At 63.3% G+C, this 57,671-nt stretch carries 44 protein-coding genes, 1 rRNA gene and 2 pseudogenes; 19 read left to right on the top strand and 28 right to left on the bottom strand.

Annotation, left to right across the window (positions count from 1 at the left end; genetic code table 11):
* Positions 1 to 27: 27 nt before the first annotated feature.
* The gene (locus tag BLQ92_RS36970; RefSeq protein WP_090695541.1) at positions 28 to 654 is read left to right on the top strand and encodes a helix-turn-helix domain-containing protein; all 627 of its coding nucleotides are present in this window, start codon (positions 28 to 30) and stop codon (positions 652 to 654) included.
* A gap of 105 nt (positions 655 to 759) precedes the next feature.
* On the opposite strand, the gene BLQ92_RS36965 is transcribed toward BLQ92_RS36970, so the two are convergent.
* Both BLQ92_RS36965 and BLQ92_RS36960 read right to left on the bottom strand, forming a co-directional pair.
* Positions 760 to 3,729, bottom strand: coding sequence for an FAD-binding and (Fe-S)-binding domain-containing protein (locus BLQ92_RS36965; protein ID WP_425194978.1), 2,970 nt, complete (start codon positions 3,727 to 3,729; stop codon positions 760 to 762).
* Positions 3,730 to 3,847: 118 nt separating this feature from the next.
* Positions 3,848 to 4,885, bottom strand: coding sequence for a DUF1338 domain-containing protein (locus BLQ92_RS36960; protein WP_090695536.1), 1,038 nt, complete (start codon positions 4,883 to 4,885; stop codon positions 3,848 to 3,850).
* Between the two features lie 164 nt (positions 4,886 to 5,049).
* Here BLQ92_RS36960 and BLQ92_RS36955 point away from each other — a divergent pair, with 164 nt between their 5' ends.
* Positions 5,050 to 5,982 carry a LysR substrate-binding domain-containing protein gene (locus BLQ92_RS36955; RefSeq protein ID WP_175773240.1) on the top strand — a complete coding sequence of 311 codons (933 nt, stop codon included), beginning with the start codon at positions 5,050 to 5,052 and terminating at the stop codon, positions 5,980 to 5,982.
* Positions 5,983 to 6,082: 100 nt separating this feature from the next.
* Here the strand turns inward: BLQ92_RS36955 and BLQ92_RS36950 are convergent, their stop codons facing one another.
* Positions 6,083 to 7,201 (bottom strand): 4-hydroxyphenylpyruvate dioxygenase family protein, encoded by a 1,119-nt coding sequence (locus BLQ92_RS36950; protein WP_090695560.1) that lies wholly within the window; start codon positions 7,199 to 7,201, stop codon positions 6,083 to 6,085.
* 267 nt (positions 7,202 to 7,468) lie between these two features.
* A complete protein-coding gene (pcaQ, locus tag BLQ92_RS36945; RefSeq protein ID WP_090695532.1) occupies positions 7,469 to 8,470 on the bottom strand; it encodes a pca operon transcription factor PcaQ in 1,002 nt (333 codons plus the stop codon).
* 108 nt (positions 8,471 to 8,578) lie between these two features.
* Here pcaQ and pcaH point away from each other — a divergent pair, with 108 nt between their 5' ends.
* A complete protein-coding gene (gene pcaH, locus BLQ92_RS36940) occupies positions 8,579 to 9,283 on the top strand; it encodes a protocatechuate 3,4-dioxygenase subunit beta (RefSeq protein ID WP_090695530.1) in 705 nt (234 codons plus the stop codon).
* 3 nt (positions 9,284 to 9,286) lie between these two features.
* A complete protein-coding gene (gene pcaG / locus BLQ92_RS36935; protein WP_090695527.1) occupies positions 9,287 to 9,883 on the top strand; it encodes a protocatechuate 3,4-dioxygenase subunit alpha in 597 nt (198 codons plus the stop codon).
* Positions 9,884 to 10,772: 889 nt separating this feature from the next.
* On the opposite strand, the gene BLQ92_RS36925 is transcribed toward pcaG, so the two are convergent.
* The 5 genes and pseudogenes from BLQ92_RS36925 to BLQ92_RS36905 form a co-directional block, all read right to left on the bottom strand.
* Positions 10,773 to 11,351: an NnrU family protein gene (locus BLQ92_RS36925; RefSeq protein ID WP_090695521.1), complete on the bottom strand. Its 579-nt coding sequence runs from the start codon at positions 11,349 to 11,351 to the stop codon at positions 10,773 to 10,775.
* 105 nt (positions 11,352 to 11,456) lie between these two features.
* On the bottom strand, positions 11,457 to 12,527 hold the full coding sequence (locus tag BLQ92_RS36920; RefSeq protein ID WP_090695517.1) for a substrate-binding domain-containing protein: 1,071 nt from the start codon (positions 12,525 to 12,527) through the stop codon (positions 11,457 to 11,459).
* Between the two features lie 43 nt (positions 12,528 to 12,570).
* Positions 12,571 to 13,953, bottom strand: coding sequence for an LLM class flavin-dependent oxidoreductase (locus tag BLQ92_RS36915; protein ID WP_090695513.1), 1,383 nt, complete (start codon positions 13,951 to 13,953; stop codon positions 12,571 to 12,573).
* A 68-nt stretch (positions 13,954 to 14,021) separates the two neighbouring features.
* Positions 14,022 to 15,242 carry an SfnB family sulfur acquisition oxidoreductase gene (locus BLQ92_RS36910; protein WP_090695509.1) on the bottom strand — a complete coding sequence of 407 codons (1,221 nt, stop codon included), beginning with the start codon at positions 15,240 to 15,242 and terminating at the stop codon, positions 14,022 to 14,024.
* Between the two features lie 4 nt (positions 15,243 to 15,246).
* Positions 15,247 to 16,419: pseudogene (locus BLQ92_RS36905) on the bottom strand (SfnB family sulfur acquisition oxidoreductase); the annotation flags it as partial.
* 302 nt (positions 16,420 to 16,721) lie between these two features.
* Between BLQ92_RS36905 and BLQ92_RS36900 the strand changes: the two are divergent.
* Genes BLQ92_RS36900 through BLQ92_RS36885 form a run of 4 tightly spaced genes read left to right on the top strand, consistent with a single transcriptional unit; the run spans position 16,722 to position 21,292 of the window.
* Positions 16,722 to 17,759, top strand: coding sequence for a sugar ABC transporter substrate-binding protein (locus BLQ92_RS36900; protein WP_090695503.1), 1,038 nt, complete (start codon positions 16,722 to 16,724; stop codon positions 17,757 to 17,759).
* Positions 17,756 to 19,318, top strand: a complete 1,563-nt coding sequence (locus tag BLQ92_RS36895) for a sugar ABC transporter ATP-binding protein (RefSeq protein ID WP_090695499.1) — start codon at positions 17,756 to 17,758, stop codon at positions 19,316 to 19,318. The genes BLQ92_RS36900 and BLQ92_RS36895 overlap by 4 nt, the downstream gene beginning before the upstream one ends.
* Entirely contained in the window at positions 19,315 to 20,340 is a 1,026-nt protein-coding gene (locus tag BLQ92_RS36890) for an ABC transporter permease (protein WP_090695496.1), read from the top strand. Before BLQ92_RS36895 ends, BLQ92_RS36890 begins: the two co-directional genes overlap by 4 nt.
* The gene (locus BLQ92_RS36885) at positions 20,333 to 21,292 is read left to right on the top strand and encodes an ABC transporter permease (protein WP_090695493.1); all 960 of its coding nucleotides are present in this window, start codon (positions 20,333 to 20,335) and stop codon (positions 21,290 to 21,292) included. The genes BLQ92_RS36890 and BLQ92_RS36885 overlap by 8 nt, the downstream gene beginning before the upstream one ends.
* On the opposite strand, the gene BLQ92_RS36880 is transcribed toward BLQ92_RS36885, so the two are convergent.
* From BLQ92_RS36880 to BLQ92_RS36870, 3 genes are all read right to left on the bottom strand, one after another.
* Entirely contained in the window at positions 21,283 to 22,227 is a 945-nt protein-coding gene (locus BLQ92_RS36880) for an ABC transporter permease (RefSeq protein WP_244106575.1), read from the bottom strand. The genes BLQ92_RS36885 and BLQ92_RS36880 overlap by 10 nt on opposite strands.
* A 140-nt stretch (positions 22,228 to 22,367) precedes the next feature.
* Positions 22,368 to 23,861 carry a sugar ABC transporter ATP-binding protein gene (locus BLQ92_RS36875; protein ID WP_090695486.1) on the bottom strand — a complete coding sequence of 498 codons (1,494 nt, stop codon included), beginning with the start codon at positions 23,859 to 23,861 and terminating at the stop codon, positions 22,368 to 22,370.
* A gap of 122 nt (positions 23,862 to 23,983) precedes the next feature.
* Positions 23,984 to 24,247 (bottom strand): H-NS family nucleoid-associated regulatory protein, encoded by a 264-nt coding sequence (locus tag BLQ92_RS36870; RefSeq protein WP_090695481.1) that lies wholly within the window; start codon positions 24,245 to 24,247, stop codon positions 23,984 to 23,986.
* Between the two features lie 389 nt (positions 24,248 to 24,636).
* On the opposite strand from BLQ92_RS36870, the gene BLQ92_RS36865 reads away from it, so the two are divergent.
* From BLQ92_RS36865 to BLQ92_RS36855, 3 genes are all read left to right on the top strand, one after another.
* Positions 24,637 to 25,275: a LysE family translocator gene (locus BLQ92_RS36865; RefSeq protein WP_090695478.1), complete on the top strand. Its 639-nt coding sequence runs from the start codon at positions 24,637 to 24,639 to the stop codon at positions 25,273 to 25,275.
* 331 nt (positions 25,276 to 25,606) lie between these two features.
* On the top strand, positions 25,607 to 25,810 hold the full coding sequence (locus BLQ92_RS36860) for a cold-shock protein (protein ID WP_012428559.1): 204 nt from the start codon (positions 25,607 to 25,609) through the stop codon (positions 25,808 to 25,810).
* 259 nt (positions 25,811 to 26,069) lie between these two features.
* On the top strand, positions 26,070 to 26,294 hold the full coding sequence (locus BLQ92_RS36855) for a hypothetical protein (RefSeq protein ID WP_090695557.1): 225 nt from the start codon (positions 26,070 to 26,072) through the stop codon (positions 26,292 to 26,294).
* 4 nt (positions 26,295 to 26,298) lie between these two features.
* On the opposite strand, the gene BLQ92_RS36850 is transcribed toward BLQ92_RS36855, so the two are convergent.
* The 8 genes from BLQ92_RS36850 to BLQ92_RS36815 form a co-directional block, all read right to left on the bottom strand.
* Positions 26,299 to 27,939, bottom strand: a complete 1,641-nt coding sequence (locus tag BLQ92_RS36850; protein WP_090695473.1) for an acyl-CoA synthetase — start codon at positions 27,937 to 27,939, stop codon at positions 26,299 to 26,301.
* Between the two features lie 154 nt (positions 27,940 to 28,093).
* Positions 28,094 to 28,468: a transposase gene (locus BLQ92_RS36845; RefSeq protein WP_090695468.1), complete on the bottom strand. Its 375-nt coding sequence runs from the start codon at positions 28,466 to 28,468 to the stop codon at positions 28,094 to 28,096.
* Between the two features lie 216 nt (positions 28,469 to 28,684).
* Complete coding sequence (locus tag BLQ92_RS36840; protein ID WP_090695463.1) at positions 28,685 to 29,395, bottom strand: response regulator transcription factor; 711 nt, start codon at positions 29,393 to 29,395, stop codon at positions 28,685 to 28,687.
* Between the two features lie 245 nt (positions 29,396 to 29,640).
* A complete protein-coding gene (gene recD, locus BLQ92_RS36835) occupies positions 29,641 to 31,785 on the bottom strand; it encodes an exodeoxyribonuclease V subunit alpha (RefSeq protein WP_090695459.1) in 2,145 nt (714 codons plus the stop codon).
* Complete coding sequence (gene recB, locus BLQ92_RS36830; protein WP_090695455.1) at positions 31,782 to 35,666, bottom strand: exodeoxyribonuclease V subunit beta; 3,885 nt, start codon at positions 35,664 to 35,666, stop codon at positions 31,782 to 31,784. Before recB ends, recD begins: the two co-directional genes overlap by 4 nt.
* Positions 35,663 to 39,322, bottom strand: a complete 3,660-nt coding sequence (gene recC / locus BLQ92_RS36825) for an exodeoxyribonuclease V subunit gamma (protein ID WP_090695452.1) — start codon at positions 39,320 to 39,322, stop codon at positions 35,663 to 35,665. Before recC ends, recB begins: the two co-directional genes overlap by 4 nt.
* Positions 39,319 to 41,946, bottom strand: a complete 2,628-nt coding sequence (locus BLQ92_RS36820; RefSeq protein ID WP_090695448.1) for an AAA family ATPase — start codon at positions 41,944 to 41,946, stop codon at positions 39,319 to 39,321. The genes recC and BLQ92_RS36820 overlap by 4 nt, the downstream gene beginning before the upstream one ends.
* Positions 41,943 to 43,061 (bottom strand): metallophosphoesterase family protein, encoded by a 1,119-nt coding sequence (locus BLQ92_RS36815; RefSeq protein WP_090695445.1) that lies wholly within the window; start codon positions 43,059 to 43,061, stop codon positions 41,943 to 41,945. The genes BLQ92_RS36820 and BLQ92_RS36815 overlap by 4 nt, the downstream gene beginning before the upstream one ends.
* A gap of 310 nt (positions 43,062 to 43,371) precedes the next feature.
* Here BLQ92_RS36815 and alr point away from each other — a divergent pair, with 310 nt between their 5' ends.
* The gene (gene alr / locus BLQ92_RS36810) at positions 43,372 to 44,439 is read left to right on the top strand and encodes an alanine racemase (protein WP_090695442.1); all 1,068 of its coding nucleotides are present in this window, start codon (positions 43,372 to 43,374) and stop codon (positions 44,437 to 44,439) included.
* A 123-nt stretch (positions 44,440 to 44,562) separates the two neighbouring features.
* A pseudogene (locus BLQ92_RS36805) lies at positions 44,563 to 44,769 on the top strand (TOBE domain-containing protein); the annotation flags it as partial.
* A 51-nt stretch (positions 44,770 to 44,820) separates the two neighbouring features.
* Here the strand turns inward: BLQ92_RS36805 and BLQ92_RS36800 are convergent.
* Positions 44,821 to 46,308, bottom strand: coding sequence for a sensor histidine kinase (locus BLQ92_RS36800; RefSeq protein ID WP_090695435.1), 1,488 nt, complete (start codon positions 46,306 to 46,308; stop codon positions 44,821 to 44,823).
* Positions 46,305 to 47,060 carry a response regulator transcription factor gene (locus BLQ92_RS36795; RefSeq protein ID WP_090695430.1) on the bottom strand — a complete coding sequence of 252 codons (756 nt, stop codon included), beginning with the start codon at positions 47,058 to 47,060 and terminating at the stop codon, positions 46,305 to 46,307. The genes BLQ92_RS36800 and BLQ92_RS36795 overlap by 4 nt, the downstream gene beginning before the upstream one ends.
* 202 nt (positions 47,061 to 47,262) lie before the next feature.
* Between BLQ92_RS36795 and msrB the strand changes: the two genes are divergently transcribed.
* The 4 genes from msrB to BLQ92_RS36775 all read left to right on the top strand — a co-directional run bounded on the left by msrB (position 47,263) and on the right by BLQ92_RS36775 (position 51,647).
* Positions 47,263 to 47,775 (top strand): peptide-methionine (R)-S-oxide reductase MsrB, encoded by a 513-nt coding sequence (msrB, locus tag BLQ92_RS36790; RefSeq protein WP_090695426.1) that lies wholly within the window; start codon positions 47,263 to 47,265, stop codon positions 47,773 to 47,775.
* Positions 47,776 to 47,829: 54 nt separating this feature from the next.
* On the top strand, positions 47,830 to 49,698 hold the full coding sequence (locus BLQ92_RS36785; RefSeq protein WP_090695422.1) for a cytochrome c biogenesis protein DipZ: 1,869 nt from the start codon (positions 47,830 to 47,832) through the stop codon (positions 49,696 to 49,698).
* Positions 49,699 to 49,823: 125 nt separating this feature from the next.
* A complete protein-coding gene (gene msrA, locus BLQ92_RS36780) occupies positions 49,824 to 50,507 on the top strand; it encodes a peptide-methionine (S)-S-oxide reductase MsrA (RefSeq protein ID WP_244106578.1) in 684 nt (227 codons plus the stop codon).
* A gap of 204 nt (positions 50,508 to 50,711) precedes the next feature.
* Positions 50,712 to 51,647: a glycoside hydrolase family 6 protein gene (locus BLQ92_RS36775; protein ID WP_090695415.1), complete on the top strand. Its 936-nt coding sequence runs from the start codon at positions 50,712 to 50,714 to the stop codon at positions 51,645 to 51,647.
* A gap of 12 nt (positions 51,648 to 51,659) precedes the next feature.
* Here the strand turns inward: BLQ92_RS36775 and BLQ92_RS36770 are convergent, their stop codons facing one another.
* Positions 51,660 to 52,574: a LysR substrate-binding domain-containing protein gene (locus BLQ92_RS36770; protein WP_090695412.1), complete on the bottom strand. Its 915-nt coding sequence runs from the start codon at positions 52,572 to 52,574 to the stop codon at positions 51,660 to 51,662.
* Positions 52,575 to 52,678: 104 nt separating this feature from the next.
* Here BLQ92_RS36770 and BLQ92_RS36765 point away from each other — a divergent pair, with 104 nt between their 5' ends.
* The gene (locus BLQ92_RS36765) at positions 52,679 to 53,959 is read left to right on the top strand and encodes an MFS transporter (protein ID WP_090695407.1); all 1,281 of its coding nucleotides are present in this window, start codon (positions 52,679 to 52,681) and stop codon (positions 53,957 to 53,959) included.
* A gap of 45 nt (positions 53,960 to 54,004) precedes the next feature.
* On the opposite strand, the gene BLQ92_RS36760 is transcribed toward BLQ92_RS36765, so the two are convergent.
* Positions 54,005 to 54,424, bottom strand: coding sequence for a PIN domain-containing protein (locus tag BLQ92_RS36760; RefSeq protein ID WP_090695404.1), 420 nt, complete (start codon positions 54,422 to 54,424; stop codon positions 54,005 to 54,007).
* Entirely contained in the window at positions 54,421 to 54,705 is a 285-nt protein-coding gene (locus BLQ92_RS36755; RefSeq protein ID WP_090695555.1) for a prevent-host-death protein, read from the bottom strand. The genes BLQ92_RS36760 and BLQ92_RS36755 overlap by 4 nt, the downstream gene beginning before the upstream one ends.
* Positions 54,706 to 54,934: 229 nt before the next feature.
* Between BLQ92_RS36755 and BLQ92_RS36750 the strand changes: the two genes are divergently transcribed.
* Positions 54,935 to 55,180 (top strand): hypothetical protein, encoded by a 246-nt coding sequence (locus BLQ92_RS36750; RefSeq protein WP_090695401.1) that lies wholly within the window; start codon positions 54,935 to 54,937, stop codon positions 55,178 to 55,180.
* Between the two features lie 45 nt (positions 55,181 to 55,225).
* Here BLQ92_RS36750 and BLQ92_RS36745 read toward each other — a convergent pair whose 3' ends face one another.
* The 3 genes from BLQ92_RS36745 to rrf all read right to left on the bottom strand — a co-directional run bounded on the left by BLQ92_RS36745 (position 55,226) and on the right by rrf (position 57,522).
* The gene (locus BLQ92_RS36745) at positions 55,226 to 56,173 is read right to left on the bottom strand and encodes a cupin domain-containing protein (RefSeq protein ID WP_090695397.1); all 948 of its coding nucleotides are present in this window, start codon (positions 56,171 to 56,173) and stop codon (positions 55,226 to 55,228) included.
* A gap of 165 nt (positions 56,174 to 56,338) precedes the next feature.
* Positions 56,339 to 57,268, bottom strand: a complete 930-nt coding sequence (locus BLQ92_RS36740) for a LysR family transcriptional regulator (protein ID WP_090695394.1) — start codon at positions 57,266 to 57,268, stop codon at positions 56,339 to 56,341.
* 141 nt (positions 57,269 to 57,409) lie between these two features.
* A 5S ribosomal RNA gene (gene rrf, locus BLQ92_RS36735) occupies positions 57,410 to 57,522 on the bottom strand.
* Positions 57,523 to 57,671 lie beyond the last annotated feature (149 nt).

Genomic DNA, 57,671 nt, shown 5'->3' with positions numbered 1-57,671 from the left:
TGCGGCGCGCTTATGGCTCTACACCCCATGGATACCCATCTCACCAAACCCGCCGAGCCCTCCACCTCGGATCTGGGCCGACGCGTGCGTGCCGCGCGCCAGGCGCAGGATTTGACGCTGGAGACGGCGAGCCGCCTGTGCGGCGTGTCGCGCTCGACCTTGTCGAAAGTGGAAAACGGCCTGATGTCGCCCACTTTCGACGTGCTGCAAAAGATCGTCCTCGGCCTGAAGATCGAGATCGGCGAACTGTTCGGCTCGACGCCGAAAGTCAGCGCCGGCGGCCGTCGCGCGCTGACCCGCAAGGACGCCGGGCAGCGCCACGCGTATCGCGGCTACCAGATGGAACTGCTCGCCACCGACCTCGCGCACAAGGCGATGCTGCCGTTTCGCATCCGTATCTCCGCCCACACGCTCGATGCCTTCGACGACTGGGGCCGGCACGAAGGCGAGGAATTCCTGTACGTGATCAGCGGCAGCGTGTGTCTGTACTCCGAGCTGTACGCCCCCACGCATCTGAACGCCGGCGACAGCATCTACTTCGATAGCCGCACGGGTCACGCGGCGGTTTCCACCAGCGAAGAAGACGCCGAGGTGTTGTGGATGGCCACGAGCGCGGATATTCCGCAAGCTCCGGTCGATTCGGCGAAGAAGTAAGCGGCACAGCTCGTGCAAGCCAGGCACAGGCGGGCGCAACGCGAGGTGCCTCATCGCGTCGCGTCACGCTGCGGCGGGCTAAGGCGCTACGTTCGATGCAGCGGGCTACGGTGCGGCGTTCGATGCAGTAGCAGCCTCGCTGGCTACTTGGGCCGAACCATGGGCGACACCTCGCGCAGCCAACGCACGCTGCGCCAGTTGCGCAATATGCAGTGCGTGACGCCCGGTGCCCTGCTCGATCTGCTCGCGGCAACTGAAGCCGTTGGTCAGCACGATGGTTTGCGGCGCGGCGCCGCGAATCGCAGGAAACAGCTTGTCTTCGCCGATCTTCTCCGAGAGCGCGTGATGTTCCGCGTTAAAGCCGAACGACCCCGCCATGCCGCAGCATCCGGTATCGAGCAGTTTCCATTTCACGCCTAGTCGCTCCAGCAGCGCCGTATCGCCTTGCATGCCGAACAGCGCCTTCTGATGGCAATGGCCGTGCACCACCACCTCGGCGTCGAGCTTAGGCCAATCGAACGATTCCCGCACCACGAAATCCGAGAATAGGAAGGTCTGCGCCGAGAGACGCTTGGCCAGCGCATGATCGGGGAGCTGCTTGAGCAGTTCGTCCTTGAACACCGACAGGCAACCGGGTTCGAGACCGACCAGCGGCACGCCCGCGGCGATCTCGTCTTTGAGATCGTCAAGCACGTTCACCAGCAATTCACGCGCACGTTCGAGCAGGCCGAAGTCGTAGAGCGGTCGGCCGCAGCACAAGCGCTTCTTTGGCAGCACGACGTGCCAGCCGAGTTGGGTGAGCACGTCGGCGGCGGCCTCGGCGATCTCCGGCGAGAAGTGATCGCTAAACGTATCCACCCAGAGGATCAGTTTGCGATCGGCTGGATTGGGCCCTGCCTGCCTGGGTGCGGCCGGATCAAGTACCGCACGACCCGCCGCACGCTGCGCGATTTGCCTGTACGTCTGCTTCGCAAACTTCGGCAATTCACGCGCCTGCGCTACACCTGCAAGCCACTTGCCAAGCGGCGCGATACCCGGCGCCGAAGTCATCAAATTAGTCAGACGCGGAAAGCGCGCGGCAAGCGGTGCCCATTCGCCGATGCGGCCCATAAACATCGCCTGGCGTGGCCGGCGATTCGTTTCATAGTAATGCGAAAGAAATTCCGCTTTGTACGACGCCATGTCCGTATGCGTCGGACAGTCGGACTTGCAGCCCTTGCAGGCGAGACAGGTGTCGAGCGCTTCCTTGACTTCGCGGCTTTGCCAACCGTCGGTAATCACTTCGCCCTGCAGCATTTCCCAGAACAGATGCGCACGGCCGCGCGTCGAAAACTTCTCTTCGCGCGTGGCCCGGTAGCTGGGACACATGGTCCCACTTTCGAGCGAGCGGCATTTGCCCATCCCAATGCAGCGCTCCACCGCGCGTTGAAAGCCATCGCCCTCCTGGCTCGCAAAGGTCAGCTTGGTCTGTAGCGTCACCGGCCGGTAGGCCGGTCCCATGCGCAGATTTTCGTCGGCGCGGTAGGCATGCACGACCTTGCCGGGGTTGAGCCGGTTAGCCGGGTCCCAGATCGCCTTGAAGCGCTCCATGGCCTGCATCAACTCAGGGCCATACATGATCGGCAGGAACTCGGCTTTCGCCTGGCCGTCGCCGTGCTCGCCGGATAGCGAGCCGCCGAACTCGACCACCAGTTCCGCCGCCTCGCGCAAGAACCGGCGCCATGTCGCGATGCCTTCCGCCGTGCGCAGATCGAAGGTGATGCGGGCGTGCACGCAGCCATCGCCGAAGTGGCCGTACAAACTCGTCTCATAGCCGTACCGGTCCACCATTGCCTGAAACGCGCGCAGATAATCGCCGAGCCGCTGGGGATCGACGGCCGCATCTTCCCAGCCCACCACCGGATCGGGACGCGCCGGATCGACCGAGAGCGCCACCGCCGATGCGCCGGTTTCCCGAATCGACCACACCTTTGCCTGCAACGCACGTTCTTCGACCAGCACCATTGAAACGTCCGGCCCCGCTGCACCCGATGAAAAATGATCCGCCGCCGCGCGAGCCTGAAGCACGGCTTCGGCGTGTGTATCGGCGCCGAATTCGAGCACCACCCACGCATCGCCAGCGGGCAGCAGCGCGACCTCCTCCCTTTTGAGGCCCCGTGCCTGCAGCCCGCGAATGATTGCGCGGTCGAGCCCTTCGATTGCGATCGGCCCGCAGCGCATGAAGTGCGGCACTGCATCGGCGGCGGTAAAGATATCCGCGAACCCGAGCACCAGTAGCACACGTTTTGTGGGACTCTTCACGAGCCGCACTTTCGCCTGCAAGGTCACGGCACAGGTGCCCTCCGTGCCGACCAGTGCACGCGCGACGTTAAAGCCGTTTTCCGGCAGCAGTTGATCGAGATTGAAGCCCGACACGCGCCGCTTGATCTGCGGGAATTTTGCGCGAATCGATTCGGCGTAGGTATCGCGCAGTTCTTTGAGCGCAGCGTAGATCTCGCCCTGGCGGCCACCCGCAGCGATGATGCGTTCGAGCTCGTCGTCTGCAGTCGGACCGACCCAGAAACGTGCGCCGTCGTAGGTAACGATTTCGAGCGCCTCGATGTTCTCGACCGTCTTGCCGGCCATCACCGAATGCGCGCCGCACGAATTGTTGGCGATCATGCCGCCGAGCGTGCAGCGGCTGTGCGTGGCGGGATCGGGGGCGAAGGTCAGACCGTGCAGTTCCGCGGCATCGCGCAGGGTGTCGCAGACCACCCCCGGTTCGACGATCGCGGTGCGCGCCACCGGGTCCACCGAGACGACACGATTGACGTACTTGCTCGCGTCTGCGACCACTGCGACGTTCACGCACTGACCGTTCTGCGACGTACCGCCGCCGCGCGGCAGGAACGGCACGTCGTTGCGGCAGCACGCTTCGACGGTGGCGAGCAGATCGTCGACGTCTGCCGGCACCACCACCGCGAGCGGCACCTGCCGGTAATTCGACGCATCCGACGAGTACAGCGCCTTCGACGCCTGATCGAAACGCACTTCGCCACGCACGTGCTGGCGCAAATCCGCTTCGAGCGCTTGCATGACGGCGGCGGTGCCGCGAAACGGCGTGGCGACACGGCGGTCTTCGGCCTCTACGCCGCTCGTGGTTGCGTCCGCACTGTGTTGTTGCGTCATGCTCGCGTAGACCTCGCGTGGACCTTTAGGCAGCCTGGCCGGCTGTCATCTTGAAGATGCCTTGGGCGTTGCCTGCATCGAAACGCAGGTCCGTTTCCCAGCGACGGGACTCCTGATCGAACGTGCGCTTGCGGGTAATGAACTCGTAAAACGAGCCTGGCACCTCGCGCGTAACCGAGCTGCCATCGGCCGCACGAAATTCGCGCTTGACGATATCGGCACGATAAGCGGTCTGGAACACCCGGCCCGAACGCGAACGCTCGACTTCCGGTTTCATCGGACGGCCCTTGGCTTTTTCGTCATCCGAAAGCTGGAACACGTCCGCGACGCGATCCGTCGCGTGGTTGAACGCGTTGCCCTCGGTGGCGATCCACGCCATTTCCGCCGACTCCTTCAACAATACTTCGTAATCCGCCTCACGGGGAATCTCGTGCTGACGCGCAAACGCCCCGACGATCACCGGCAGCAATTCATGCGCCGCATCGAGTGGCAACACGCCTTCGCGCTCGAGTTCCCACAGATGCGCCGTAGCCACCGGCGTCAACGGATCACGCGAGGCGCCGATCACATTCGTGACAGCCTGCTGGAATGCAGCGGAAAAGCGCTCCGGATGCAGCTCACTGACGAAGAACTGGGCGATTTCATCCGGCGCGTCTTCATGTGCCCACGCCCGACCCGTCATGCCTAGGCGGTCGAGCGGGTAGCGGCCGTTGATACGAAAGCCAAGCGGGCGCAGGATGCGTGCGAATGCGGCTTCACCGGGCGGCAACGCGCCGCTCGCCGACCAACGGACCGTGCGCAACGCACCGTGATCGAAGTACACGCTGCCGCCTGCCGCCAGAGCGTCCTGGGTGTAAGCCCGGCCATTCGCCGAGCGCGCCAGCAGATCTTCGAACAGGACCATGTTCATGGCCTGCGCGAGTTCGGCGCGGGTAACCACGCCCGCTTCCCATTCGTTGAGGACTTGCGGATGATTCAGCGTCTTGAAGAGCGTCGCAGTCTTCACGGCGCCGATCAGCTTCAGGAGCAGTTGTTCAATATTCGCATTTCGCGGGTTCTGCATGATTTCTCTCAGGAGGGCAGGCTGCGGGAGCCTGCGCATCAGTGGGGAGCCGCCAGAACTGCGTGGGGACGCAAACGCGGCATCGTTTGACCGTGATTATTCAAATTCGCGCGGCCGCCGTAAAGCGAGATAATATGCAGACTTGATGCGTTTTCGGAATCAACGTGCGAAAGTTCAAGATCCCCAGCATGGGTGCGCTGCTTGCCTTCGAGGCGGCGGCACGGCATGAAAGTTTCACGCACGCGGCGCGCGAGTTGTTCCTGACCGAGAGCGCGGTGTCGCGCCAGATCGCTACGCTCGAGGGCAATCTCGGCGTGCGGCTGTTCGTGCGCGTCAAGCAGCGTGTCGTGCTCACCAAGGCAGGCAAGGTCTACAGCGCGCAGGTGGCCCGCGCGCTGGAAGGGCTCGACCGCGACACGCTGTCGATCATTGCGCACGGTAGCGGCGGAGGCTATCTGGAGCTGGCCGCCCTGCCCACCTTCGCCTCCCACTGGCTGATCCCGCGCCTCGCCGACTTCAACGCGAGCTATCCGGACGTGCGCGTGAACCTGGGGGTGCGCACCGGCACCTTTCCGTTTGCGGAGACCCACTTCGAAGCGGCCATCCACTATGGCAAGCCTACCTGGCCCGGCACCTCTGCCGACTTTCTGTTCCGCGAGGAAGTCATTCCGGTCTGTGCGGCAAGTTTGCTGAAGCGGCCGGTGTGCACACCGGCGGATCTGCTCGATTACCCGCTGCTGCACTCGACGACGCGTCCGGACGGCTGGGCCAACTGGTTCGGCAAACTAGGCGTGGAGGACAACCGTGCGATGCAGGGCGTGCGCTACGAACTGCACACCATGCTGATCAGCGGCGCGGCGGCGGGCCTTGGTATCGCGCTGGTGCCGAGGTTCTTCGTCGAAGCGCAACTCGAGCGGCTCGGGCTGGTTGTGCCGTTCGACGCACCCGCGATTGCCGAGGCGGCATATTACCTGGTCTATCCCACCGAACTCAGCCACGGCCGGCCGTTAGCGAGCTTCCGGGAATGGTTGCTGGGACAAGCCGTCCTGTATGGGGCGGCCAATCCGGTGCTGGCTCATGAGGCGGATGAGGACTGAGCGGTGCGATTCTGGACTTTGGGCCTTGCCTTGAGGCTTGGCCCATGCGCGTTGAGCCCTGAGCCTTAGCGCTTCCTTGTGCTTGCCGCCCCGCTCGCGCTCAACGCGCCTGGGCCAGCGCGCTCAGGTTGCCCTCGCCAAAACCGTGATGCCCCTTGCGCTGCACGATCTCGAAGAAGATCTCGCCAGCGCGGCGGCGCACAAAGGTCTGAAAAAACAGCAGCGGCACACCGTCCGCGCCGATCTCGCCGTCCACCAGCAGGCGGCAGCGCTTGAGCCGCTCGAGATCGAGCCCATGACCCGGCAGGCGCGCATCGATCTGCTCGTAATAGCGCGGCGGCGGCTCGACGAATTCAACGCCGTTGGCTAACAGTTGCTCGACACAGGCAAAGATATCGCCGGTGGCGAGCGCGATATGCTGCACGCCCTCGCCCGGATGATCCGGCAGATACTCATGCATCAGGTTCGTGCGGCGCGTGCCTTCCTCATAGAGCGGAATGCGGATCGCGCCGCAGGGCGACACCATCACCCGCGATTCGGCGGAAACATGCCAGTTCGCGTGCAGTTCGTGAATCTCGCGGAAGTTGAGCAGATCGCGATAGAAATCGAGCCACTCCTGCATCCGACCCGCGCCGACGGTTTGCGTCAGATGATCGATGGCGACCAGCCCCGTGCCGGCGTGACTCAGGTCGGCGTGGGCCGTATCGATCTCGATGGGCCGGAAATCGATGTCGAAGATCGAAATATCGCCGAGGCCACCACGCTGACCGCCACGGCCGCGCCAGCGGTCGACAAAATAGATGTGCGAATCGCCAATGCCCTGAATGGCCGGGATCACCAGCTCGCCCATGCCGATCTTCTCGCCTTCGAAGGCCCAGGCACCGAGTTCGATGGCCCGCTCGAAGGCGCGCGGCGCATCGGCCACGCGAATGCCGACTGCACAGATGCCCACGCCGTATTCCTCTGCGTAGCGCGCGGCGAACGAGTCCGGCTCGGCATTGAGCAGGAAATTCATCTCGCCCTGGCGGTACAGCGTGACGTCCTTGCTGATATGGCGCGCGATCGGTTTGAAGCCGAGCTGCTCGAACGTCTGGCCGAGCGCCTGCGGATCGCGCGCGGCGAACTCGACGAACTCGAGCCCGGCGGTACCGAGCGGATTGTGCTCGGGGTCCGCTGCGGCCTGCATTGCGGCGCTCGAGGTGGGCAAGTCGTTGGACATGACAATCTCCCATGCAAAGCTGTTCATTTGTGCCGACGCTGGTCCTGACGTTCTACGCAAGCCGCCGCGAATGCGCAACGCCTCGACGCCTTGCGGATGCTACGCGATATGTGAAACCGCACCCGCTTTCGCACCGTGTTTGTACACCGGGGACGGGGTCGCCCGCAACTGCATTTTGTACTGACTAGTTCATCCGCTGATCGTGCCGCTGGGTACGCCGCGCGGTGCGATCCCGCCCGGTGCGAGCCGATATACCCTAAGACCGCCTCAGGCCGGCTTGCGCCGAGGCTTCGCCGCCCCCCGTCTAGCCTTAGCCGGCGTCGCAGACGTAGCGGCCGGCACCATACGCTGCCGCGCGACGGTGCGAAGCGCGTCGATCAACGCCATCCCTACCGGGGACGGCTGCGTATCGGAGCGACGGATCAGGCCGACTGGCTCACCGGTACCGGCAAACGGCAATGGCAGACGCACGAGCATGCCACGGGCCAGCTCATATTCGACTGCACTTTGCGGCACGAACCAGACCGCGTCATTCTCGAGCGCCAGCGCCCGGCCGGTCGACACCGACAACACCTCCACAAATGCCGAGAGCGGCGGCACACCCCACGCCGCCAGCAGACTGTCCGCGGACTGCCGGATCAGCGTCCCGAACGGCGGCACCACCACAGTAAAACCTTCAAGCAGCGCCGCGGGCAACCCAGCGCTCGCCGCCAACGGATGTCCGGCGCGCACCACGGCAATCAACGGCTCGGTAAAAAGCTGTTCGAAGCTGAGACCGACCATGCGCTCAGGGTCGGCCAGACGCCCCACCGCGAATTCAATGGAACCGGCCTTTAGGCGCTCCAGCAACTCCGCATTGGCGCCGGTGGCAAGGCGCACGATCACGCGCGGCCACTGGACAGCAAACAGCTTGAGGACCGGCGGCACCAGCGCGCTGGCGACGGTGGGCAGAATGCCGATCTCCAGCGTGGCCGACGCCGCACCCTCGGCGCGTGCGAGCAGATCGACGCCCTGGCGCAGCGCGCTGACACAGGCGCTGGCATGCGGCATAAAAAGCTGGCCCTCGCGGGTGATCACCGCGCCATGGCGGCCGCGCTCGAACAGCTTGACGCCGAGAATCGCCTCCAGCTCCGCAACCGTCTTGGAGACCGCCGGCTGGGTGATGGACAGACTCTCAGCCGCCTTCTGGACCCCGCCGAACTGCGCGACGGCCAGAAAGCACTGGAGATGACGGAATTTGACGCGGCTGTCCGCGAGGCTTCGTTGCATAACGACAGGTTATACGAAAGGCGCGAAAACGTCATTTTTCATAACTTCTTGGATTGGCTAAAGTCGCGACATACCTTGTCATTCCATAATTCATCCAAGGAGACACCCATGGACGAGTCCATCCTTACTCCGCGCGACTTCGAGTCGCATCCCGCCTACGTGTATCCCGGCTACGGCTCATCCGTGAAACGCGGCCCGACGCGCCCGCTGATTCCGCTGAAGGAAAAGCTGCGCGATCAACGCGTGCCGGTGTATGGCGCCGAAGACCTCGGCGCGCTTGACCACGATTTGACGCGCAACGCGGTGCGCAACGGCGAGCCGCTGGGCGAGCGGATCATCGTAACGGGACGTGTGCTGGACGAAGGCGGCCGCCCGGTGCGCAATACGCTGGTTGAAATCTGGCAAGCCAACGCGGCTGGGCGATACGTGCATAAGGCCGACCAGCACGATGCACCGCTGGATCCGAACTTCCTCGGTGCGGGACGCTGCCTGACCGATAACGAAGGCCGCTATCGCTTTTTGACGATCAAGCCGGGCGCGTATCCGTGGGGCAATCACCCGAACGCATGGCGTCCGAATCACATTCACTTCTCGCTGTTCGGCGACCACTTCGGCTCGCGGCTCGTCACACAGATGTATTTCCCAGGCGACCCGCTGCTGGCTTTCGATCCGATCTTCCAGGGCACGCCCGAGCATGCGCGCGAGCGGCTCGTGTCGCGTTTCTCGCTGGATACGACGCAGGAAGCCTACGCGCTCGGCTACGATTTCGACATCGTGCTGCGCGGCCCGAACGAAACTCCGATGGAGCGCTAAGCCATGACCGCACTCAAACAAACGCCTTCGCAAACGGTTGGCCCGTACTTCGCGTATGGGCTGTGTCCGGAGCAGTACAACTTTGACTTCAAGAGCCTCTTTACTCCCGCTATCGCGGATCATGAAGCGGCCGGCGAGCACATTACGATTGTGGGTCAGGTGTTCGATGGCGACGGCAAGGTTATTGGCGATGCCATGCTCGAAGTCTCGCAGGTGGATGCCCAAGGGCGATATCCGGCTTCGCGGGCGGAGGTTGAAGCGAGTGGGTTCCGTGGGTTTGCGCGGGTTGGCACCGGGACGGATCCGCAGAAGCGGTTTATTGTCGAGACGGTGAAGCCGGGGCGCGCTGCTTCTGCTTCGGACGAAGCGCCGCATCTGAATGTGATCGTGACGATGCGGGGGATGTTGCTGCATACGTTCACGCGGGTTTACTTCGATGATGAGGCTGCTGCCAATGAAAGTGATCCAGTGCTCGCGTTGGTACCGGCGGAGCGGCGTGGGACTTTAATTGCACGGCGTGTGGATGGGACCAGTAAGACGGTGTATCGGTTTGATATCCATATGCAAGGCGAACAGGAAACCGTGTTCTTCGATTTGTGAGCTTTCACGGCGCTTTCACATTCGCACGATAGGATCGCGGCTCGCGATTTCGATTGCGAAACTCCGAGTACTTTTCAAGCCTGCAGATTTGTGGGCTTTTTTTTGCCTGTGCGGCGCTTTGGTGGTGTGCGTGTGGTGTTGGTCTTTCCTTGAGTTGTTGTCGGGGTGGTTGCCTACGGCGTTTGGTCGGTGTTCCTGGGGCGTTGGCCTTTCCTTGTATTCTTAGTGGTCTATTAGCCTTGCCCCTGTGCGGGGCGGCACCTACTTTCTTTGCCGCCGCAAAGAAAGTAGGCAAAGAAAGCGGGCTGACAACCGCTAGCTCTTAGGTGTCCATCACGTAGGTCAACCCGAAGTGGTCCAAAGACGAGACCTGCCCTCGCTTTTCCACCGTTAGTGACACAGCGCTCATCCACCCCACTCCGCACTTCGTGCGTCGCGGACGGGTTTGCATGGGAAAGCAGGTCTGCCTGGGTGCGTGGTAAATCGTCCAGCAGGGCAGCGGCACCAGGAGCGTTTGGCTTGCCGGCAGTACGAACTCATCGAAAATCGGCAAGCCCACGATAGTTAGAATAACTATTGAATTTGCAGGAGGCGCTATACCCGACGGCGGGGCGCGCAGCGCAACGCTGGAACGGATGAGCGCTTTGTCGCTAACGCCCGTGGTGCGAGGGCAGGTCTCGTCTTGGGCCGTTCCCGGTAGCGGACCGAGATGGCTCACTACCCGCTAGCGGGGTGAGCCCGCTTTCTTTGCCTACTTTCTTTGCGGCGGCAAAGAAAGTAGGTGCCGCCCCGCACAGGGGCAAGGCTAATAGACCACTAAGAATACAAGGAAAGGCCAACGCCGCAAGAACACCACCTAAACGCCGTAGGCAATCCAAAAGAAAGCCTATCACCCAAACGGCCGAACCCCAATCCACCACCCATGCAACCAGAACGCAAACAAAACCCAGGCGACCACCCCACCCACCACAGCTACCACATCGCGCCCCACTGTCCCAGCGGGATAAACAAGCCCTAAAGCCAAATCCCGCCGCCGCGCAGCGCGATAGTCCAGCACACCCCAAACAAGAAAAGCCGCAAACAGCACAACCGCGTTCAAAGTCCCATTCGCCAGCAAATGCGCGAGCGCCCACAATCCCACGCTGAGAGCCTGCGGGTGCTTAACCCAAGCCTTGAAGTGATTACCAGGAACATAAGCAGCCAGAAAGAGAACAAAAGCAATCAGCGTCAACAGCGCGGCAAGATGCGGCGCCCAAACCGGGGGCGTCCACAGCAGGACAGGATCGCGCCGCGCGATCCCGTAGCCCCAGATGATCAGCGCCAACCCCAAGGCGGAGGCCAAGGAATACGCGCCCTTCCACGGTTTCTCCCCGATCCGGGCAATCTGCCGCGTACGCCACGATTCGGCATAGATGCGCACTGAATGCACGCCCAGAAAAATCACCAACCCCAGTACTAGTACCGACATGGCAGGCTCCTCGCGACGGGTGTCGACAGATCGCCGCGATTGTCGCTCAAGATACCAATCCTGCCAATGCCGGTTTCAACTGCTGGATTCAACCCCGCTGTGAATTCACTCTGCAGCCGGAATCCAGGCGGCACTCGCTGCGTCGCTCGAGCGAAACGCCGGGAATTTAGCCCCAAGGTCGGCAATCGTCTTGATGTCGTTCTTCACCAGATCGTCACGCGTGATCAGCGTCGGCTTCACCACGATGTGATGCCCCGGATCCTCGCCCGCCACCTCCAACGCAGCGGCGCGCACCGACACCGCCCCCACCACCGCCGGATTGGTCGCGGCCGTCGCTACCCAGGCACTGTTCGGCGCACGAATGGCCTCGATGTCCGCCGTCGAAATATCCGCGCTGTAAATGCGCAGCTTCGAGCCGAGATTCGCCTCGTCCGCAGCGAGCTTGGCGCCCCGTGCGAACTCGTCGTAAGGGGCAAACACCACGCGAATCTCAGGATGCGCACGGTATGCAGCAGAGGCCTGATTCGCGACCGATTGCGCAATCGGATTGTCCACCGTGCCCCAGCGCGCCTTCTCCTGCACCTGCGGATGGGCGGTCTTGAAGTCACGCCACACCGCGTCGCGGCGATCGAGCGGCGCGAAGCCCGCCACGTATACATACCCCGCGGCGAATGCGTCGCCGTTATCCTTCACTGCCTGATTCAGGAGCAATGTGGCCAGGTCATGATCGCTTTGTTCAATCTGCGGCACCTTCGGGTTGTTCAGGTCCACGTCGAACGCCACCACCTTGATACCCTTGTCGAGCGCGCGCTGCACCACGTCCTTCAGCGATTCCGGCAAACCATGATTCACGATGATCGCCGATACGCCAAGGCTGATTGCCTGCTGAATCTGCTCGCGCTGTTCGGCTGCGTCCTGCCGTCCTTCGTAAATCCGCAGATCGATGCCGAGCGCCTTCGCCTGTTTCTGCGCGCCGGCCTCGTAGGCCTGAAAGAAGTCCCCTGTCGACAGGTAATTCACCAGCGCAATCTTCACGCCGCCTTTGTCGAACGGCGCAGGAGCACCCTTCAGCGGTGCCGCCTGTGTGGTTTGACCCAGCAGCACGCTCGCAGAAAGCAGCGTCAACGCGCCAACCATGCGGCGCACTTGAGATGTGTGACGAAACAGCGATTTCATGGATGCTCCTCAACCTGTCGTTAAGTTCGAATGGAACGATGTGTTATTCAGCAGACGCCGTATGGCGCGCGCGATACCGTGCGCCCGGATGCGGCTCGGCCAGGCGCGCCCCGCCGCCGTGCAGCTTCTCGCGCAATGAGCCGCTCGCATACTCGGTTTTGTACACGCCACGGCGCTGCAATTCCGGTACGACCAGCTCGACGAAATCGCTAAACGTCTCGTGCGTCAGCGCGTAGGCGAGATTAAAGCCGTCGACGTCCGTCTCCTCGACCCACGACTGCAGTTCATCGGCAATCTCTTGGGGATCGCCAACCGATAGCGGCCCCAGGCCACCTATGCCGCCCCACTTCGCGATCTCGCGTACCGTCCACACCCGGGTCGGATCGGCGCTCGAGAGCGCCTCCACCGCGGATTGCACCGCGTTGCTCTCCACGTGACGCAGCGGTTCATCCAGATCGTATTTCGACAGATCGATCCCAGTCCAACCGGACATCAACGCGAGTGCGCCTTCGTCGCTGGCATAGCGGCGATAGTCCGCGTGCTTCGCGTACGCTTCAGCCGAAGTTTTGCCGGTGATCACCGTGTGCAGGTTGAAGATCAGCACGTCGTGCGGATCGCGCCCGAACGACTTCACGCGAGCACGGATGTCGGCCACGAACCGCTTCAGAATCGTGCGCGACGGCGCCGCAATGAAGATGCACTCGGCGTGCTGCGCAGCGAAGTCCTTGCCGCGTTTCGATGCCCCCGCCTGATACAGCACCGGCGTGCGCTGCGGCGACGGCTCGCACAGGTGAATGCCCGGCACATCGAAGTACTGTCCATGGTGTTCAATGGGATGCACCTTGGAGGGTTCCGTGAAAACCTGGCGTGCCGCATCACGCACGACTGCATCGTCTTCCCATGACGACTCCCACAGCTTGTAGCAGACGTCCAGATACTCCTCCGCCAGTGCGTAGCGCTCGTCGTGATTCGCCTGGCTCGGCAAGCCCACGTTGCGTGCTGCGCTATCCAGATACGACGTGACGATGTTCCAGCCTACCCGCCCGTTGGTCAAATGATCGAGCGTCGACATGCGTCGCGCGAACGGATAGGGATGCTCGTATGAGAGCGAGCACGTCACGCCAAAGCCAAGATGCTCGGTCACGCTCGCCATCGCCGAGACCAGCAGGATCGGATCGTTGACCGGTACCTGCGCAGCCTGGCGAATCGCGGCCTCGCCATTGCCCTGGAACACGTCATAGATGCCGAGCACGTCGGCGATGAACAGGCCGTCGAATTTGCCGCGTTCGAGCAGCTTGGCGAGCTCGGTCCAGTAATCGAGGTGCTTGTAGCGCCAGGAGGTGTCGCGCGGATGCGCCCACAAACCCGGCGACTGATGCCCGACGCAGTTCATATCGAACGCGTTGAGACGGATCTGTCTGGCCATAATCGGATCCAAATAGGTGATGCTCAGGTGACGCGTAGGTGGTACAGACGAAGCCCGCGGCGGGCGCGTCAGAGCGCGCCATGACGTGGCGGGAGCACGTCGTTCAGGTAATAGTTGCCCACTGCGATGTATTTCCAGCGCACCGGGTCATGCAGCGTATGAGTGCGCGCGTTGCGCCAGTGGCGATCGAGGTTGTGTTCGGCGAGCGTTGCTTGCGTCCCCGCCAATTCGATCAAACGCGTCGAAGCCTGCAAGGCGATCTCCGTGGTCGCCGCGCGTGCCTCGGCCACCGCGATCGAAGCCGTGGCGACGCTCTGTTCGGTCGACGCCTTGACCGCGTCGTCGACGCGGCGACCAGCACGCTCGACGAGCGCCTCGGCCGCATGCAGTTGCAGCGCGAGTTTGCCGAACAGTTCGAGCGTCAACGGATCGTCACTCGCTCGCTCCACCCCGCTGTCGATCCACGGACGCGAACGTTCGCGCACGAAACGCCGTGCATCGGCGATGGCTGCACGCGCGATGCCGAGATCGACGGCAGCATGAATCAGTTGACCGATAGGCCCTACCGTCGTGGGCCGCGCGTCGAACGCGGCACTGTATGGCACGACTGCGGAGGCCTCGACGTAGACGTTATCGAGCGTGGTCGTACCACTGCCCGTCGTCTTTTGCCCAAACCCCGACCAATCGTCCACCACACTCAAGCCAGGTGTCTGCGCGCTCGCAAACGCCACATACAGAGCCTCGTCGGCCGCCTTGGCGACAATCGGAATCCATTGCGCAAACAATGCGCCGGTCGAGTAGAACTTGGTGCCATTGATCCGAAAACCCTCGCCTTCTTGCGTGAGCGTGGTCCGGTAGTCACTCACGGTTTTTGTGCCGCGCTCGGAAAGCGCGTTACCAAAGCGATCACCCGCCAGTGCTCGCTCAAAGTAGAAGGCCTGCTGAGCGTGCGTGCCGTTCACACGCAGCACGTCGAGCATAAAAAAGTGATTCTGCGGAATCTGTCCGAGCGCTGCATCGGCCTCCGAGATGATCGCAGTGACCTCCGCGAGCGTGGCGTATGAGACCGCTGCACCGCCGAACTCCCGTGGCACCGCTATACCCCAGAGACCGCTCGCCGAATAGGCTTCGATCTCGGCATACGGCAAACGACGTTCACGATCGCGCTGCGAAGCGCCTTCGGCCAGTGCCGGCGCCAACGCGCGGGCTACCTCGAGCGCTTGCTGGTCGCTCTCGATACGCGCGGCCTGCCGCGCCTCACGGGCGACGGACTCTGTCAAAGCGTTCATAGTGTCAGTTCCACGGATGACGGGCCGGTTTGACGCCGTTCAGATAGTAGTTGCCGACCAGGTGATACTTCCAGCGCACCGGATCGTGCAGCGTATGAGTGCGGGCATTGCGCCAGTGACGGTCGAGGTTATGCTCAGCCAGCGTCGCCTGGGTGCCCGCGAGTTCGAAGAGCTTTTCGCTCGCCAGCAATGCGATTTCCGTGGTCAGCACCTTGGCTTCGCCCACGGCAACCGAGGCCCGCGCGACATCGTCCTCGCTCGTTTCTCCCTGTGCGGCGATCACATCGAGCGTACGCGCAGCGCGTTCGAGCAGCGCTTCGGCGGCATGCAACTGGATATGCAAATGGCCGATTTCGCGCACCGTCAACGGATCGTCGCTTGCGCGCTCGACACTGCTGTCGATCCAGGGCCGCGAGCGGGTGCGCACGAACGTCAGCGTGTCTTCCACTGCCGCCTTCGCGATGCCGGCGTCGATCGCCGCCTGAATGATCTGTGAGACCGGGCCGTTCAGCGTGGGAAAGTCAGAGACGCGGTGCGCAGGAAAGACATGCGACGCAGGCACTCGCACCGCTTCGAGCACCACGGTGCCACTTGCCGTGGTGCGCTGCCCGAAGCCCGACCAGTCGTCGATTACGTTCAGACCCGGGGTACCCTTCGGGATATAAGCGAGCCAACCCTTGCGTTCGTCATCGAGTCCCAGCACGGGCACAAAATGCGCAAACAACGCACCGGTCGAATAGAACTTGGCGCCATCCACCACGTAGTCGTCGCCGTCACGCCGTACCCGCGTCTTCAGATCGAGCACATGCTTCGTTCCCTTTTCGGAGAAGCCGTTGCCAAAGCGCTTGCCACCTAGTATCTGTGCAAAGAAGTAACGCTTCTGTTCCTCGGTACCGGTCAGCGAAATCACATCGACCAGGCCAAAGTGATTCTGCGGCAACTGTCCCAATGACGGATCGGCCGCCGCAATGATCTTGACTACTTCAGTGAGGGTGACGAAGGAGACACCCGCGCCCCCATAAACCTTCGGCACAGTGATCGCCCACAACCCAGACTGTGAGAACCATTCGATCTCGTCATGCGGCAAACGGCGCTCGCGGTCGCGCTCAGATGCACCTTGCGCCAGACGCGCTGCCAGCTCGTGCGCTACGGCAATAGCCTGTGCGTCGTCCGGAATGATGCGCACCGCATGATGGTCCGCATCGCTCGTATGCGATGAGGTCGCTTCGTAAAGCTCGGCCATACGAATCTCCGCTTGAGTGGCTGTTCACACAATCTATCAGCGGGTACGACGCACGCAAACTGAACGATTCTGAAATGGATATTCCTTCGGATGGCAAACAAACCCGGATCAAATCTGGCATAAGCACTTCGCCGCGCGCCTGATAACAATAGTTTGATTTGATGGTTTCATGCGCGGCAGGTTGTTGATTACAGTCGTCGCAAGCTGGACACCCCTGCCTCTTTGATTCGGACACCATGAAACGCTTGCACACCACTCTTTCTTCGTTGCTGGCCGCGACCGCATTCAGCATGGCCGGCGGCGCTTTCACCAACGCTTACGCCCAAGGCGCGACACCCGCGGCCGATACAGCCGCGACCGGCGATAACGCGGCCGCCGTGCCGTCGCTCAAAGGCAAACGCATCGGCATCACGGCCGCCGGCACCGATCACTACTGGGACCTGAAGGCTTACCAAGGCGCGGTGGATGAGGTGAAGCGCCTCGGCGGCACACCGATCGCACTCGACGCCGGCCGCAACGACAACCGCCAGATCGCACAGATCCAGACGCTGATTGCGCAGAAACCGGACGCCATCGTCGAACAATTGGGTACTGCAACGGTGCTGGAGCCGTGGTTGCAGAAAATCCGCCAGGCTAACATCCCGTTGTTCACGATCGATACCGCATCGCCATCGAGCATCAACGACACTACCTCGGACAATTTCTTCATCGGTGAGCAGCTCGCGCTGAAGCTCGTCAACGACATCCACGGCGAAGGCAACATCCTCGTCTTCAACGGTTTTTATGGCGTGCCGGTCTGCGCGATCCGCTACGATCAGTTGAAGGCGGTGCTCAAGTACTACCCGAAGGTGCATATCATCCAGCCTGAACTGCGCGATGTGATTCCGAATACGGTGCAAAGCGCCTATGCGCAGGTGAGCCAGTTGCTCGCGAAATATCCGAAGGGGCAGATTGCCGCGATCTGGTCCGCATGGGACGTGCCGCAGGTCGGCGCCACCCAGGCCGTGGACGCCGCGCATCGCGACGAGATCAAGACCTACGCGGTCGACGGCAGCCCGGACGTCGTCACCCTTGTGAAGGATCCGAAATCAAGCGCCGCCGCCGTGGTCGCGCAGCAGCCGGCGTTGATCGGCAAGACTGCGGTGGATAACGTCGCACGTTACCTTGCGGGCGATCACACGCTGGCGCCGTACACCTATGTGCCATCGATTCTGGTCACCAAGGACAACGCCGGCACGATCCAGCAGACCCTCGGTCAGCTCAGTGCAAAATGAGTACTAAAGCCCCACCTGCCGCGCTCGAACTACATGAGCTGGTCAAGCATTTCGACCGCGTGCCGGCGCTGCGGGGCGCCTCGCTGACGGTCACGCGCGGTAGCGTGCATGGCTTGATCGGGCAAAACGGTGCTGGCAAGTCAACGCTGATCAAGATACTTGCCGGCATTCATACGGCCGATTCCGGCGCGATCGCCATCGACGGTGTCGCGCAAGCACTCAGCGCGTCGCCTCATGGGGGCGCTTCCGCTATCGGGTTCATTCACCAGGAACGCTTGCTGCCGCCCACCTTCACTGTGGCCGAAGCGCTGTGGCTCGGCGACGAAAGAACCGTCGGCCCGCGTGTGGCAGGCGGCTTCCGTCTACTCGACGTGCGGCGCATGCAGCGCGACGCTCGCGATGCGTTGCACACTCACTTTGACGTCGAGATACCGCCAAACCGGCTCATCGGCGATCTGAGCGTCGCCGAACAGCAGATCGTGCAGATTACCCGCGCACTGATCCGCGAGCCGCGCATTCTCGTATTCGACGAACCGACGGCTGCGCTCGTCAGCCGCGAAGTGGACCGTCTCCTGCAAACCATCGACCGACTGCGCCAACGCGGCCTGACGATCCTGTACGTGTCGCACTATCTCAACGAAATCGCGGCGATCTGCGATCGGGTCACCGTGCTACGCGACGGTGCGGACGTCGCCCACGTCGACGCGCGCACGACGCCTACCGAAGTCCTCGTCACGGCGATGATCGGCGCACAGGCGGAGGTACGAACCTCGGCGGCGGCACGCACGCCCGGAAAGGTCGTTCTGAACGTGCGCAAGCTGAGCGCTCCGGACCGCTTCGAAGACGTGTCGTTCGATGTGCGGCGCGGCGAGATCGTCGGCATCACTGGCCTGCTCGGATCCGGCGGCAAGCCGGTAGTGCGCAGCCTGTTCGGCCTCGAACGCGGCGTGCAGGGCGATATCGAAATCGAAGGTAAGGCGGTGCGTCTGCGCCGCCCGCAAGACGCCGTGCGTCAGCAGATTGCGTTCGTGCCGGAGGACCGGCGCGCGCATGGAGTAGCGCCCGCGCTCTCCGTGCGCGAGAACACGACGCTCGCGAGCCTCGCTCGCTTTAGCCGCTTCGGCCTGCTGGCACGACGCCGCGAAACCAATACCGTGCAGCGTCTGATCGAAGAACTGGCCGTACGCACCTCTGGTACGGAATCGCCCGTGCGGCACCTCTCCGGGGGCAACCAGCAGAAGGTCGCGCTCGCCAAGTGGTTGAGCCGCACCTCCTCGCTCTATCTGCTCGACGAGCCGACGGTGGGCGTCGACGTTGGCGCCAAGACTGAGATCTATCGGCTGCTCGACCGGCTGGCCCGCGACGGCGCCGGCGTCCTGCTGTTCTCCAGCGATCTGATCGAACTACTCGGCGTCACTGACCGCGTACTGGTCATGGCACGCGGCCGCGTCGTGCGCGAACTCGTCTCACGCGAAGCGGATAGCCAGGATGTACTGGCATGGGCCACCGGGGCACGCGGGGCGCACGGTTCGGCAGCGCAACAGGAGATAGCAGCATGAGCAAAGTCCTGGATGCTGCGCTACGTAGCGGGAAATTCAAACTGCCCGAGCGGCTGTTCGGCGCTCAACGGTGGCTGAGAAGCGGCGCGGCGCTCGCCTTCGCTTTGGTATTTATCGGTTTTGCGGTGAGCTCGCCGTTGTTTTTCACGGTCGCGAATCTTGCGAACGTGTTGCAGCAATCGGTCATCGTCGGAATTCTCGGCTTTGGGTTGACGGTCGTGCTCATCGGCGGCGGCGCCGATCCGCTTAGAGGCGGTCTCGATCTTTCGGTGGCGGCTAATCTCGGACTGTGTGCGGCCGTTTATGCCGTCGCGCAACGCGACGGTGCAGCACCGGCCACCGCCCTGCTATTGACGCTTGCAGCGGGCGCGGGAGTCGGTGTGCTCAACGCGCTTGCTGTCATCGTGCTGCGCATCTTTCCACTGCTCGCCACGCTGACCACGATGAATCTCTGCGCCGGGTTCGAACTGGTGCTGACGCAGAACACGTCGGTAGCTGCGAGCGACACACTGCTCAGCTTTCTGCTCGACAACGGCGCGTTCGGCGTGCCGCATCTTGCCTACGCGCTGCTCATCGTCGCCACCCTGTTCACCGTGCTGGTTCACTACACCCCGTTCGGGCTGCGACTGCGCGCCACCGGCGCACATCGGGATGCGGCGCAGGCGGCCGGTATCCGCGCGAGCCGCTACGTCGCGGCAAGCTACATACTGAGCGGAATTGCTGCCGCACTAGCTGCGTTGGCGTCCACTGCCCTGCTCAGTGGCAGTTCGCCCGGTGCGGGAGAGAATCTGCTCGCTACCGTCGCCGCAGCGCTGCTAGGGGTTGTCTTCTCCCGGCGGCTGGTGCCGACCATTCCCGGCACCCTGCTCGCTGTGCTCTTCATCGGCGTCATCAGCAACGGTTTTCAGCTCGATAACGTGTCGAGCTATTGGGTCAACGGTGTCGAAGGCGCGCTGATCCTGTTCGTTGTCGCCACTACCGCGCTTGTGCGCCGTCATGCCGGAAACCACGCCCATGATTGAACAGATAGGCCGCTTGCAGCGCTTCGCGCTGGTCGGGGCACTGCTTGCAGTGATCGCTTTCTTCGCCGTGTTCGCGCCGGGCTTCGCACGGGCCGACAATCTTGCTGACGTGCTATTGAACAATTTCGCGCTGCTGGCGATCGCCTCGCTTGGCATGACGCTCGTGTTGTCGCTCGGCGCCATCGATCTCTCGCTCGGCACCTCCATCGATGTCGCCAGCCTCGCCTTCGTTCTGTTGAGCGCTCATCACGTTGGCGTCGTGCCCGCAGCGCTTGGCGGCCTTGCTGCGGCGTTCGTCGTCGGCGCTTTCAACGGCGTGCTGACCGGTTGGTTCGGGATCGCGCCTTTTCTCGCCACGCTGGGCACGCTCTTTATCGGCCAGACTGTCCAGCAACTCGCCACCGACGGCGGTCAGCCCGTGTATTTGCTCAACATCGCCTTGCCGCCGCTGTTTAGCGCACTGGCGCACGGCACGCTTGCGGGCCTGCCGGTGCCGTTATGGATCGTAGCCGTACTGGCTCTTGCCGTGCATGTCACGCTTGCGCATGCGACCTTCGGGCGGCAGCTCACCGCACTCGGCGCGCAACCGGGCGTGGCCCGCTATTCAGGTCTCCCGGTTGCCGCCATCACGGCTGTGACGTTTATCGCCAGCGCGTTGATTTACGGTGTCGTCGGCTTGCTGCTGTCGTCGACCGTCAAGGCCTACGTCCCGCAGGCCGGCAACGGCTATCTGCTCAATGCGATTGGCGCAACCTTCATCGGCACTACGCTGTCGCCGACGCGCCGTGCTGGCGTCGTCGGCACACTGCTGGGTGTCCTGCTGCTGAGTCTCGTCGCAAACGGCCTGTTGCTGATCGGCTGGAATTTCTATTGGCAGCAGGTGGCGACCGGCGCCCTGATCTTCGCCGTGCTGGCGGTCAGCTTCGCGCAACGGCGCAGCCGCTATGCGTGAGGTTCCGTGCCACGCCCCACGCTGAACGTGAAGGCCAGCGCGCCCACCAGCAGCACGCCCTTGATGAAATCCTGCATATAGTACGGCGCATTCAGCATCGTCAAGCCGTTGAGCAATACGCCGACGAACACCGTGCCGAATACGTTAGGGCGCTTCGCACCCCAAACTGCGTAGCCGACCAGCGCAGCGGCCACCGCATCGAGCAGCATCGAATGGCCGGCACTGACGTCGCCACGCCCCACACGTGCGGCAATCAGCACGCCACCGAGTGAAGCAATCGCGCCCGAGGCAACATATGCGGCGACGCGGTATCGTGCGGTCGGCGCACCGGCTAAGCGCGCCGCCGTTTCGTTGCCGCCGATCGCGTAGATCACCCGGCCCCAACGTGTGGTTTCCATCACGATGCAGGCCACGACGGTCAGGACCGCCAGTACGACCACCGGCAACGGCACGACGTCGAAGAGCCGCAAACGCCCGAGCGCGAGAAACGCGTCCGGAAACACGCCCGTCGTTTCGGTGCCGTCAGGCAAGATCGTGCCGGTTGCGAGCGAGCGGCCACCGGTCGGGATCAGTTGCAGACCGGCTAATAGAAATAGCGTACCGAGTGTCGCCAGTTGGTCCGGAACGCGCAGACGCGTAATCAGCAGGCCATTGAACAGCCCCGCCGCTACGCCCAAGACAAGGCATGCCGCAACCGCTTCGAATGCATTGCCATGCCAGACGATCAACACGTAGCTCGCCGCCATCTGCGCCGACGCAGCCACGCTGCCCACCGAAAGATCGAAACCGCCGGCGGCGAGCGTCACCGTCACGCCAATGCCCAGCAGCGCGACAATCGACACCGCTTGCAGAATGCTAAAGAGGTTGTCGATATTCAAAAAGGCCGGCTGTTTGACAGCAAAGACGATGACCAGAATCGCAAGCACGACAAGCATGCCGGTGCGTTCGAGATGGCCGCGCAGTGCTCTCAGCCCGTTACGGCGAACAGCATGTTCGTGCGGAGCCGGGTTACTTTCAGGCCCAATTTCAGAGGCAACCGCGGTGACGCCCTCAGACGTGATCGAAGGACTGGTTTTCATGAGCGAGCGGAAAAAGTAAGGTCAGGGTGGGAAGTACAGTCAAGCGTTGACCGGTCAAAGCGAACCACCCGATCAGCGATCTCGAATGCCTCTTCGAGATCGCTGACGAACACGAGGGTCGCGCGCTCCGGTGCGTGGCGCCGCAGCGTATCGACGATATCGGCGCGCGCGCCTGCATCGACGCCTTGAAATGGCTCATCCAGTAGCAGCAAGCGCGCGGCTTGCGCATGCCAGCGAGCCAGCACCACCTTCTGCTGGTTGCCGCCGGAGAGACGGTCAAGACGGTCGTCCGGCCCCGTACAGCGAATCCCGAAGCGCTCGATCGCATCAAGCGCGGCACGCCGCTCGCGCGCACGCCGGACCCCGCCGTACTTGAACCAGCGTGACAGGAACGGAAAGCTAAGCGTGCCGGCAATCGATGCGAACGGCACGCTGTCAGGGAACAGCGAACTTCGCCAACGGTCCTCGCCTGCGAGAAACACACTGGCGCGAATTGCCTCGGCGGGTGAGCGTGGGCGCCATGGTTTGCCGTCAAGCGTCATCGAGCCCCCTGCCGCGCGCGTCGCGCCGAAAATCGCCCGCGCAAAGCGCGACTTGCCGCCGCCAACCGGACCGGCAATCGCGACGATCTCGCCGCGCTGCACGTCGAGATCGAACGGGGCGCTGTCGTGTCGCAACTGCAGGTCACGCACGCTGAAACACGGCTCGTGCGTGGTGCCTGCCTCAACCGCTGCGTCGAGCGTAGCGCGGCTGCGTAACGGACGCCCGATCATCGTCTCGACCGCAGCATCGAAATCGATCGGCGCGCGCAGATCGGCGACGATGCGGCCATCGCGTACGATCGCCACACGTCCGGCAACGCGACGCAAGTCACCGAGCCGGTGCGATACCAGCACGATCGCGACGCCCTCGGCGCGCAGGCGCTCGATCAAACTAAAGAGACGCTCGGCCTCCGGCGCCGACAGGCTAGCGGTAGGCTCGTCGAGAATCAGCAGCGCGGGCCGCGTCGCCAGCGCGCGGGCCAGCGTGACAAGTTGTTGCGCCGCCAGCGACAGCGAGGCGAGCGGCGCAGCCAGATCTGCCTCGAGCCCGACCCGCGCAGCCAACGGCGCCGCAGCCTGAAGGCGGCCTGACAACGGCACGCGCCAGGGGGACGTTGAATCGCACAAGCGGTCGAGTAGCAGATTGTCGGCAATCGACAGTGTCGGCACAACCGCATCCGCTATGGATTGATGCACCGTCGCGATCCCCAACTGTTTGGCATCGTGCGGCGAAGCAGGGCTGAACGGTTTCCCGCGTAACGACAGTTCGCCAGCGTCAGGGCGGTAGACCCCGCTCAGGATCTTCACGAGAGTCGACTTGCCCGCACCATTCGCGCCCATCAGCGCGACAACCTCGCCCGCATAAATCGACAGATCGACGCGATCGAGCGCAACGGTGGGGCCAAAGCGTTTGGAAAGCGCGCTAGCGCTCAGAATGGGGGCGGTCATCGAAGAGGGCGCGCTGTGCGGCGCTCGTAACGGATGACCGACCATCGTAGTCACCCGCTAAGGGAGTGCCAACGAAGCGTTGCTCATATCGATAGCATTGCCTGGGGGAATTCAGCGGGGATTTAAACCCGGAAATGATCGATATTCTGTCCGGCGTAAATCGCACGCGCCAGCCAATCCGGTTTATCCCCCTGGCCGTCCCATGTGTTGCCGTAGGCGTCACGGTACATCACCGCCCTCGTCGCATTAGCGTCCGCTTCAATCGCTTCGGCCAATGCTTCCAGCGTAATGCCGTATTCGTCCATGCGGCGACGTATCCACAGGACCAGGCGCTCACGCGCGTTCCCGTCGAGGTCGAACAGCCGTTGTTCTTCTCGCTCTTTCATAACGTACCGATGTCGCGGCTGAAGTTGTGCGCGTTTTGAAAAATAAAAGGCTTCGCTGAGAAACGCGAAGCCTATACATGATTCGGGTGGGCGGAACGCCGTTCGACCTCACGCGGTCTTCCTGGCACGTGGGTGCGCCCCCGGAAACGATGCCCGACAAATCTATTGTTCAGGAAATCCGTTCGGCAAGCGGCTCGAATCGTCGCCCGTCTGGCCCTTTACCAACAAGGGCCGCTTCAGCGTCTATAAGGCGATTTTAGCACCCATTTTTTCTGCCGCGCACAGCCGTGTAGCGCATTAGGCGGCGAAAATCTCGATAGTCGGCCAACTGCATGCTATTTTTAGGTTCCCGACTTTCTTTCATCGACCAGCAAAGGAAAGAAGCAGCCATGTCCCCGTCAACCGCCGTCGCCACCATTCTCACCGCGCTTCTGATTGGCGCGATGAGTCCAGGACCGAGTTTCGTCATCGTCGCGCGCAACGCGATTGGCCTGTCGCGCCGCGACGGCCTGGCCACCGCGCTCGGCATGGGGATCGGCGGCGTGTTCTTTAGCGGTATCGCCTTGCTTGGCCTCTATACGCTGCTGGCCGCCGTTACCTGGCTCTATGTGAGCCTCAAGGTGGCAGGCGGCCTCTATCTGATCTATCTGGCGTCGAAGATCTGGCGCGGCGCCAGCAGTCCGCTCGCCTTCGATCAGGGCACGGCGAATGCTGGCAGCAATCCGCGCAAATCATTCTGGATCGGTTTGAGTACCCAACTCAGCAATCCGAAAACCGCTATCTATTACGGCAGTATCTTCGCAGCGCTCCTGCCGCAGCATCCGCCGCTCTGGTGCTATTTCGCGCTGCCGCCGGCAATTTTCTCGATCGAAGCCGGGTGGTATACCGTGGTCGCGGTATGCTTTTCGAGCAAGCGGCCACGTGAACTGTATTTACGGGCCAAGACGTGGGTCGACCGCGTTGCTGCCAGCGCGATCACCGCACTCGGCCTCCGTTTGATCTTTGCCGCGCATCGCGTCGGTCTGTGAGGCGCCGCGGCAAGTTCGCACCCGCAGGCTTCGTTGCGATTCCTTCAATGCCACGCCAGGCAGGGCGTACAGGGAATCGCAGCAGGTTGGCTTCGTAAGGGGGCCTGACCGTCTCTCGCGGCCCCGCATCGCGCCTGACGGCAACTTTACAAGAAAGTCCTTGACTGCAATGGCCTCGAACCGCTATTGTGACCCCTGAAGTTCAAGAAGTTCGATTGCTGTTCATCAATTGCTCGCTCCCTCAGCGGTATTCGTTGTCCTCTCCCTCCTTGACGCTTCGCGTGCTCCCATCAGAGCGATTCTTTTACTATTTCTACCTCAAGGATTCTTCATGGATACCGGTACCGTTAAGTGGTTCAACGACAGCAAAGGCTTTGGCTTCATTACCCCGGACAAGGGCGGCGACGACCTGTTCGCTCACTTCTCGGAAATCAGCGGCGACGGCTTCAAGACGCTGGCTGAAAACCAGAAGGTGAGCTTCGAAACGAAGCAAGGCCCGAAGGGTCTGCAAGCGGCTAACATCAAGCCGCTGTAAAGTTTGAAGGGTCCGGTATCCGAGTGACGGATACCGGGCTGCAGCGACATCCTCGCGGAGTTCATTCTCCCACAGTTGGCGTAATCGCTTAGCAGTCTTCGTTACGCCAAACGCCTCGCTTGCCCCCTCACACTCCCTGGCTGGACCGGCTTTAACGCCCTTCCCATACGCATTTGTTCGGCATTTGCCCGACATTCGCTTCGGCTTGATCTGGATTGTCCTGATCGCCGCGCTCGCGTACGACTATTTAAAATTAAAAATGCAAACTCAACACATTCATCATTACAACGGCTATGCCGTCAAACCCTCAGCACATCGTTTGCCTGACGGTTCGTTCTCGTCCAACCTGCTGCTCGAGCGCGCCGGCACCAAGCCTGCAGAAGCACGCTATCAGTTCTACTCGCTCGACTACTTCAGCAACGAAGAGCAGGCGTTGCAGCACTCGTGCCGCTGGGCGCGTCATTGGGTCGATACCCGCGGCTAAGAAATCACGAGTTATCGATCGCGCTGACGGATTTCACGCGCGCACGTAGTTCGAACTTCTGGATTTTCCCGGTCGACGTTTTAGGTAGCTCTCCAAAGCAGACCGCTTTGGGCAGCTTGAAGCTCGCCAGAAACAGCCGGCAATGCGCGATGATCTCTTCGGCCGTTGCCTCTGCCCCCTCTTTGAGTTCGACGAACGCACACGGCACCTCACCCCATTTCGGATCGGGCATTGCCACGACGGCGGCCACCCCGACCGCGGGGTGCCGGTACAGCGTGTCTTCGATCTCGATGCTCGAGATGTTTTCCCCACCCGAAATAATGATGTCCTTGCTGCGATCGCGGATACGTATGTAGCCGTCGTCCATCAGCACGCCCAGGTCGCCGGTGTGGAACCAGCCGCCCTCGAAGGCGTCTTCGGTAGCGCGCTCGTTCTTCAGATAGCCTTTCATGCAGATGTTGCCGCGAAACATGATTTCGCCGAGCGTCTCGCCGTCGTTCGGTACGGGTTCGAGCGTGTCCGGATTCAATACCGTTACCGCCGCTTGCAGGTGATAGCGCACGCCTTGACGAGCGTTGAGGCGGGCGAGTTCATCGTCGCTCGCACTTTCCCAGTGCTCCTGGCGGGCACAGACGGACGCCGGTCCATAAACCTCGGTCAGGCCATACACGTGCGTCAGATCGAAACCGATTGCCTTCATCTTCGCTATCACCGCGGGCGCCGGTGCCGCGCCGGCCACCATGGTGGCAACCCGGTGCCGGATGCCCTCGCGCCAAGCCTCGGGAGCGTTGGCCAAGGCGTTCTGCACGATCGGCGCGCCGCAGTAATGCGTGACACCCTCACTGCGGATCAGGTCGAACACGGTCTTTGCATCGAACTTGCGCAAGCAGACATTGACGCCGGCGCGCGCCGCCACGGTCCACGGAAAACACCAGCCGTTGCAGTGAAACAGCGGCAGCGTCCATAGATAGACCGCGTGCTTGGGCATATCCCATTCAAGGATGTTGCTCACGGCATTCAGGTAGGCGCCGCGATGATGGTAGACCACCCCCTTCGGATCGCCGGTCGTGCCCGACGTATAGTTCAGCGCGATCGCGTCCCATTCGTCCACCGGCAATTGCCACGCGAATTGCGGATCGCCGCCCTGCAGGAAGGCCTCGTAGTCGATGGCGCGCGGAAACTTGTGCGGGTCGGCCGGCATCACGTCGTCGACGCTGATAATCCGCAGATCGGGAAACTCCAGCGAAGCGCGATACGCCAGCTCGGCGTACTCGGTGTCGACGATCAACGCCTTTGCTTCGCCGTGCCGCAACATAAACAGGATCGACGAGGGATCGAGCCGGGTATTCAGCGTATTGAGCACCGCTCCCGCCATCGGCACGCCGAAGTGGGCTTCAATCATCGGAGGAATGTTGGGCAGCAGGACGGCAACGGTGTCGCCGCGGCTTATCCCTGCCCGCTGCAGCGCGCTACCGAGGCGCCGGGTACGTTCATAGGTTTCGCGCCAGGTGCGGCGAATCGCGCCATGGACCACCGCCAGGCGCTCGCCGTAGACTTCGGCTGCGCGCGCAATGAAATCGACCGGCGTGAGCGGCACATAGTTAGCTTCACGGCGGCCGAGGCCTTCCTCGAACATATGCGTCATCGAAACGTCTCCTCGGGAGCCCGAGGCTCCCATTCGTTTCGACCATCATATGTTCAAATCGGCTAACGGCGAAGGAGCGAGATCAAATGCACATGCCGTTGGCACCACCAGCATGACCATCATGCTGGCGGCATAGAAGGTGGGCGCCTTAGGCTCAAGCAGCCTTGCTCTCGTGCGATTCGCGCTTACGAGAAACGTAACGGGCCAGGACCGCGTCGGTATGAAACAGTTCGAACGCGATGTCCGATAACACGCCAGCCTCGCGCCAGCGCAAGTAATACCGGTGCGAGGTCTGGTAGGGCGGATAATTTGCCGGGATCGCGTTCCATGGTTTGCCGGTCCGCAATACCCACAAGACACTGTTGACCACGCCACGCAGATTGACGCAAGGACGCCCCCTGCGCACGACGCCCTGGTTCAGCTCAGGCAATAGCGGAACAATCCGCTCCCATTGCGCGTCGGTCAGGTCATGAACCGGAAGCGCGAACGACGCCGGCGAATGCGATTGAGTGGACTCGAGTGTATTCATGCAAGTGAGGAACGCCTACTTCGCTACTAAGGTTCGCAAAGACGATGTGGACGATCGTCCACACCGCCAAATGCCTTGCATTCAGCTTAACTGAAGCGCCGCTCGAAGAAAGTCAAATCTTGTTAGATTTCCGGCTTGAAGTTCGCACGCCGAAGGATGGCAAACGATCGCGCGACCTAACCGGTACTCGCCGCGCGCAGGGTGATCGCAGCCTAATCAGTCGCGCGTCTCGACGACCTCGTCGCCGATCTGTTCGAGCCGGTATCCATAGCCATAAATGGGCGTCAGGCGATAACCGTTTTCCGGGCGTAAGCCTAGCTTCGAGCGCAGCATCGACACGTGCGTGTCCATCGTGCGCGTCGGGATATCGGCGGTCTGCTTCCAGACCATATCGACGATATGCGCCCGCGACAGCGGGCGATTCAAATGCTGGAACAGCAGCACAGCGAGTTCGAATTCCTTCTGTGTGAGACTCACCAATTGTTGCTTCACGTATACCTGTTTAGCGTTCAGGTCGAACTCGAAATCACCATACGTGGCTTTAACCGCGGTCGCGTTGAGCTGATACGTGCGCCGCAGCAGCGACCCGACGCGGGCCAGCAGCACGCTCGCAGCGACCGGCTTGACGACATAGTCGTCGGCGCCGGCGTTGAGGATCGAGACGATGTCGCTTTCGCGGCCGCGCGAGGTCATGAAAATCACCGGCACGCGCTCGGCGAGCGTCGAACGGACCCAACGCAAGACTTCCTCGCCCGACAGGTCCGGCACGATCCAGTCGAGAATCAGGAGATCGAAGGTTTGGCGGTGCAACTGCTGAACAAGTGCACGGCCCTCGGAAAAGGTATGGCAGACATGCCCCGCTGCCGACATCGTCTCTTTCACGAAAGCCGTTTGAGCGGGATCGTCGTCGAGTACTGCGATTCTCATGCTCGCCTCTTGGTGTGACAGTGCGCCGTGCGCAGCGTGGCGCCCCCCGCCGACGCCCTGAATGATTCGTTGCGCAAGTTCTGCGAAGGCGCCCGATGTTCCGGGCCGGTCATCCTATGCAGCATGGGCGTTAAATTATTGTAGCCTGGTGGGCTTTAAGGCCGCCATCGATTCTGCCTGCATGGCTCGCGCCAGTGCAACATCCATAGAGCGTCCACGCGATGCACCAGGCATCTCTGCCTGGATCATGGCGCCGCTTCGCCTCCAAACCCCGCCATCAACCCGCTCGCACGTTGCACCTTCGCGCACACCGCCTGTTCGAGCACCGGCTTGCCTTCCGGAATCGCCAGCGTCAGGAACGCCCGAGCCCGTGTAATGCCGGTGTACACCAGCTCACGCGTGAGAATCGGGCTGAAGGTGTCGGGCAGCACCAGCGCCGCATGCATAAACTCCGAACCCTGCGACTTGTGCACGGTCAGCGCGAGCACCGTCTCTACCGCTTGCAGGCGGCTCGGCAGCACCCACTTGATGCCACCCGCGCCGTCGCCGGACGGAAAGGCGACCCGTAGCACCGAACCCTCGCCCGAGGGGCTGGGAAGCTCCAGCGTGATGCCGATGTCGCCGTTCATCAGGCCGAGTTCATAATCGTTCCGGGTCACGAGCACCGGCCGCCCCGGATACCATTCGCCACGCACCGTGATCAAGCCGTCTTCCTGCAACAGCCGAGCAACGCGCTTGTTCAGCCCTTCGACACCCCACGGCCCACGGCGCAACGCACATAGGAGCTGGAACTCGCCGTGCGCCTTGAGCACTTCGCCAGCCCATGCGTCGAAGGCTGCGGCGCTCGCGTAGCGATCGGGCTGCTGCGAATGCATCGTCTCCAGGTAATGCCGGTAGCCGTGGCGTGGACGGCCCGGTTCGCCATTCGCGCCAAACAGTTGGGGCGACGCCGCCGCACCGCCGTAGCCATCGATTACCAGCGCCCTGAACGAGGCATCGTCGCTCGCCGAGCAAACCAGCAAGGCGAGATCCGCATGACCGTGTGTCCAGACCCGTGCAACCCCGGCCGCGTCGCCGGCGTTGACGAGTGCGGCAAGCTGGCCAATCCCGCTCTCGGCCGAAAACCGATGGCTCTGCCGCAGCATCGCCACCGACTGATCGAGCGCTGTGCCCTGCTCGTCGAGCATCGCCGCGTCGATCTGCTCGCCGGTCGCGGCCAGCAGCCAGTCGCGCGTAGCCGGTGTGTAATGTCCCTGCGCCGCACGCTGACACAACTCGCCCAGCACCGCACCAGCTTCGACCGACGCCAACTGGTCCTTATCGCCTAGCAGAATCAGCCGCGCCGAAGCGGGTAGCGCATCGAGCACGGCCGCCATCATCTCCAGATCGACCATCGACGCTTCGTCGATCACCAGCACGTCCACCGGCAGCGGATTGCTCGCATCGTGGCGAAAGCGCCGGCTGTCGGGGCGGGTGCCCAGCACCCGGTGCAGGGTCGTCACGACAGTTGGAATGGCCTCACGCACCGCCGCGCCGTTCGGCAGCGCGTCGATTGGCAATTGCGCCACGGCGCCCGCGATCGACTCGTTCAGGCGCGCCGCCGCTTTGCCGGTCGGCGCCGCGAGTCGGATCCGCAAAGGCCGCGCGGGACGCAACGGGTTCGCCGTGCCGCCGAGCGCCAGCGTCTGCAACAACGCCAGCAGCCTGACCACCGTGGTCGTCTTGCCGGTGCCCGGGCCGCCCGTGATGATGCTGAACGCACTGCGCGCCGCCAGCGCGCAGGCGAGCTTTTGCCAGTCCGCGCCAGTCGCCTTGGCCGGACGCGGGGGGAACAGGACGTCTAGCGCGGTGCGCGCGGAACCGGCCTGCAGCGACGCTTCCATCTGCGCCGACGCCGCAAGCCGCCGCTCGATGCCGGCGCGCACATCCTGCTCGTATTGCCAGTAGCGGCGCAGATAAAGCCGTGTGCCGACCCGCACCAGCGGTGTATTGCCGGCCTGCGTGCCGACCAGCGTGGGACGTTCGAGCGCCGCCAGCCAGCGCGCCAGATTGACACCGCTCAGCACTTCAGCGGGCGCCTGCGGCGGCTCCGCCGCCATGCTCGCTTGTGGCCCATCGGGTGGCAACGAGAGCGCGAAGGTCGGGTCATCGAGCGTCGCCTGCAGGTCAAGGCACACATGACCGCGTCCCAACTGGTGACTCGCCAGCGCGGCGGCGAGCAACAGCAGTGGTGGCGTCTGCGGTTCCTCCGTCCAGAGAAAGCGCGCGAAGCCGGCGTCGAGCGCGCGCAACCAGCCGCGCTCGACCCACTGGTCGAGCACGCTGAGCATGCGCGCGGTGTCGCCGTTAGCGTCGATGACCGCGAGGGTATCGGTGGAGCGGGTCGTCATTCGGCTTCCTTCAACGCATACTCCTCGGCATCCTCACCGCTAGCGCGATGCGCGAACAGCGCATCCAGTTCTTCGATCAACTCGCGCGGCGGGCGCTCGACATGCAAGCCCTGGCCGGGCGCACGGCCACCGCGCAGAAACAGGTAGACCGCGCCGCCCACATGGCGGTCGTAGTCATAGTCGGGCAGGCGCACTTTCAGCAGCCGGTGCAGCGCGAACAGATACAGCACGTACTGCAGTTCGTAGCGCGAGTGCAGGATCTGCGCACGCATCTTCGCCGGCGTGTAGGCGGCATCGTCCGGGCCAAGCCAGTTCGACTTGTAGTCCGCGACGTAATAGCGGCCGTCATGCTCGAACACCAGATCGATGAAGCCCTTAAGCATGCCGTTCAGCCTGGCCGGTTCGAGCGCGGGCCGCGCTTCGCCGTCGAGCGTGAGGTCGCAGACAAGCTGATCGAGCACAAGCGTGTCGACCGTGTGCGCCGCCAGCCAGAATTCCATCTCGGCCATATACGTATTCGCTTGCAGCTCCGCTAGCACCACAGGCGGCACCGCCTCGCCTTCGATAGCCGGCAACACCAGCGGTGTGCGCAACAGGTACAGCAGCCATTGCGTGAGCGGTTCGATCCAGCGCGCCCAGCCGCGCAGATTGCAGCGGCGCGCGACCGTATCGCGCACGGCTTGCGGATTGGCAGCGAGCTTGGCGAAGCCTTCGTTGGCCGCCCATTCCATCAGGTCGTGCAGGAAGCTGCCGGCATCCGCGCCACGCTGAAAACCGTGCAAGGTTTGTTCCACCGGCAAGGCGAGCGCAACAGCCGTCGAACCCGGAGGCTCGGCTGATGCCGACGACATGTCTTCGTCATCTTCGAGCGCCTCGGCTTCGAGCAATTCGTGGAACACGTCTTCGCTACGCGTCTCCGGCGCGACGCGCGATTCATCGCTTGTCGCATCGGCAGCAGGTACAAGGGCGACATGGGTGGCCGTACCGCCAATGATCCCGTTGTCCTTGCGCAGGCTGGAGTAGCTGGCAATCCACCATGGTTCGCGCACGCGCTGCGTCAGACGGCGCGCGTCTCCGCGCACCTGCTGCGCGCCGCGCGGCACAAACGGTTCGTCGCTCGGGGGCGGCGCTTCGGCGACGTGGATCTCGGCACACGGACCGCGCAACTGCTCGAGCAGCGTGGCCAGCTCCGTCGCGGCAATCGGCTTGCCACCGCTCAGCAGATAGCCGAACGCGCTCAGCTCGACGCTCTGAATCGGCGCAATCCCCACCCAGGTGGCGTAGCGCGCTCGCGTCAGCGCCACATAAAGCTTGCGCAGGTCTTCGCCGAGCCGCTCGCGGTCCGCGCGCGGCAACACCTCGGCGTCAGGGTCGCCCAGGGTGATATGCAGCTTGCCGGTCTCGTCGTGCCATTTGAGCGGCATGTCGGTGGCCTTGATGGGCCGGTAAGTACAGGCGAACGGCAGGAACACCAGCGGATACTCCAACCCCTTCGACTTGTGGACCGTCACCACCTGCACGAGGCCCGCATCGCTTTCGAGCCGCAATTGCCGTGCGTCACCGCCCGCGCTCGCCCCCTCGTCCTGGCGCTGTTCGTCCAGATAGCGAATCAGCGCGTGCTCGCCGTCGAGTTGCGAACTGGCCTGCTGCAGCAATTCGGCCAGATGCAGCAGGTTGGTCAGCACGCGCTCGCCGTTGACCGCAGCGCCAGCGGTTTGTCCGAGCAGCCGCTGCGGCACGTGGAAATCGTTAAGCAGGCGGCGCAGCATTGGCAACACGCCCTTCTTGCGCCAGCAATCGCGGTAACCGCGGAACTGCAGCACGCACGCTTCCCACGCCAGTTCGTCGCGGTTGAACGCATCGAGCGCGGCCCAGTCGAGTCCGAGCGCCACGGTGGCCAACGCGGTGCGCACCAGACGCCCGTCATCGGGGTCGGCGCATGCCGCCAGCCAGTGCCGCAATTCCGCCGCCTGCTCGGTCTGGAACACCGAATCCCGATCGGACAGGTAGACGCTGCGCACGCCGCGTTCGGCCAGCGCCGCGCGGATTGCACGCGCTTCTGTGCCGTTGTTGACCAGTACGGCCATATCGGCGGGCTGGAGTGGCGTCAGGCCGTGTGGACCATCAAAGCCTGCCTCGCGCGCCTGCCCCAGGTTGAGAAGTCGCACCATCTCGGTCGCGCAACTGGCTGCCATGTTGCGCAGGTACGCTTCCTTGCTGAGCGGCTTGCTCTCTTCCACCGGCGGCAGCCACCATGCGCTCAGCGCAGGCACATCCTCCCCGTCGGCTTGCAGCACCTCTTTCCGGCCAGATGCTTCGGCGTCGATAAACGGCAACGGATTGTCGCCACCCTCCGCGTTGCGGAACAGAAACGCGCCTTCGCCATCCTGGCGCTGCTCGGCTGCATCGAAGCAGCGATTCACGGCGGCCACCATCTCGCGTGTCGAGCGGTAATTCTTCTTCAGCGTGAAGAGCCGGCCGGCACAGGCGCGACGCGCTTCGAGGTAAGTATAGATATCCGCGCCACGGAATGCGTAGATCGCTTGCTTCGGATCGCCAATCAAAATGATCGCTGTGTCAGGGTCGTTCTCCGCGATCCGGTAGACCGCATCGAAGATCCGGTACTGCACCGGGTCGGTGTCCTGAAACTCGTCGATCAATGCCACCGGGTATTGCTTACGAATGATCTCCGCGAGGCGCTCGCCGTTCGGCTTGTGCAAGGCATCGTTGAGCCGCGTGAGCAGATCGTCGAAACCCATCTGCGAGCGACGGGCTTCTTCTTCCGTGAAGCGCTGCGCCACCCAGCGCGCGGCGTGACACAGCAGCGCGTGATAGGCCGTCGGCCGGGCCGCAAGCGCCTCGCGCAACGTCTCCATCGCGATGAATGCGGGGTGCGCCGGCGGCTCGCCTATCAACCAGATCTCGGCGAGGCCGGCCGGGGTGAAGCGGGTCCAGACCGCGGCCGTGTCCTCGAAGTCGGGCCGCAGCATCTCGGGATCGTTGGCCCAATCGCGCAGCTTGTCGAGCCACTTCTTGCAGTTCGGCGCGTTCAGGCTGGTGGCCTTGAACTGCTTCTTCGCCCGCGCGTCGTCGAACAGCACCTGAAGCTCGTCGGCCCACGCGGCCCAGTTTGCCTTCAGGCGGTCGAGATGTTCGCGCTGCTTCTCGCGTGCATCCTGCAACGCGTCGAGCGGCGGTGGCGCTTCCTGCAACAGCTCGGCATGGCCGAGTAAACCGCGCAGCTCCGCCTGCAATGCTGTCGGACTGCCGAACCATTGCCGCACTTCCGCCGCCGATGGCGCATCGAGTGGCGCGAGGAAGGTGCGCCAGTAATCGCGCACGACTTCCGCGCGCAACTCGCTCTGGTCGGTTTCGAGCGTCTGTGAAAACAGACTGTCGCTGTCGAACGCGTGCTCGCTGAGCATGCGGTTGCACCAGCCGTGAATCGTGGAGACTGCGGCCTCGTCCATCCATTCCGCAGCGAGTTGCAGGCGGCGGGCGCAGGCGGCCCACTGCTCCTCCGGGTAGGCATCGCGCAGGTCGTACAGGAGGTCTTCGCCTGTCGGGCGCGGTTCGACTTCTGCCGGATCGGCGTGGAAGTAGTCGGCTGCTTCGATCAAACGGGCACGGATACGCTCGCGCAGCTCCTTGGTCGCGGCATCGGTAAACGTCACGACGAGGATTTCCGGCGGCGTCAGCGGCCGCGCCTCGCTGCCCTGGCCTCGGTGGCCGAGCACGAGCCGCACATACAGCATCGCGATCGTAAAGGTCTTGCCGGTGCCCGCGCTCGCCTCGATCAGGCTGCTACCCGATAGCGGAAACGCGAGCGGCTCCAGCACCGCGACTGGGGCGCTGGACTGCGGCGTCAGGGACGTGTTCATTGTGCGTCTCCCGCTTGTGCCGGTGCGCTCTTCGACCTCGACGACGACGAGGCCGGAATCGCACGATGTAGTGGCAACAACAGCGAAACGGCGAGCGTCTCGAACTCACCGCTTGCCGCCAAGGCGTTGAAATCCGGGTAGGCGCGGTACAGATAAGCGTTGGTATCGCGCTCGCCCGGCTGACGCCCCGCACCCTCGTAAGTGAGGCGAGCGGCTTCGCGCGCTTCGTTCAGCTGTGCGGCCAGCGCCTCGCTGTCACCGCTCGCGCCGGTGCTATCCGCGGGCTGTGCGAAATCGAGCGCGCCGGGCCGCTTTCTCAGCCAGGCAAACGCCGTTTTCACGGCGAGCGGCAACGGTTTGCGCGTGCCTTCGTCCCACACGCGCAGCAGCGTCAGAAGATGCGCTCGCGCCAGGTCCTCGTTAAGCGGTGCGAATTCGACGCTCCCCACCTTGCTGACAATCACCGTCGTGACGGCACCCGCCGCGAGCTGTGCAGCCAGATGCCCTACCCAATAAGCGATGAGCCGGTCGCCGCGATACTTGCGGTCCTTGATCAGCGTGCCGGGATCGAGAAACACGCGGCCGCGCGTGTCGCCAGGACCGGCGCGCACTTCACCCACCCAGTCTTCGATCGTCAGCGCCTCGATACCGGTGCCACCTTCGACGCGCAATTCGAATTGTTCGTCGAGCAGATCGGGCCAGCGTGCGAGTTCGGCCCGATAGCGCTCGAACAGATCCGCCATCGGTTCCATCAGTTCGCCGGCGATCACCTCGCCGAAACCGCCTGCCGCCAGATCGCCGCTGCGATGCATGCGTTCGAGCCGGCTCAACGCTGCAGGCAGCAGATCGTCGTCGCCCTGCTCCAACGCTGCCGCCTGAGCGCGGATCAATTCGTTTTGCAGTTGCCACGCTTCAAGCTGATCAACCTCGAACGGTTCGTGATTTTCGCTGGCGGCATCTTCGGTTTCGAAGGCGACCCGCAGGCGCTGGCGGAAAAAGCTCTTGACCGGATCCTTGAGGAAATCGGCCAACTCACGCACCGATAGCGGTTCTTCCCGCTCCAGCGGCAACAGCGGAGCGTCGTCCGCGTGCGTGTGCGAGGCACTCAAGGCTTGCGCGGCCGCGTCGAAGCGTGCCGACGGCGCGGCCTGGTTCCATTCGCGCGCATACGTGAACAGCTTCGACGCTTGCGGACGCGCCGGAAAATAAGCCGCGCTGAACGGTTGCAGACGATGTTCCACAGTCAACGCGTCGAGCAGCGCATCCGCCTGATCGTCCTCCGCGCCTTCGAGACGCCAGCCCGCTTTCAGATGGTCGCGCAACTGGCCGACCAACACTGAGGGCGGCCGCGGCGTGTTGTCGTTGACGCTACGTCCCACCCACGAGACATGCAGATGCTCGCGCGCCGACAACAGCGCCTCCAGGAACAGATAGCGATCGTCTTCGCGACGCGAGCGGTCGCCGGGACGGTAGTTGCTGCGCATCAGGTCGAAGTCGAGCGGAATGCGATTGCGCGGATAGTCGCCGTCGTTCATGCCGAGCAGGCAGACGACACGAAACGGAATCGCGCGCATCGGCATCAGCGTAGCAAAGGTCACCGCGCCGGCAAAGAAGCGCTGCGTCAGGCCGCCACCTTCGAACTGAGACAACCAGTAGTCGCCGACAATCGAGAGCGGCAATTCGCCGGTAAGCGCCGCCTCGTCGCAGGCATCGCGCCACGCTTCGAGCGCGGCATCGAGCCGCTCCAGCGTATAGGCGTCGTCGCTGTCGTCCGCCGCGAAGAAGGTGTGCTTGAGCCAGCGCAGACGCTCGCACCATCCAGCGACCGTGGCCGGCTGGCGCAGCGTCTGCCAGGTCTCATCAAGCGCGTCGACGAGGCGCGTCAGCGGTCCCAGCATGGCCGCATCGAGACCGCCAATTTCCGTGTACGGTTCGATATCGCGCCACGCTCCGGCCTTGTCGCCGGCCGCGTAGCCGAGCAGCATCCGGCGCAGGCCGAACGCCCAGCTATTAGGGGCGTTGTCGTCGCTGGACTGCGGCAGGCCGAGACTCGCACGCTGTTCGGCGTGCAGCCCCCAGCGGATGTTTGCGCCGCTGATCCAGTTGCGCAACTTGGGGAGGTCGTCCGTGGTGATGTCGAAACGCGCCCGTAGTGCGGGCACTTCGAGCAGATCGAGCACGTCGCTGACGGTCAGGCGCGATTGCGGCAGTGCGAGCAGCGTTTCCAGCGCGCCGATCAGCGGATCGAAATCGCGCTGTCCGCGGTCCGCCACGCTGAACGGGATATAGCGCGGGTCGTCCGCATCGAGCAGACCGAATACCGCCTGGATATGCGGCGTATAGACCTCGATATCCGGCACCATCACGATCACATCGCGCGGACGCAGCGTTGGGTCGGCAGCGAACGCGGCCAGCAACTGGTCGTGCAGGATCTCCACTTCACGCTGTGCGCTATGCGCGACGTGGAAGCGGATCGAATGGTCCGCGTCTGGGTCCACTTCGGGCCAGAGTTCGCGCGTTTCGCGCAGCGGCCGCAGATCGCGGATGTCGTCCTGCAGTTGCTGCAGCATCGTCAACGCGTCGTCGCTTTCGAACAGATCGATACGCTGGCCGATGCCGGTGAATTGCGACGAGTAGCGTTCGCGCTCTTCCGCCTCGTCGTACTCGTCGAGCAAGCCGATAAAGTCGCGGCCCTGCTTGCCCCATGCCGCCAGCAGCGGTTGCGCGTGCAGATGCAGTTGCGCATCGTCCATCGTAGCGGGCGCGCCTTGACGGCGCTGCTGGCGCGAACGCTGCGCCCGCAGCAGATCCTGGTCGGCGACGATGTCGGCCCAATAGTGGGCGCAGGGGTTATGCACGCACATCAGCACCTGGGTCCAGCGCGAGAGCGCAGCGAGCACTTCCACCGCCTGTCGCGGCAAGCTCGAAATCCCGAAGATGATGACCCGGCGCGGCAAACCCGACGGCCGTTCGTCTTCAGGCAGCTCAGCGGCACGCCGCATGAACTCGTCGTGCACCGCCGCTCGTCCAACCGTCGCCATCTCGATGCCATCTGGCGCATGCGCTTCCACGTCCTCCAGCAGCGAGCGCCACAGCGCTGCCTGCCAGCGGTATTCGTCCGGCAGCGGCGTGCGGTTGTTGCGCGCGTCGATCTGCACGTCCTCGCCTTTGGCCCATGCCGCCAGCCAGTCGGCGCGGTACACCTGATATTGGTCGAACAGGTCCGCCACGCGCTGCGCGAGCTGGAAGCGTTTGCGCTGATCGTCGTCGCGGGCCATGAAGCGCTTGGGCGGTGCGTACGCCGGCGATTCGAGCAACTCGGGCAGCAAGCGCGTAAGCCGCCATACGAGGCGCGATTTGTCGAACGGCGAGATGGCCGGCACCGAGTCCTCGCCGAGCACCGCGCGATACACCTGCCACAGAAAACTCGCCGGCAGCGACACGTCGAGTGCCGCCGAAATGCCGCAGCCGCCGTCCTCGGGATCGGCGGCCAAGGCGAGCTTCAGCCATTGGGCGATACCGTTGCTCTGGACGAGGATGATCTCTTTTTCCAGCGGCGCCAGCGGATGCTGGCGAATCCACTGCACCATCAGGTCGCGCAAGCGTTCCGGCTGATTGCCGTGAACCAGCATCAAGCCTGCGGGAATCGAACTCATGCAGCGGCCCTCAGGTCGTCAATGGAGCGTTGCTTGACGCCGAGGTCATCCCACAGCTCCGGATGACAGGTGAACAGCAGAATCTGATGCCGGGTCGCCGCGTCGAGCAAGGCGCGCTTCAACGCGTCGCGGCGCATGCCGTCCGTGTGGACCGCTGCGTCGTCTAGCATCAGCAGGGTGGGACGGCCCGAGGCTTTCAGCAAATCGGCGTAGGCGAGGCGCGCGAGAATCCCCATCTGTTCGCGGGTGCCGAAACTGAGGGCGTCGAGCGTGTCGATGCGGCCGTCGCGCTGCAAGGCGATAGGACTCAGGTCGTCACCGAGTTCGAGCGCCGACTGCGGGAACAGCCGCTTCAGGTAATGGCCAAGCCGCTCGGTCAGCGGTGCGCGCAGTTGTGCGACCGCCGAGTCGCGTTCTTCGACCAGCACCTTGTCGAGCAGGCTCAACGCGCCGGCTCGCAAGCTCAGTTCGGCGCGACGCCGCTCCATCTGTTCGAGCGATGCGCGCACTGCGGCGAGCCGTTCGCCGAGGCCCGACGCGCCCATCGTTTCGAGCTGGCTGCGCAGCTCCGCGATCCGCACTTGCCGCTCCTGCTGCTCGTTGCGTGCAAGGTCTGCGGACACGCGATAACGCTTCGCCTCTGCGGCCGGGTCGTCGGTACGCGCGGCGCTCAGTGCCTGATTGCGCTCGTCGCGCTGCCGGGTCAATGCCGCTACGTGCGCGCGTTGTTCGACGATTTTTGCCTGCCATTGCGCACGGCGGGCGCGGAATGTTTCGTCCTGCAACTGCGCGTCTTTGCGCTGCACCTGCTCGGCAAGCGAGCCGCTCGCCGCCACTGCATTCGAACGCTGCTCGCCGGTCTGGGTCAGCGCCCGCGTTGCCGATTCGAGCGCTTGCCGCGCGTTATCCGCGGCGCGGCGCGCCTCGTCGACTGCTGGCGCGCGCGCCACATCCGGCAATGCCGCCAGACGTTCGTCGGCCGTTTGGCGCCGCGCCAACGCACTCGCCAACGCCGCGCGCAGCGGCTCGATGCCCTCAGGTGCATGCACCGCGAGGATTTCCTGCTGGCTGCGCAGATGCGCGACCTGCGCCTTCCATTGCTCGTGCCGCGCCTGGGCGTCGCCGAGCGATGCCACACCGAGCGAGCGCAGCAGTTCCGCCTGTTGCACCTCGGCGCCGGACAATTCGGCGCGCAAAGCCGCGAGGTCTGAGACGCCAGGCACGATACGCAGTTCGCCCACGCCCGGCAGCTCGATAGTCTGCGCATCGTCGAGGCGCAACACGCCTTCGCCCGTCAGCGTTGCGCCATCCACCACAATCACACCACCGCTCAAGCGATAGTCGATACGCGTCATCGCCGCCTCCTTGCGGGCCCGCAGCACACTAACGCGCGATTCGAGCGCTTGCAGCTTCTGCAACTGGGCAACGTCGATTTCGAGCGACGCCGCGCTGCGCGTGGCGTCCAGCACCGCAGCCTGAGCCGCCTCTGCTGCTGCGATCGAGGTTTCGAGCCGCACAATCTCGGCGCGATACAGCGCGATCTGGTTGTTCAGCTCCTGCGCCATCACGGCGGCATTCGCCAATTCGAGCGCACGGTTCGCGGCGTCGTTGACCTGCTGGCAGCGCGTCAGTGCGGCGCTCGCCTGGGCATGCTCGGCCTCGGCGGCCAGCACCGCCGCTTTGGCCTGTTCGAGCTTCTGCCGGTCGTTGGCTAGCGTCGCTTCCAGTTCCGCTGCGTTTTTTTCCTGTTGCAAGGACATGGCCAGTTCGACTTCACTGACATGCAGCGTCTGCGCCAGCCCTTCTACGCTGCGTTCGAGTTCGGCGAGCGCGGCGGCGCGCGCCTGCGCCTCGACCGCCTTTTGCTCGTGGGCTTCCCACGGCCGCTTGCGCAGCGCGTCCTCGAATGCTTCCTGCTGCGTGGCGAGTCGCGTCAGGTTCTCGTCGAATTGACGGCGTTGCGCATCGAGCGTGTCACGCTCGGCTGCGAGTGCGGCCAGCGCCTGCTCCGCTTCGGCAAGCGGACCGGTAGCGCGTTGCGTGCGAGCCGTGAGCAGTTGCCGCAACTCGCCTTGCACCGCACCGATCAACACGTCTTCGCCTGCTGAACTATTGCCGCCGGAAAGCTGCGTGAGCGCGTCGCGCAAATACAGCGCTGCGTGACCGCTTGCGTCGCGCACATCATGTGTCTCGCCCTGCTGCACCCATAGCAGCCCCGGCACGCCAGCCTGGTCCGCTTTCATCGCACCGCGCGTAGCACGCGAAAAACCGAGCAAAGCAGCGAGCCGGTCTTCGGCTTCGTCCTCGCCGAACACCTGCTGACCGATGCGCAGATCGCAGCGTTGCCGGGTCACGAACTGCTTGGCAAGCGTGCAGGCCACGCCGTCGAGATTGAAACTGACTTCGACCGCCGGCTGCCCGCTTGCCTTGCCCCACGGCAACAGGTCTTTCAGATGCGAGGCCTTGTAGCGTTCGAGAAACACCGTCCGCACCGCTTCGGCAATCGTGCTCTTGCCCGCTTCATTCGGGCCGGTGAAGAGGTTCAGTCCCGGCTGCAGATCGCCGATGACAAGACGCCCGCTGAACTGCCTGAACTCCGAGATCGCAATACTTTCGAGCTTCATGCAGGCCTCGCTTGACGCTGAAACTGGGCAAGCAGCAGCAGCGCTTCTGCTGCGAGTTTCGCCTGCTGGGGGTCCGCCTGCAGATCGCGCAGACGCGCGACCACTTTGCCGAGATAACCGCTTTGCGCGCCGAGCGCGGCGAGGTCGTCCGCAGTGGGCAGCACCTGCAGTTCGCTCATTTCCACGCGCAATGCCCGTACTCGTGCACGGGTCTCGTCCACCGCGAGACGCACGGCTTCGGCGGAAGCGAGATCGGTCGTGCCGCGCACGTCGAGCTTGAGCACCTCCGCTGCACCAAGCGCTTGCAGACGCGCTGTCAATGCGTCCACGTCGCTCGGCACCACGATTTCTTCGTCCCAACGCAGCCAGCGATACTTGCCCACCGGCACAGCCTGCACCGCAGGCAACGCGCCTGGCTCATCGAGCGTGACGTCGAGCATGAAACCCGGATCGTTGGCGCGGAACCGGTCCTGTTCGTGCGTGCCGGCATACCACGTGCGGCTATTCACTTCGAAGTGGCCGTGCCAGTCGCCCAGCGCGAGATAGTCGAGGCGCGCGGTCTCGGCGCGGGTCGGCTCGATCGGATTGGTCGAATCTATCCCCTCTTGCAGGATGCCGCTCACGCTGCCGTGGCCGAGTCCCACCCGGAAATAGCCCGGCGGCGTCTCGGTCTGATCGAAAAACGCCGTGGTGTCGTCGTAGGTGATGCGTTGAGTGAGAGGCGCGCACAGGAAGGCGCACTTGAGCGCATCCAGCAGGATCACGCCCGGTGTCAGCACGACACGCACATTGGCCGGGATGCAGTTCAAACGCTGGGCCCGCGTCCACACGCTTTCGACCAGCGCCGCGTCGTGGTTGCCGGGCAGCATGATCCACGTGCCGGTAAAACCCGCCAGGGCGCCGAACAGCCGGCGGATGACGGTATCGGAAACGGTCTGCTGATCGAATACGTCGCCAGCCACCAACACGGCGTCGACGCGGCGCTCGGCCGCCTCACTGGCGATCCGGCGCACCGTTTCGAAACGCGCTTCCGCGAGATGGGCGGCTTCCTCGGCGTCGAACTGGCCGAATTGGGTGCCGATCTGCCAGTCCGCGGTGTGCAGGAATCTGATCATGGATTTCCGTTCTTTGAATGACGAGCGAGGGACGTGCCTCGCGGATCATGGATGTTACCGTGACAGCGGCCTGAAACGGAGCCGTGGCGGCGGTTTTGGCAGCCATTTTTTATACTGAAATTCGATAAAAATACAGTAACAAAACCTGAAAGCGTCGATTTATCCTAGTGCCCGAAACTGGGTCGCGCGCCAAAGCCAGTCGAAACACGGGTCGCTTAGCCGGTCGATTGGCCAGCTTCTATCCGGTGCCCCGAGCCTTAACAGCGGCCCATCTGCTGACTCTCTCCTTTCACTTCTCACGAGGACTTCGATGCCCCGCCCGATTGCTGCCCGGATTCACCCGGATGCCGTTCGCCACAATCTTGACCTGGTCCGCCAGCGCACGTCCGGCGCGCGCGTCTGGGCCGTCGTCAAGGCCAACGCTTATGGGCACGGCATCGAGCGCATTTATCCGGGCCTGGCCCAGGCCGACGGCATCGGCCTGCTCGACCTCGACGAAGCGGCGCGCGTGCGCGCCCTGGGCTGGACCAAGCCGGTGTTGCTACTCGAAGGAATCTTCACGCCGGAAGATGTCGCGGTGGCCGACGAGCTGCGCCTGACCGTCGCGGTACATTGCACGGAGCAACTCGACCTGCTGTGCGCGGCCAAGGTCAAGCAGCCGATCGATATCAATCTGAAGATGAACTCCGGCATGAACCGGCTCGGCTTCCGGCCGGACGCATTCCGGGCCGCATGGGAGCGCGCGAGGGCGTCGGCGTCGATCGGTGAGATCACACTGATGAGTCACTTCGCCAGCGCCGACGAGGGCGACCTGGACTGGCAGGTGGACCGTTTCGACGCCGCCACCCGCGAGATTCCCGGCGCACGCAGCCTTGCCAACTCGGCGGCGGCGCTGTGGCATCCACGCGCGCACCGCGACTGGGTGCGGCCGGGCATCGTGCTGTACGGCGGCTCGCCCTCCGGTGTGTCGAGCCACGTCGCGGATATTCCGCTGCGCGCGTCGATGACCCTCACGAGCCAGATCATCGGTATGCAGACCCTGACGCCACTCGAAACGGTCGGCTACGGCCGCAGGTTCGCGGCGCCTGAACCGATGCGCATCGGCGTGGTGGCTTGCGGCTATGCGGACGGCTACCCGCGGCATGCGCCGACCGGCACGCCGATTGCCGTCGACGGCACGCTGACGCGGGTCGTCGGACGCGTCTCGATGGACATGTTGACGGTCGATCTCACGCCCTGCCCCAACGCCCACGTCGGCTCGCAGGTCGAGCTGTGGGGCGATCAGGTCAAGATCGACGACGTGGCGCACGCCGCGGGAACCATCGGCTATGAATTGATGTGCGCCCTTGCGCGCCGGGTTCCGGTGGAAGTTGATTAATGCAGCGGGGTGGGCGCCAGATTCGATAGCCCGCCCTGCGCCGCTTCCCGTTACACCGGTTCGCCTAAGCTCAACACCATGTCCCCGCTCAAAGCGGCGCGGACTGCCACCCAGGAGCTCGAGATGCGAACCTGTGCGCGGAATCAGTTTGAAGGGACCGTAACCGAAGTGAAGCACGGCGCGGTGAACGATGAGATTGTGCTGCGCACCAAGGACGGCCTCGACATCGTCGCAGTGATCACGCACGGCAGCGCGACTTCGCTGGGTCTCGCCAGCGGCAAAGCCGCTACGGCGATTTTCAAAGCGTCGAGTGTGATCGTCGGCGTCGATCAGTAACTCCCGTCCATCCTCGCACGCCCGCGCAGCGTTAAGCCATCATCGTCAGGCGCGAGCGACTTGGGCAACGCTAGCCGTCGGCAGTTCGAAGGCGAAGCTCGTGCCCGTGCCGGCGCGCTCCACAAGGCGAATCCGGCTGTGGTGCAACTGCAGCATACGCTGCACGATCAGCAGTCCGAAGCCGCCGCCGCGATGCGCACCGCCGGCGCCCAACGGGCGCTCGAATAGCCCTTCGCGCAACTCGGCCGGAATGCCTGGGCCAGTGTCGCTGACCGTCACCTGCACCTTGCCTTCGCGGTAGGCAAGCTCCACGTCGATCGCGCCCTCAGCTGGCGTGTGGCGAATCGCGTTGTCGAGCAGGTTGGTCAGCACCCGCTCGATCATGCCGAGGTCCGCGCAGACCGGGGGCAGGCGCGGCGGAATGCCGGCCCGTAGCTGAATGCGGCGCGCCTCGGCCGGCAACTCGAATTTCTGGAACACGTCTTGCACCAGATCGACCAGTGAGAAGTCCTCCAGCGCCGGCTGCACGTTGCCGTGTTCGAGCCGCGCCAGCTCGAACAGCGCCTGCGCGAGCCGCCCTACCTTGACGCTTTGCGCAAGCGCGATCCCGAGATAGCGTTTGCGCTCGGTCTCGCTGAGCGTGTCCGCCTTCAGCGACAGCGTTTCCAGGTAGCCGTGCAGCGAGGTCAGCGGTGTGCGCAGGTCGTGCGAAATATTGGCGAGCAGTTCGCGCCGCTGTTGATCCTGGCGTGTCAGTGCGCGCCACTGCTCGCCGATGCGGTCCGCCATCTGCGCAAACGTGGCCTCCAGCACGGCGATTTCGTCGCGCCGTCCTGCCGACGCCGAGCGCGGCACCTGGGGCTGCGTATCCGGCTCGCCGTTGGCGTCGAACTGGCGCATCGCCTCGGTCAAGCGCCGCAACGGTCGCGTGATCAGGCCGAACGCCACCAGGCCCGCGACGAGCCCCAGCAAGGCCACCAACGCCATCGACCAGAGCGTCGTGCGCAACACAGAACTCGCGGCGACGCGCGCCGCCAGTTCGTCGTGTGCCTCACCGAACAGCACCACGTAGATATAGCCCGACGGCGGGTGCCCTGCCATTTGCAGCGGTGCAGCGCTGAACACCTTATGACCATCCATGCTGCGCGGATCGTCGCCGAGGATCGGCAGCGCATCGCCGGCAATGAAACGGCGGATCGGCTCCAGATCCACCTGTTGCCGCTTGACGCGTCCGGCGGGCGCATCGTCGCCCTTGATGCGCCCCTCGTTGTCGAGCAGATAGACCTCGACGCTCGGATTCACGGCCATCAGTTGACCGAATAGTTGCCGCACGGCATCCGGGCGCAGGCCGTTGGCATCGGTCAACGACGTGCTGCTGGCGATGTGTGCAGCGAGGCCGCGAGACAGGCCCTGCACCACTTCCTTTTCATGCAGGTCGCTCGAGCGGATCTGCAGCCAGGCCGATGCGCCCGAGCAGGCGAGCAGCAGCGCCGAGAAGACGATCAGGAGCCGCTGGGTCAGGGTCAGGTTCACGGCGCATCCTTTGAGCGGGCGTCCGGCGCCGGCGCTGGCGCCCCCTCCGACGGCACCGCCAACTTGTAGCCATGCCCCCAGACGGTCAGGATGCGCGCGGGTTGTGCCGGATCGGCCTCGATCTTCGCGCGCAGCCGGTTGATATGCGTGTTGACCGTATGTTCGTAGCCTTCGTGCTGATAACCCCAGACGGCGTTCAGCAGATCCATGCGCGAATACACCTTGCCGGGATGCTGGGCGAAGAAATACAACAGATCGAATTCGCGCGGCGTCAGCTCGATCCGGCGGCCCTCGACGGCCGCCTCGCGCGTCAACGGGTCGATCGTCAGGCCAGCAAGCTGCAGGGTGCCGGCATCGATGCGCGAGTCTTTCGCCATCGCGTCGACGCGCCGCAGCAACGCCTTCACCCGCGCCACCAGTTCGAGCACCGAGAATGGCTTGGCGAGGTAATCGTCGGCGCCCAGTTCCAGACCGAGAATCCGGTGCACTTCGCTCGACCGCGCGCTGGTAATGATGATCGGCGTATAACGAGTCATGGCCCGGGCCCGCCGGCAAATCTCCAGACCGTCGACGCCGGGCAGCATCAGGTCGAGGATCAGGGCATCCCAGCCGCCCTGCTCCAGCAGCCGCAGCCCTTCATTGCCGTCGGCGCTGTGCACGACTTCATAGCGTTCGTCGCGCAGGTGCAGGCTCAGAACGTTGGCAATGTCGACGTCGTCTTCGACGATCAGTACGCGCTTCGGATGATCCATGGAGCTTGGGATGCCAGTCAGGCCGTGGTTAGCGTTGCAAGAGCGGTGAGCGGCGCCCGCCCGGAAAACTGCCGTTACGTCATTGTGCAAAATTTCCCGGCAGCGAGTTATCACATTTAATTTAACTTTTCGTGAGGACTTCGACACCGCCTGCGACCTAGCATGTGGCCACTATCCGCAGATTGGCACCAAGGAGCACATCATGCAGAGTCGCAGACGCTTTCTGTTCGCCGGCACAGCCGCCGTGGCGGCGCTGGCTGCCGTGTCCCGCTTGCCCCGGCTGGCCGCGGCGCCGGCAGATGCCGGCCAGCCGGCCGCCGGCTTCGAATTCACGCGCACGGACGCCCAATGGCGCCAGTTGCTGACCCCGGCACAGTACGCGGTTCTGCGCGAGGAGGGTACCGAGCGTCCGTTTACGAGTCCGCTGAACGACGAGCATCGCGCCGGAGTGTTCTCCTGCGCGGGGTGCAAGCTTAACCTGTTCTCGTCGCACACCAAGTTCGATAGCCATACGGGCTGGCCGAGCTTCTGGGCGCCGCTCGACCACGCTGTGGCGACCCGCAACGACAGTTCGTTCGGCATGGAGCGCACGGAGGTGCATTGCCGGCGCTGCGGCGGCCATCTCGGGCACGTGTTCGACGACGGCCCCAAGCCCACCGGCCTGCGCTATTGCATGAATGGCGTGGCGATGAGCTTCACGCCGGCTGCCACCTGACCCGCCTGCGCGCGACCGACGCCCCGGCTTACGCCCCCGTCCTCTGGAAAAATCATGCTCCTCATCGTTCTCGCCTACCTCGGCGGCGCCCTGACGATACTCAGCCCATGCATCCTGCCGGTGCTGCCGTTCGTCTTTGCGCGCGCCGATCAGCCGTTCGTGCGCAGCGGCCTGCCGCTGCTCGCCGGCATGGCGCTCACCTTCGCTCTCGTGGCGACGCTGGCCGCCGTCGGCGGCGGCTGGGTGACCCAGGCCAACCAGTATGGCCGCTGGCTCGCCATCGCGCTGCTTGCGGTGTTCGGCCTCACCTTGCTGTTCCCGCGCTTTGCCGACCACCTGATGCGGCCGCTGGTAAGCGCCGGCAACCGGCTGTCGAACTTCGCCCAGGCCGACGGCCAGCAGGTGCGCGCCGGTTCGTCGTTTCTGCTCGGCATTGCCACGGGGCTGCTGTGGGCGCCCTGCGCCGGGCCAATCCTGGGTCTCGTGTTGACCGGCGCCGCGCTGCGCGGCGCGAGTGTCGGCACCACCTTGCTGCTGATCGCCTACGCGGCTGGGGCAGCCACTTCGCTCGCGGTCGCGCTGTTGATCGGCGGCCGGGTGTTTACTGCGATGAAGCGCTCGCTCGGCGCCGGTGAGTGGATCCGCCGTGGCATCGGTGCGGCGATGCTGGCCGGCGTGGTCGCAATTGCGTTTGGGCTCGACACCGGAGTGCTGACGCGGGTGTCGACGGTGGCCACCGGGGGCATCGAGCAGAAGCTGGTCGACCGGCTGTCGCCGGGCGCGAAGATGGCGGGCAACCCCGCCGCCGTTGCGAACACCAGCGCCGCCTCCGGGATGGCTGCTGCATCCGCCGATACCGCCGCTGCCAACCCAGGCGCCGCCATGGTGGCGAAGTCCGGCAGCATGATGCGTGCAGCTCAGCCAGTAAGCGAAACGACGCCCCCGTTGCCCGTCGAAGGCCAGTTGCCTTCGCTGAACGGCGCCGTCCAGTGGCTGAACTCGCCGCCGCTCACCGCGCAGAGCCTGCGCGGCAAGGTCGTGCTGGTCGACTTCTGGACTTACTCGTGCATCAACTGCCTGCGCTCTCTGCCGTACGTGAACGCGTGGGCGCAAAAGTACAAGGATCAGGGGCTCGTTGTGATCGGCGTGCACGCGCCGGAATTCGCCTTCGAGCGCAATATCGACAACGTGAAGAAGGCCACGCATGACCTCGGTGTCGACTATCCGGTGGCGATCGACAACAACTACGCGATCTGGCGCTCGTTCAACAACGAGTACTGGCCCGCGCATTACTTTGTCGATGCACAGGGACGCATCCGCTACCACCATTTCGGCGAAGGCGACTATGAGCAATCGGAGAAGGTCATCCAGCAATTGCTGGCCGAAGCGGGCCACGCGAGCGCAACGAGTGTCCCGACCGGCTTGACCAGCACCCGCGTCAAAGGCGTAGAAGTTGCCGCCGATAACTCCGATATGCGCTCGCCGGAAACCTATATCGGCTACGCCCGCGCCGAGAACTTCGTTTCGCCGGGCGGCGAAGCCGAGGACAAACAGCACTCGTATGCGGCACCGGCTCAGCCCACGCTCAACGAATGGGGCCTCGACGGCAAGTGGCGCGTCGGCGCCGAGTACGCGACGCTAAGCGCCGCGTCCGGCGGCATCGTTTACCGCTTTCATGCGCGCGATCTGCATCTGGTGCTGGGCCCGGACAAGGACGGCAAGGCCGTGCGCTTTCGCGTCAGCATCGACGGCGCCGCGCCGGGTACCGCACACGGCAGCGACGTGAGCCCCGACGGCATGGGCACGGTGACGGAAGAGCGGCTCTATCAACTGGTGCGGCAAACCGGCGACGTCAAGGATCACACCTTCTCGATCGAGTTTCTGGACCCCGGCGTCGAAGCATATTCATTCACGTTCGGCTGATGCCGCGCGCGGCACTGCTGCATTCGAACTGTCCGATGCATGTCATCACTTATTAAGGAGTGGCAATCGTGAGCAACATCTTTAGCAACGCAGCGTCTTCACGCAAGCGTTCCACCTTCGCCAAACTGGCAGGCGCCGTCGCGCTCGCCTTGGGGGTCATCGCCGTGCAGCGCGTCGCGGTCTCGGCCGAAGCGGCCACGCAAATCCCCCCGCCCGCGCAGGACGAACAAGTCACTGCGACCCATAGCGAAACCGCCGTGTTCGCCGGCGGCTGCTTCTGGGGCGTGCAGGGCGTATTCGAACACGTGCGCGGCGTAAAACAGGTCGCCGCCGGCTATACGGGCGGCGCGGCCGGTACCGCGCAATACGAAACGGTCAGCGAAGGCGACACCGGTCACGCCGAATCGGTACAGATCACCTACGATCCGACGCAGATCACGTATGGACGGCTGCTGCAGATTTTCTTCTCAGTCGCCCATAACCCGACCGAACTGAATTACCAGGGTCCGGACCACGGCACTCAATATCGCTCGGCGGTGTTCCCGGTCAATCCACAGCAGCGTACTGTCGCACAGGCGTATATCGCGCAGCTCGACAAGGCTCACGTGTTTTCAGCGCCGGTGGTCACGCGCGTGGAGGATTTCAAGGGCTTTTATCCGGCGGAAAACTATCACCAGAATTATCTCGTGCTACATCCTGACTATCCGTACATCGCGATTAACGATTTGCCCAAGGTGGCCAACCTGAAGCGGATGTTTCCCGATCTCTATCGTAACGATCCGGTATTGCTGAAAGTCTCTTCGTCGTAGAGGAGGACACGCCGGGCGTGATTCATGAGCGACCGGCGTGCGCAGTTCCGCACACAAAACGGGCTAGTCAAGTTACGCTATCGCCTCAGGAAAATGACGCCCCGCTTACGCGAGTAAGCGGCACACTTAACGCGTGAGCGTAACGCTGAAATCCGGCGCGCAGGCCTGGGTGTATGTGAGCGCTTGAGGGACGGGGGTCGCTAGATGAAACGCTTCGTGCAAGCCGTCGGTATCGCGTTGGCTGCGTTTTTTGCCTTGGGGCAGGCGTGGGCCGCCGATTCGTTCTACGCCGATCCCAACTCCGAGGCCGCCGTGTGGGTGCGCGCTCATGCAGACGATCCGCGCGCGGCGAAGATCGCCGCCTCCATCGTTCACGTGCCTACTGCGCAATGGTTCGGTAGCTGGAACCGCGACGTGCAGGCGGCCGTCGATCAGTACGTCAACGCCGCCAATGCCGCACATCAGGTGCCGATCCTCGTCGCCTACAACATTCCCGAGCGCGACTGCGGCGGAGCATCCGCGGGCGGAGCAGCCGACGTCAGCGCCTATCGCGCATGGATCGACGCGTTCTCGCAAGGCATCGGCAAGAGCCGCGCCATGGTGGTCGTCGAGCCGGACTCGCTTGCTCAACTTGATTGCTTCAAAACGCCTGAAGGGCAGCAGACCCGGCTGGATCTGCTGCGCTATGCGGTCTCGCGCATGCGCTTGAACGCACCCGAGGCCGACGTTTATCTCGACGCCGGCAACGCGCATTGGATTGGCGCGGATGCCATGGCGAACCGTCTGCACGACGCTGGCATCGGCGAGGTGAAGGGATTCGCCTTGAACGTGTCGAATTTCTACACGACGCAAGAATCGCTAGCGTATGCAAATGCCGTCAACGAACAGTTGTCGAACCGGTTCGGTTTGACGAAGCCGGTTGTGGTCGATACCAGCCGCAACGGCAATGGTTCAGAGGGGCAATGGTGTAACCCTGCGAGCGCCAGATTGGGCGAGCCGACTGGAGAACCGTCTGGGCAGATATGGCTCGCATGGATCAAGAATCCGGGCACCTCCGATGGGCCTTGTGGCGTTGCGCCGGCGTTGAAAGCGGGGGGATTCGATCCGGATCTGGCGGTGCGTCTGATTGACGGGGAGTGAGGTGGTGGGGTCTCAGATTCCGCCCGACACTTCTGCCCCAATCTCCTCAGCAAGCCTAACGAACAGTGCCTCCTGCGGCGACAGTTCCCCGGCGCGCAACACCATCCACATCGCAGAGCGTGCGCCTTTGCCGCGCAGCGGCCGGTACGCCACGCCATCCACCTTGATGCTGCTCAACGAGGCCGGTACGAACGCCACGCCGAGTCCGGCTGCCACCAGGCCGACAATGGTCGGCGACTCTCGCGCCTCCTGAGCAAGCCGCGGCGCAAAACCGGCCTGCTGACACAGCGCAATGACCTGGTCGTACACACCGGTGCCGCGCTCACGCGGATACATCACGAAGCCCTCGTTCCTGAACGCGTCCACCGAAAGCGCGCCGCCCTGTAGAGCGAGCGGGTGACGCGCGGGCAGAACGGCCACGAGCGCATCCTCGAAAAGGCGGATGACCTGCCACGTCGACGGCAAATCGGGCCGCGCCGTGCCGCGCACGAAAGCGACTTCCAGGCGCCGCTCCAGCATTGCCGTCAACTGCTGTTGGGTGCTCAGTTCCTCGAGCCTCAAGTGTATTTCCGGCAGGCGGCGCCGGAATTCGAAAATCAGCTTCGGGATGACCGCGCTAAAGGCAGCCGAGCCGGTAAAGCCCACCCGCAACTCGCCGAGTTCGCCACGCTGGGCGCGCCGCGCCACCTCGCCAGTCCGCTCCGCCTGCGCGGCCAGGGCGCGCGCTTCAGGCAACAGCGCCTTGCCGGCGGCCGTCAATTCCACGCGCCGGTTGGTCCGCTCGAACAGGCGCGCCCCCAACTCGTCCTCCAGCACCCGGATCTGCTGGCTGAGAGGCGGCTGCGCGATATTCAGGCGTTGTGCGGCCCGCCCGAAATGCAGTTCTTCGGACAGGACGATGAAATAGCGAATTCGGCGAAGGTCCATGATATCGATTATGTATCAATTACAGTCAAATCGATATTGGACACCCGCATGAGTCGATCTCATCATTGAGGCACGATTGAAACTGCATATGGAGTGACCGAAACATGGGAAAGCACGACGTCAACGTGTTGACGGCCGTCATCTCGACCGCTGGCGAGGCGCCTCGCGAACTGACAGGAAAAATTGAGCACGGCACGCCGGCCTTCTGGCAAACCAATTTCGCCCTGTTCGCCGCCGGGTTCGCGACCTTTGCGTTGCTTTACTGCGTGCAGCCGTTGATGCCGCTGTTTTCGGCGGATTTCGGCGTTAGCGCCGCGGGCGCAAGCCTTGCCCTGTCGTTGACCACGGGCTTGCTGGCAGTGACGATGCTCGTGGCGGGCGGGCTATCCGAGGCCTGGGGCCGCAAACCGATCATGGTGGCTTCGCTGTTGCTCTCGGCGGTGCTTACCGTCATCTGCGCTATGGTCCCGCACTGGCCGACGCTGCTTGTCATGCGCGCGTTGATGGGTATCGCGCTGAGCGGTCTGCCGGCGGTCGCGATGGCTTACGTGGGCGAGGAGATGCATCCGCGCTCGCTCGGTCATGCGATGGGGTTGTATGTCGGTGGGACTGGCCTTGGCGGAATGGCGGGGCGTCTGTTGACCGGTGTGATAACCGATGTCTGGGGATGGCGCTCGGCGGTGCTGGTGATCGGCGTGCTCGGCGTACTGAGTGCCGCGATCCTGTGGCGCTGTTTACCGCCCTCGCGCCACTTCGTGAAGCGGGAACTACGCGTTGTCCCTTTGGTGCGCGCCTTCGGCACTCACTTGCGCGACGGCATTCTGCCGCTACTGTTCGTCGAAGCGTTCCTGTTGATGGGCAGCTTTGTCACCGTGTACAACTATGTCGGCTACCGTCTGATTGCGGCGCCTTTCTCTCTGAACCAGACCAAAATCGGCCTGATTTTCGCGGTATATCTGTTCGGTGTCGTCAGCTCGGCCTGGGCGGGCAGTCTCTCTGCGAAGGTTGGGCGCCGGGTCGTGCTGCCGGCCACGTTGATGCTGATGTTTGTCGGGACCGCCATCACGCTCTCGAACCAGCTCTGGGTCATCGTGTTCGGGGTGGCTGTCTTGACGATCGGCTTCTTCGGCACGCATTCGGTTGCCAGCGCCTGGGTCGGCGCACGGGCGCAGGTCAGCAAGGCGCAGGCGTCGTCGCTGTACCTGTTTGCTTACTACCTGGGATCGAGCGTGGTCGGCTCGCTCGGCGGAGTGTTCTGGAGTTTGCGCGGCTGGCACGGTGTAGTTGCGATGGCCTGCGCGCTGTTGCTGCTCGCGATTGGGATCGCGGGTTGGTTGTATCGGTTGCCTTCGCGGGAGGGGCGGGCGGTGGTACTGGCGAAGTAAGAAGGATGGCGCGTACAGCGCCACTCCGGATCGGTCTGCATGGCGCTACTCAAAGTACAGCGCGACCCGATCCGTGGTCCAAGTCGCAACGCCTGTGCCGAAGAAATCGGTATCTTCCGTCCAAACGGGACATCCCAAGGTCATAGCGCATGCAAGAATAGGCCAGTCGTCGGCGTCCCGTCGCTCAATGCGCTCTAGAGCTTGCTGCTTCATGCCGAGATAAACATCGGCATCGATTGCGTGTACGATCGCAGCAAGACCGTCGAGTACGCGCATCGCGGCCTCTGCACGAACGCCTCGCTTTTCTAGCAGCGGGGGAAGATATTTTCTGGCGTCAGCATAAGCAATGTCGGGAGCGAAAAACCTGATCGACGACGCATGCTCGACGGTCAGTTCGCGCACTCGCTTCCCAAGGACAGCACGAATCAGGATATTCGAGTCCAGCACAATTGCCTTATTGCTCATGTCGCCTTGGTTTGTGTCTTTTTGCGACCTAGGGTCGATCCTCGAGCCGCCTTGAACTCAGATACCACGTCCTCAACGTCGATGCCCTGCTCGGCCAGAAGCCGATCCAAGGTCTTGCTCGCCTTCTTCAGAGCTGCAACATCCCCCTCGCTCTGGCCGTGCGCAGGAATAAAGTAGCCAACCGTCTGCCCGTGACGAGTGACGGCTACGGGCGTGCTAGCGGCGATATATTCCGCTAGATCGGCCCTGAACTCCCGAATCCCAACCTTAATCGTTTCCATGATTTCGCCCCTGGTAATGGCGCGCATTTGTGAATCTGTGTGTACACATTTTGCGCCGAAATCGCTGCCGATGCAAGATTTACCCGAAATGGTCAGGCTGCCCCCATCGAGCTGACCAGCCCAATTGCCCGCTTCACTGAAGAGATTGTGGGACCCGTGCTAGCATTTCGCACTCTCGCCGCATTGTCCGTCGAGTGACCTAAATTTCGTTGTAAGTCTGGAGGTTGTTGTGGCGTTGGAACATCGTGGCTTTCGAGTAAATGTTGATGTGGTGCCGGATGAACTCGGCGTGCAGTGGGTGTGCCGGGCCCTGATTGAACGTATCGATGGCGATAGCCAGAAAGGGGCGCCCGTTGGCCCGGAACTGACCATCCCGCGAGTCAAGATCGACCCGCTGATGGCCATCAGCTCGCTCGAGCATCGGGCCACCGCGGTGATTGACGAATTCTGCGACCAGGGTCACGCTACGGCCTGATCGTCACCAGCGAGCGCTCTTTCGGTTCGATTCAGACGGATCCAATCAATGCGCGAAGCGGATGTCCAGCGCTCGCAAATAAGTCTGCAAACCAGCATCCTGAATCGGAATCAGGTAGCCGTTCTCGTCCGATTCGTTGAAGTGGGCATGCCAGTATCCCGGGGGCGTCACAAAGACCATACCCGGCTCCCAGTCGACGCGCTGCGGATTGAGGATGTTGCCGTTTTCGTCGAGTTCGGTGCCGACCAGCGTGTAGCAGCCTGGTTTGCAGTCCGAGATGAAGTCCAACGCGATCGATTGATGGCGGTGCGGCTTTTGTATCGTCTTTGCCGCGACCACACCGAACATCGCCCACAACACATGCGTCACGGTACGCGTCTGCGGGAAGTTCGCGTTACCCAACAAAATGCTGACGCGGTTCCGTTGGCTAGCGCCGGCAGCGCTCGACACCTTCTTCAGTTCCTCTTCTGCGCGCGCGGCCGGGTAATGCGTCGGCTTGAAGCGTGGGGTCTGCACGCTTGCACCCAGGTAGGTGAGCAGCGGCGCGTCGTTGACGTAATACAGGCGAGCCGTCGATTCGGCCGTGAGCGTCATCGATTCTCCACCCGGGAACGTAAAGAAGTCACCCTTCCCGAACTGGAATGCGCTCTTGCCTTGCGAGGCGATGCCGGAACCTTCTATGACGTAAAACACCATCGAAGTAGCGTTTGGCTTCAGTGCAACCTTCTCGCCGGTCAGCACGCGCACGAAATTGGCTGAGAGACCCGGACCTGTTGCCGGACTTTCGCAGCCGAGTTCGGCCGACAGGTCGAGCGGGACTACACGGGTCGGGCCGCTGTTGTACAGCGAAGCGGGGAACGAGCGATACGGAATGCGCGAGATCAGCTTGGCGCCGATAGGATTCGCCGATGAGGTGTATTCGAAGTACTGTGCGTCTTCGGTCGTCGCCGAAGCATCCAGTTCCAGCGTAGAAAGTGCGGTTCTGTCGAGCATGTCCATCTCCTATAAAGGGTTCCCCGCATGAGTCGCGGGTTCGTCAGCTCACGCTAACGTCTGAGTCCACTATAGAAAAAGGCTACGCCCCGGAGAACGACTCGTCTCGGGAATCAGTTTTGCGGAAAAGGGACTACGGAATGGAAGGCCAGCCCATCCGGCCGGCTACGGATGCGCCCAATAATCGTCGCGGCCAAAGATGTTGGCGTAAAAATCGACAAACGCACGCACCTTGGACGAAACCACTTTCTTTGGCGGATAGACGGCCCAGATCGCTGGGTCCAGGCGTGTAGCCCGGGCCTCCCAGTCAACGAGCAGCGCCGTCAGATCGCCGGCACGTAGCTCGGCGCCGATGCTCCATTCGGGCAGCAGCGCGATGCCACATCCAGCGACGGCAAGATCGATGATGGCGTCGGTATCGTTCGCCCTCACTTGCCCGCTGAGCTGAACCGTCACGTCCTTCGTTTTCGATTTGGCCTTGCAACGGCTGAGGATCCATTTGTCATCGATAGCGCGCGAGAAACGCAGCGCCGTGTGGCGGTTCAGATCCTCTGGCGTCTCTGGTGCGCCGTGCGTGGCGACGTATGCAGGGCTCGCACAGACGATGCGCCGATGGGCCGCGAGGCGCCTCGCCATGAGCTGCGAATCGGGCAGCACGCCGATCCGGATGGCGAGATCCACTTCGGTCTCGATGAGGTTGATCACATCATCCGAGAAAATCATGTCCACGCCGATGCGTGGATGCTTTTCCAGAAACGCCGGCAGATGCTTCACCACATGCTTGCGGCCGAACGAGGTCGGCATCGTTACGCGCAGCACGCCTTGGGGCGAGGCATTCAGCGAGGACGTCACGCTGCGCGCCTCGTCCATTGCCTTCATCGCCACTAGCGCATGCTCACGAAAGACGCGCCCGCCTTCGGTGAGCACGAGGCCACGCGTGGAGCGATTGAAGAGCGCAATACCCAGATCGCCCTCGAGCTCCGTGACGTAGCGGGAGACGGTAGATGTCTTCAGTTCCAGTTGCTGCGCGGTCTTGCTGAAGCTCTGCAGGTCGGCGGCACAGAGGAAGGCGCGGACGGCGGCGAAATAGTCCATTCTATTGTCGGCTCCGGGCGGCAAGGCGAGATGGGTCGAGATGTGGGGATTTATAGCATGCCCGGTTGCGTATGCGCTTTCCGGACGCGTAAACGCAAAAACCCCGCCTTTGAGAGGCGGGGTTTCTGGTCTTGCTAGGGAGCCTGACGATTACCTACTTTCACACGGGAATCCGCACTATCATCGGCGTGGAGTCGTTTCACGGTCCTGTTCGGGATGGGAAGGGGTGGTACCGACTCGCTATGGTCATCAGGCATGACTTGTTGCCGTGTCGCCTTTGTGGGCGGCACAGCCAATCTGGAAGAAGTAGCTGAGAGGATGCCTCTCGTTTGATGCGGGTTGTGTTGTTTCTGGCACAACACTGATCACTCAACCTGTGCGTGGTGTCCTGCCCCCCTTCGGG

The organism is Paraburkholderia phenazinium, assembly GCF_900100735.1.
Taxonomy (GTDB): Bacteria; Pseudomonadota; Gammaproteobacteria; order Burkholderiales; family Burkholderiaceae; genus Paraburkholderia; species Paraburkholderia phenazinia.
This window is presented reverse-complemented; position numbering and strand designations above follow the sequence as displayed.

Excerpts from the sequence above, each read along its gene's own strand:
- BLQ92_RS36970 (WP_090695541.1), top strand. The coding sequence starts at position 28 with ATGGATACCCATCTCACCAAACCCGCCGAGCCCTCCACCTCGGATCTG.
- BLQ92_RS36965 (WP_425194978.1), bottom strand. The coding sequence starts at position 3,729 with ATGCAAGCGCTCGAAGCGGATTTGCGCCAGCACGTGCGTGGCGAAGTG.
- BLQ92_RS36960 (WP_090695536.1), bottom strand. The coding sequence starts at position 4,885 with ATGCAGAACCCGCGAAATGCGAATATTGAACAACTGCTCCTGAAGCTG.
- BLQ92_RS36950 (WP_090695560.1), bottom strand. The coding sequence starts at position 7,201 with ATGTCCAACGACTTGCCCACCTCGAGCGCCGCAATGCAGGCCGCAGCG.
- pcaQ (WP_090695532.1), bottom strand. The coding sequence starts at position 8,470 with ATGCAACGAAGCCTCGCGGACAGCCGCGTCAAATTCCGTCATCTCCAG.
- pcaH (WP_090695530.1), top strand. The coding sequence starts at position 8,579 with ATGGACGAGTCCATCCTTACTCCGCGCGACTTCGAGTCGCATCCCGCC.
- pcaG (WP_090695527.1), top strand. The coding sequence starts at position 9,287 with ATGACCGCACTCAAACAAACGCCTTCGCAAACGGTTGGCCCGTACTTC.
- BLQ92_RS36925 (WP_090695521.1), bottom strand. The coding sequence starts at position 11,351 with ATGTCGGTACTAGTACTGGGGTTGGTGATTTTTCTGGGCGTGCATTCA.
- BLQ92_RS36920 (WP_090695517.1), bottom strand. The coding sequence starts at position 12,527 with ATGAAATCGCTGTTTCGTCACACATCTCAAGTGCGCCGCATGGTTGGC.
- BLQ92_RS36915 (WP_090695513.1), bottom strand. The coding sequence starts at position 13,953 with ATGGCCAGACAGATCCGTCTCAACGCGTTCGATATGAACTGCGTCGGG.
- BLQ92_RS36910 (WP_090695509.1), bottom strand. The coding sequence starts at position 15,242 with ATGAACGCTTTGACAGAGTCCGTCGCCCGTGAGGCGCGGCAGGCCGCG.
- BLQ92_RS36900 (WP_090695503.1), top strand. The coding sequence starts at position 16,722 with ATGAAACGCTTGCACACCACTCTTTCTTCGTTGCTGGCCGCGACCGCA.
- BLQ92_RS36895 (WP_090695499.1), top strand. The coding sequence starts at position 17,756 with ATGAGTACTAAAGCCCCACCTGCCGCGCTCGAACTACATGAGCTGGTC.
- BLQ92_RS36890 (WP_090695496.1), top strand. The coding sequence starts at position 19,315 with ATGAGCAAAGTCCTGGATGCTGCGCTACGTAGCGGGAAATTCAAACTG.
- BLQ92_RS36885 (WP_090695493.1), top strand. The coding sequence starts at position 20,333 with ATGATTGAACAGATAGGCCGCTTGCAGCGCTTCGCGCTGGTCGGGGCA.
- BLQ92_RS36880 (WP_244106575.1), bottom strand. The coding sequence starts at position 22,227 with ATGCTTGTCGTGCTTGCGATTCTGGTCATCGTCTTTGCTGTCAAACAG.
- BLQ92_RS36875 (WP_090695486.1), bottom strand. The coding sequence starts at position 23,861 with ATGACCGCCCCCATTCTGAGCGCTAGCGCGCTTTCCAAACGCTTTGGC.
- BLQ92_RS36870 (WP_090695481.1), bottom strand. The coding sequence starts at position 24,247 with ATGAAAGAGCGAGAAGAACAACGGCTGTTCGACCTCGACGGGAACGCG.
- BLQ92_RS36865 (WP_090695478.1), top strand. The coding sequence starts at position 24,637 with ATGTCCCCGTCAACCGCCGTCGCCACCATTCTCACCGCGCTTCTGATT.
- BLQ92_RS36860 (WP_012428559.1), top strand. The coding sequence starts at position 25,607 with ATGGATACCGGTACCGTTAAGTGGTTCAACGACAGCAAAGGCTTTGGC.
- BLQ92_RS36855 (WP_090695557.1), top strand. The coding sequence starts at position 26,070 with ATGCAAACTCAACACATTCATCATTACAACGGCTATGCCGTCAAACCC.
- BLQ92_RS36850 (WP_090695473.1), bottom strand. The coding sequence starts at position 27,939 with ATGACGCATATGTTCGAGGAAGGCCTCGGCCGCCGTGAAGCTAACTAT.
- BLQ92_RS36845 (WP_090695468.1), bottom strand. The coding sequence starts at position 28,468 with ATGAATACACTCGAGTCCACTCAATCGCATTCGCCGGCGTCGTTCGCG.
- BLQ92_RS36840 (WP_090695463.1), bottom strand. The coding sequence starts at position 29,395 with ATGAGAATCGCAGTACTCGACGACGATCCCGCTCAAACGGCTTTCGTG.
- recD (WP_090695459.1), bottom strand. The coding sequence starts at position 31,785 with ATGACGACCCGCTCCACCGATACCCTCGCGGTCATCGACGCTAACGGC.
- recB (WP_090695455.1), bottom strand. The coding sequence starts at position 35,666 with ATGAACACGTCCCTGACGCCGCAGTCCAGCGCCCCAGTCGCGGTGCTG.
- recC (WP_090695452.1), bottom strand. The coding sequence starts at position 39,322 with ATGAGTTCGATTCCCGCAGGCTTGATGCTGGTTCACGGCAATCAGCCG.
- BLQ92_RS36820 (WP_090695448.1), bottom strand. The coding sequence starts at position 41,946 with ATGAAGCTCGAAAGTATTGCGATCTCGGAGTTCAGGCAGTTCAGCGGG.
- BLQ92_RS36815 (WP_090695445.1), bottom strand. The coding sequence starts at position 43,061 with ATGATCAGATTCCTGCACACCGCGGACTGGCAGATCGGCACCCAATTC.
- alr (WP_090695442.1), top strand. The coding sequence starts at position 43,372 with ATGCCCCGCCCGATTGCTGCCCGGATTCACCCGGATGCCGTTCGCCAC.
- BLQ92_RS36795 (WP_090695430.1), bottom strand. The coding sequence starts at position 47,060 with ATGGATCATCCGAAGCGCGTACTGATCGTCGAAGACGACGTCGACATT.
- msrB (WP_090695426.1), top strand. The coding sequence starts at position 47,263 with ATGCAGAGTCGCAGACGCTTTCTGTTCGCCGGCACAGCCGCCGTGGCG.
- BLQ92_RS36785 (WP_090695422.1), top strand. The coding sequence starts at position 47,830 with ATGCTCCTCATCGTTCTCGCCTACCTCGGCGGCGCCCTGACGATACTC.
- BLQ92_RS36775 (WP_090695415.1), top strand. The coding sequence starts at position 50,712 with ATGAAACGCTTCGTGCAAGCCGTCGGTATCGCGTTGGCTGCGTTTTTT.
- BLQ92_RS36770 (WP_090695412.1), bottom strand. The coding sequence starts at position 52,574 with ATGGACCTTCGCCGAATTCGCTATTTCATCGTCCTGTCCGAAGAACTG.
- BLQ92_RS36765 (WP_090695407.1), top strand. The coding sequence starts at position 52,679 with ATGGGAAAGCACGACGTCAACGTGTTGACGGCCGTCATCTCGACCGCT.
- BLQ92_RS36760 (WP_090695404.1), bottom strand. The coding sequence starts at position 54,424 with ATGAGCAATAAGGCAATTGTGCTGGACTCGAATATCCTGATTCGTGCT.
- BLQ92_RS36755 (WP_090695555.1), bottom strand. The coding sequence starts at position 54,705 with ATGGAAACGATTAAGGTTGGGATTCGGGAGTTCAGGGCCGATCTAGCG.
- BLQ92_RS36745 (WP_090695397.1), bottom strand. The coding sequence starts at position 56,173 with ATGCTCGACAGAACCGCACTTTCTACGCTGGAACTGGATGCTTCGGCG.
- BLQ92_RS36740 (WP_090695394.1), bottom strand. The coding sequence starts at position 57,268 with ATGGACTATTTCGCCGCCGTCCGCGCCTTCCTCTGTGCCGCCGACCTG.